This is a genomic window from Odoribacter lunatus (genome assembly GCF_943193135.1).
In the GTDB taxonomy this organism is placed as follows: Bacteria; Bacteroidota; Bacteroidia; order Bacteroidales; family Marinifilaceae; genus Culturomica; species Culturomica lunata.
Genome location: NZ_CALPCZ010000013.1, coordinates 1 through 57,671, shown reverse-complemented (window position 1 = coordinate 57,671; position 57,671 = coordinate 1). Strand labels below are relative to the sequence as shown.

The following is a 57,671-nucleotide window of genomic DNA, read 5'->3' as shown; positions in this document are numbered from 1 at the left end:
GATCCTCCAGCATCGGTTACAACTTCGGTCGGTCCATTGGTGAAAACAATACCTACATAAATACCCGCATCATGGCAAACAGCTACTCATTGGGAGCTTCATTAAATCTATTTTCAGGCTTCACCGCCATCAATACATTGCGTTACCGCAAAGTATCCAAATTAAAAGGTATAAAAGACTCCGAAAAACGTGCCAATGACATTGCAATCAACATCATGCAGGCATTTTACGATTTAGCCTATGTAGAAGGACTTATTGAAATCTCCAAAGAACAATTGGAAAACGCCCAATTACAACTAAAAAAAACACAACGGCAATATGAACTGGGAATCAAACCCAAAAGCGACTTATTTGATTTGCAAGCGCAAGTCGCCGAAAGCGAATACAGCTTAATTTCCAATCAAAACAAAAAATCCACAGCATTGGTTACCCTGAAACAAATCATGAACTACCAAGCAGACGAAGAATTGGAAATTAATGCCTCCACACTAAGTAGCATCTTGCCGGAAAACGAATCCATCAATACGGAGCAACTTTTCAATCAAGCCGTAGAACAGCTTCCGGAAATCAACTCCGCCCAATTTGCCATAAAAACCGCCCGCCTCAACTGGTACATTTACAAAGGACAACTATTACCATCTTTCAGCATGTCCGGTAACCTGAACACCTCCTACTACGACACGCAAAACAATTCTTTTTCCAAACAATTCAAAGACAACCTGGGAAAAAGTTTCGGTTTCAGCGTAAACATCCCTATCTTCAACGGATTATACAGACACTCCAACATCACACGCGCCAAATATCAAATGAAAGACGCAGAATACGCTTATCAGGAAACCATGCAAAACGCATACAAAGAAATCGAATTAGCCGTTCTGGAACTCCAAGCCGTAACCCAGGAATACAACATGGCCATCAAAAAACTGAACTTCAGCGAACTCTCTTATCAAGCCAACAAAAAGAAATACGAACAAGGACTTGTAACCATTATGGACGTCAATACAAGCGACAACAACTTGAGACAAGCAAAATTAGACCTGCTAAAAGCCAAACTGACCTACGGAATAAAAAAGAAAATGGTTAGCTTCTATCAAGGCACACCATTACAGACAAAAATAAAATTCTAAACAACATTCACTAAAAAACAATAAAAACACAATACATCATGGACAAAATCATCGAAAAGAAAAAAGGATTAAAGAAAAAACATATCCCTTACATCATTGGAAGCGCCTTCGCCTTATTATTCATTGGTTGGCTAATCTTCGGAAACCACAGCTCGACGCTACGGGTAGACAAAAGTAAAATCACCATTGAAGAAATAAAAAAAGACATCTTCAACGACTACATCCGGATAATGGGCAACGTCGAACCCATCATGTTCTTCCAGCTAAGTGCACTGGAAGGCGGAAGAGTTGTTGAAAAAGTCGTAGAAGAAGGCGCTATGGTACAAAAAGGAGACATCATCGTAAAATTGGAAAACCCCAATCTTTCAATGGAAATCCTCAAAAGCGAAGCAGACTTGGCCTACCAGGAAAACGAACTGCGTAATACCTTGCTATCCATGGAAAAAGACAAACTCAGCATCCGTCAGGACCGTCTGCAAAGTGAACTCACCGTTACCCGCAATAAGCGCAAATACGAACAAAACAAAAAACTATACGAAGAAGACCTCATTGCCAAAGAAGACTACCTCACGGCCAAAGAAGACTACGAAACCTCCGTAGAAAACAACCGAATGCTCATCGAACGCCAAAAACAAGACTCCATGTACCGGGAAATTCAGGTAGAAAACATGGGAGAAAGTCTAAACAACATGCGCCGGAACCTCAAACTCGTACGGGAAAGATACGACAACCTAAACGTCAAAGCCCCCATCAGTGGACAACTGGGAACCCTGGCAGTTGAAATAGGACAAAGCGTTTCCGGAGGAATGGAAATCGGAAAAATCAACGTCCTCGACAACTACAAAGTCGTCGCTCAAATCGACGAACACTATATCGACCGCGTAAGAAAAGACCTCGAAGCCTCGCTGGAACGACAAGGAAGCAACTACCACATGAAAGTACTGAAAGTCTACCCCGATGTAAAAGGAGGACAATTCAAAACAGACCTATGCTTCGTAAACAAAATGCCGGATAATGTCAGAACAGGACAAACCTATCACATCAACCTGCAACTGGGACAATCGGACGAATCCGTATTGATACCGCGAGGCGCTTTCTATCAAAGCACCGGAGGGCAATGGATATTCGTCGTTTCACCGGACGGCAAAGAAGCCTATCGCCGAAGCATTAAAATAGGCAAACAAAACCCGCAATATTACCAAGTCATTAACGGACTGGAACCGGGTGAAAAAGTAATCACCTCCGGATACGAAATGTATGGAAACAACGAACGGTTAATTCTAAAATAAAACTGACATTTGAGTACTGACATATTTGGAAAAAAAGAGATTATTTCAAAAATAATCTCTTTTTTATACCCTATTTTTGCACAAAAACAAAACATGTGTAAACTTCATTATTTTCTGACAATTTTCTTTCTCGTAAGTTGCCACACGGAAAATTCTTTGTCTCCTCGTTTAAAAGAACTGGACTCACTTTTAACCCAAAATCCGCAACAGGCCCTGGATAGTTTATCCCACATAACCCCGACAGAACTTGACAAAAACGACCGCGCTTACTTTTATCTACTTGAAGCTGCCGCAAAAGACAAAAACTATCAAAAAATATCCGACGACTCCACCTTACGTATTGCCGAAAAATACTTTTCTCAAAAACATGATTACCACAACACCGGACGCACCCAATATTACCTTGCCAAATACCTCCTCAACACCAATGACCCGGCCGCAGCTTTCATCTCTCTAAAAAACGCCGAACAAAACATAACAAAAGCAAATCCTACCGACCTGTATTTATTGGGGTTGATTTATTCACTCCATGGCACTATTCAAGGAAGACAAGACAATTGCCAAGAAGCACAAAACTATTATCAAAAATCTTACGATATCTTTAGTGACATAAAAGACACCCTTTCCATGCTGACAATTGCGAAACAAATAGCATGGATGTATATGAGTCAGAAAAAGTTTGAAGAATCCGAAAATACCTTACTGAATGCTATAAAATTAATTGAAAATATCACGAATAACAATGAGCAATTCATAAACTTACATGCAAGTCTATTGAATGCTCTATCCCAACATTACAAAAACAAAGCTAATACAAAGAAAGCCATTATCTCAGGAAAACAAGCTATAGAAATACTAGAAAATTATAATTTACCCATACCATCCAACCTATACTGCACCTTACTAACTGCTATTCAACAAACAAATGACACAAACAGCATTCATAAATATTGTAACAAAATGCTCACACGAGCTGAACAAGAAAATAATTTACTCAATCTTATAAGAGGCCACCATTTATTAATCTTTTTAGCAAAAGCAGAAAGAAATTTCAAACAAGCATGTACTTTACAAAAGAAATACATCGCACTGAAAGACGAATACAACAAACAACTAAAATTCAATGAAATCATCCGACTTGAGAAAAAATACAACTATGCGGAAAAAGAAAAAGCATATTACAAAGCACAAACCAAAATCCTTTGGTTATGTATCTCCATCCTCATTCTCCTTTTCCTGGGTTCAATTATCTTGTTATATTATACTTGGCGACAACGAAAACTAAAAAACAAAAATGCACAACTCATCGGACAAATGGCCAAAGTGGAGTGGGGACTTACGCTATCAAAAGAATTAATGAAAGACGACAGCCATCAATATGCCCGATTGGAAGAAATACTCTGCCGGCACGCCACCCACATTCCACAACAAACATTGGATGAATTTCGTTCACTTCATCACGACTTGCAAATCAACTATTCACAACGCCTGCTTCTCTCTTTGACCGACCTAAACAACGAGTTTACTCAAAAATTAAAACAAAAACATCCCAACCTTTCGCCCAACGATATCTTGCTTGCCTCCATGATACATTATCAATGGGACAACAACGACATCGCCCAAGTTTTTCAAACCTCACTGGAAGCAATCCAAAAAAGGAAAAAACGATTAAAAAACAAACTCACCAGAAAACAGGCAGACATTCCAAACATCGAACAATACCTCATCGAAATTTAAAACTGTTATAGCCTTTTTAACCTCGTCCCTCTGTCACTAAAGATAAACTCATGGTAATCAATACTAAATAATACAGTTTATCGGACATTGTCCCTCCTTGTGTCCTCTGTGTTTATTTGGCTATGTGAAAAGGAGTCACTTATTTTGACAAAATTTCAAACAGCAAATAAAACGACTATGAAAACAAAACTATTTATGATGGTGTGTCTATTGGGTATAAGTCTTTTCTTTCCGAAAACATCTCATGCCCAATTAACGGAAGAAAACCTAGAATTACAATCCAACTGGGATGCAGAATTCGGTCCGGTATCACTTCAACCGGAATACCTGACTGCCACCCTTTCTCATGTAAACCGTACCATTACAGGTACATTTGCATTTAACTACGGGTACGTCACATTCTGGATTGTAAGTGAAAAAGGAGAACTATGTTTAAGTGAAGAAGTAAACGCCGTAGCCAATGGCTCCTATTACCTTGACTTAAGCAAACTAAAAGCCGGGAAATATCGCCTGCAATGTTATTTGCCGGGAGAACCCACGCAAGTTGCCAATTTTGAATTGCATTAAAAATTCCTGACAGAATTATAAATCAATTTCCTGTTTCTCAGAACCTGCACATTCTAGTAACTTCTAATAATTTCACCAAGCTTTATTTAGATTTCTACATTTGAATCTGTGCAGGTTCCCTTATTTTCATCCGATGATGTTTTTTACTAAATTCGCCACACAAAAGCGATTTAAAACATCATTCTATGAAAAAAATTATTTTATCAGCACTCCTACTGCTCTTCTATGTAGGAATCTATGCACAGGAAGCCCGCCTCTTAAGGTTTCCGCACATTCAAAACAACACCATCGTATTCTCCTATGCAGGAGACTTATATTCCGTTCAGGCAAACGGAGGAACCGCCCGGCGACTGACCTCCCACCCGGGATACGAAATGTTTCCCCGCATATCTCCCGACGGGAAATACATCGCATTCACCGGACAATATGACGGGAACACGGAAGTCTTCGTTATCCCCGCAGAAGGAGGCGAACCCCGAAGATTAACCTTTACCGCCACCTTGGGACGGGACGACCTGGGAGACCGAATGGGACCCAACAACATCGTTATCGGCTGGACACCCGACAGCAAAAACATTCTGTACCGCACCCGCCAATACACCTTCAACGACTTTACGGGACAACTCATGACCATTCCTGTAGAAGGCGGAGAAGCAACCGAAATACCTTTGAAAAACGGAGGTTTCGCCTCCTTCTCACCTGACGGGAAACAACTGGCTTACAACTATATATTCCGGGAATTCAGAACCTGGAAAAGATACCGGGGAGGGATGGCCGATGACATCCGGATTTTTGACTTCGATACCAAAAAATCCGAAAAAATCACCGACAACCCGAACCAGGACATCATCCCCATGTGGAGTGCCGACGGAAAAGAAATCTACTACATCTCCGACCGGGACAACGTCATGAACCTTTACGCATACAACATTCAGGACAAAACGACAAAACAGCTGACGCAATACACAGACTACGATATCAAATTTCCGTCCATCGGGAAAGACCAGATTGTCTATGAAAACGGAGGATACATCTACAAATTCGACACCCGTACACAAAAAGCCGAAAAAATAAACATATCCATCGAAAACGACCAGACCTACTCCCGTCCCGAACTAAAAGACGTAAGCGATAACATCAGCCACATCGACTTAGCCCCCAACGGCGAACGGGTATTGATTACAGCCCGGGGAGACATCTACTCCCTTCCCGCCAAAGAAGGCATCACCTACAACCTGACAAACTCCTCCGACGCCAACGACTTCGCCGGAAGCTGGTCGCCGGACGGAACCCAAATCGCATACATTTCAGACAAAACAGGTGAATTCAACATCTGGATACGGGACGTACAAAGCGGCCAGGAACGCCAGCTAACCCGAAACCTGCAAACCTACATCTTCGACTTCCTTTGGTCTCCCGACTCCCGGAAAATCCTGTGGAACGAAAAGAAAAACACGCTGAACATCACAGACGTCACCACCGGACAAACCGAAACAATCGAAACCTCCGGCATAAGCCCCATACACTCATACAACTGGTCACCGGACAGCAAATACATCACCTATACCCTGCCTCAAAAAACGATGAGCGACATCATCGTATATGACATCGCCAACAAACAAAAACACCGGATCACGGACGGTTGGTACGGAGCCAGAGCATCCAATTTCAGCAAAGACGGGAAATACCTGCTGTTCGTCTCTTCCAGAACCTTCAACCCGACATACAGCAGCACCGAATGGAACCACATATACAACAACATGCAAAAAGTATATATCCTTCCATTAACCCGTGACGCCAAAATACCCTTTGCTCCCGAAAACGACCAGATAAAAACCGAGCAACCGGGAAAAAACACACAAACCAAACAAAACGCCAAAGAACAATCGGCACTTGTATACGACTTTTCAGACATCGAAAACCGTATCATTGAGCTGCCTATTGCCCCTTCCTACTACTACAACCTCCACATGGTCGGTAACAACATTTACTACAACCGCAGAGGACAAACATCGGTATACAACCTCGACAACAAAAAAGAAACAAATCTGAATGCCAGCATCAGCTTCGGTCCCGGCTACAAAAAGGCCATCGCAGTAAACGGAAAGAAAATACAGGTCATCGACATCCCGACCGCTCCCGTTACCTCCGACAAACCCATCTCATTGGCCGGACTCAAGAAAAACATCGACTACCACCAGGAATGGCAACAGATATACAACGAGAGCTGGCGTCAGATGCGTGACTTCTTTTACGCAAAAAACATGCACGGCGTAGACTGGAATGCTGTTTACGAAAAATACAACGCCCTCATCCCGTACGTAAACCACCGTACGGACCTCACCTACATCATCGGTGAAATGATTGGCGAACTGAACGTAGGACACGCCTACTCGCAAAACGGAGAACATCCGGAACCCGCACGCATCCCCATGGGACTACTTGGCGCACACTTTGAAAAAGACCCCTCCGGCTACTTCAAAGTACAAAAAATCATCCGGGGAGCCAACTGGAACAAAGCCACCCGCTCCCCTCTGACCATGCCGGGCGTCGATGTCAAAGAAGGCGACTACATCATCTCCGTCAACGGGAATTCCCTCAAAAACTCGGACAACCTGTTCCGCCACCTCATAGACATGGCGGACAAAACCGTCGAACTGGAAGTAAACAGCAAACCTTCCGCCGAAGGTGCCCGCAAAGTGCTGGTAACGCCATTGGCCGACGAATCCCAGCTCTACTACTACAACTGGGTACAAAACAACATCAGAAAAGTAAATGAGGCCACCAACGGAGAAGTCGGTTACATCCACATTCCCGACATGGGAGTCGCCGGACTTAATGAATTTGTAAAACACTACTATCCCCAACTCAACAAAAAAGCCCTTATCATTGACGACCGGGGGAACGGAGGAGGAAACGTATCACCGATGATTACCGAACGGCTGTTGCGCACCCCTACCTTCTACACCATGCACACCAACCAGACCGAAGGTTCCGTCAATCCTGTGGGCACCTTCGTCGGTCCCAAAGTACTATTAGTCAATGAATATTCCGCCTCAGACGGTGACCTGTTCCCCTACAGATTCAAACACAACAAACTGGGAACAATCATCGGACGGCGCACATGGGGCGGAGTTGTTGGTTACAGCGGCACCGTTCCGGTCGTGGACGGCGGTTCCATCGTCACCCCTTCCTATGCTCCGTATGCCGTTGATGGCAGCGGCTTCATCATCGAAGGCACCGGTGTCACCCCTCACATCGACATCGAAAACGACCCTTACAAAGAATACATGGGTGAAGACGAACAACTCAACAAAGCCATCGAAATCATCCTCGAAAAGCTAAAGACCGAATCACCGCAACAACCTGCCATCCCGGACTTCCCGGACAAATCAGGCAAACAATAAACACAACAACGCCCGAAAATAAAATTTCGGGCGTTGTTTTTTCGCAGTAAAATTGTAAACCTATCAATTCCGAATAAAAAAGAGTATCTTTTTTAAAACCCCAATTTTTACTTTGCATTCACAAACTAAAAAAATACCCCAGGCACTCAAATAATTCAATTCAAAAATTCAACTTTAAAGTTGAATTTCTCATAAAAACAGATTAAAATTCAATTTTAAATATTACTTTTGTATAAAGAAAAGACATCACGATGGCCTCTAAAGAAGAAGTTGCATTATTTCTCAAACAATTTCATCAAAAGCTAGAGATATATAATATTGTATTTCGTGATGACCGCGGTAAAAATTTGTCCACATTGGCATTACTTGATATGCCACCCTCGGCACGCATCAAGACAATCAAAGAAATTACAGTGGAAGATTACAGCGAAGGCCCTATCGTTGATACTCTAAATAAAATAAATGGGATATGGGTATTTGGAAAAGATGTACAAAAACATGAAATATATATCAAAATTTCACTAGGCCACCCTAATTGTTCCACAATATGCATATCCTTTCATATTGCAGAACATCCGATGCAATATCCGTATAAAAAAGACAAAACAAAAAGCAAAAAAGGAGATAAGCTATGATAAGTCCGTTTACCGGCGGCCACGCCACATTAAAATACGAAAAACGTGAATTGACGTACCGCAAAGAAAAATATTCCTATATCGCCCAGTTTTACGAAGACGACCAAACACACGAACAATTCACCACCACCGAAATGGACGAAGCCAACATCACCCAAGTATACAACCAATACCGGGTGAAGCACTCCATTCCGTTTGTGGATGAAATCATTGCTTTAAGAGAAACGTACGGCTTATCCGCATTAAAAATGTCTGCCATTTTGGGATTCGGCGATAATCAATACCGTCAATACGAAGAAGGATATGTTCCGGCAGAAAGCAACGGCAAAATACTGAAAGCGTGCATGAACCCTCATGTTTTTGAAACACTTGTAAAAAATTCCCGACAACAACTGACCGAGAAAGAATATGACAAAATCATCAACAAAATCGAATCTGTCAAAAATCAATATGACAATACGGATGTCCGACAAAATCTGATTTTCGGGCAAACAGAACGATGTGCAGACAACGGTTTCGCGTTGCAATCCATACAAAAATTGCAAAACGTCATACTCTATTTCATTGAAAAATGTAACGGAGTATTTAACACCAAGATGAACAAACTGCTTTTCTATACAGACTTTCTTAATTACCGCCAACACGGGCAGGCGATAACAGGCATGACATATCGTGCCATTCAATACGGTCCGGTTCCTATCCGTTGGGATCGGGGATATAGCCTACTTGACTGCATTGAACAAGATTTGGTAGAATTTGAATCAGGTGCAGGCGGCACATTCCTCACTTCAACTGAAAAACCCGATTTATCCGTATTTTCCGATAAAGAACTGGTAACATTGGAGACAATCGCCAAACGTTTTAAAGAAACATCAGCCTCTGAAATCTCCGCCATCAGCCACAAAGAAAAAGCATGGAAGCAATTTGTAGGCACCTCCCTGCCCATTGAATTTTGCACGGCATTCTCTTTGCTTGCCGTATAAAATTCACAAAGCAACACAATCTCCACAGAAACCGGGTACAATCTCCGTATCATCTCCAGCTTTTAGCTATATTATACCTATGTTTTAGCTATGTTTTCCCTATGCTCAGATAGTCCAACCATAGAGCAACCATAGCCCAAGTATAGCTAAAAGGCGGAGATATCCCGGAGATACCCCCCAAATACTACGGAAATTGTACGAAGTTCACCCCTATTTCAAACAAATACACCATACAACGATAAAGCTGCAAAATCAACATATAAAATATATTTCTTATCAACTCTTCTATGCTTTCACTTTATTTTAATTCCATAAAATTTCCAATCACTATCTTCTGACTCTATTAAATCCATTGAAGTTGCAGAAGCAGGTATTGGTGGAAAATATAAAGTAAAAGTTAAATTTTGACCAGCATACGAAAAGTATGTTTTAGCCGGAGCAACTTTAATTCCCTCCGCTCTCGTCATTATATAACGTTTCCCATTAACAATCAAACAAGTACCTTTATCAATACTACACCATTCAAAGTATTCATCATCACTATGATTATTTGTTACCATTTCAACGGCTGTGTAATCCTTTGTTAATATCACACTTTCAATTTTTGTTCTTTCTGTCGTACTACTTCGCACCGATGGAGGACCTAAAATTGTTGTTGATGAAATATTATCATAATGGGATGTCTGATTATTAGAAACATTATTAGAACATGTTATCATGAATACAAAATTCTTCAAACTTTTAACCTTATTACTCAACGTCATGCCTGAAACAGCATTATTTGTTGGTAATAATTTTACAGAAGAAGTACTCTCTACAAGATTATTAAGATATGACGTTTTTATTGCATAACCGACATTTTCTGCTCCATTAAATTTAGAATTAACGATACCTATCAAATTTCCATTCCCATCAAATAAAGGCCCTCCGCTATTTCCAGGCTGAACAGGCGCCGAAATTTGATATAATGAAACATCTCCTTGAAAACCTGTTTTGGAACTTATTACTCCCGTCGTTAATTTAATTTCATCCCCCATTACTGTCGTAAGAGGATAGCCCAATACAAATATATCTTCACCCACTTCAGAGATTGATGTCTTTACACGATAAGGTATTGTCCCAAAACCGCTAAATCTATCGTCAGCAATCTTTATAATGGCAAGATCATTTAATTTATCCGTTGAAACAACCGTGGCATTATATTCTATATTAAAATCACCTTTAATTCCCCGAACTTTCAACGATTTTGCATTCTCCACCACATGATAGTTTGTTGCAATATAACCATTATTAAGTGCAAACCCAGTTCCTGACCATTGTTCTTCATCAGTTTTGCCAACAGGAATATCACCAAATTGGTCTTTCATTTTTACATAGGTATACGTTTTATCACCTATGGTTACTTCCATTACCCCCTTATCATATGTAACGACAGCATCTACTTTTTGCTTAAAATCCGTATACCAATCCGCTTTATAAACATAAGGAGAGACTGTTTGACGCAATTCAGCTTTAACTTCACCAACCTCCCAATCATCCAGACCATCATAATACACAAGGCATATTGACCCATCTTCATCTTCAAGGAATGCAAGTTGAATTGGATCATCATCATCCACCTCCTCATATATTCCCCGCATAGGATTATTGGTTTTAACTATAAGCTCATAAATTCTTTCCTCTACATCACCCTCTCCTCCTATTGTTTTCGGTTGATAAGTGTATATCGGGTTTATTTTTATATTTTTCCAGTAAAAACCGTATTTTACAGGTTCTTCAAGATATAAAGTTTTTACCCCTGAAGCTGGCATACCCTCAAACATAATGTCAAATTCTGTAGTTGCCGGGAGTTTTCCAAAATCATATCTAGTATATTCCTTATTGAATTCTGAATCAAGATCTTCCTCTCCTCTCGTTAATTTTACGGCAGGCAAACATTCATACTTACTAGTTTTAGGATGAAAATAACAAAGCCGTATTGAGGAAGCTATAGATACATTATTCCTTCTTATATATTCATAATAAAAGTTAATATCAACGAATGTTACACCATTATATATATACACACTTTGGATAATTCCTCTATTATTTTGATCTCTTACCAAGGGCTTTTCTGTCGCTACACCACGTCCAAGTTGACATAAAGCAACTTGCCAAATGGATCCCAACAAAAAAAGACAAATAAATTTCCTCATGATTTTAATATTCAATAATTTGTGAAGGTGATAGTTTAAACTGAAGAGAAGGATGCTTTAAAAGCAAACACGATGCTATATAATTAGCAATATCAGGTTCAATAAACGGCGAAAACATGATATCTTCTATACATGCCTCCCAATTTATAGGCAGATAAAATATTTCCGAACAACTATCTGCCGACAAATACAATCTAAATTCATTTTCAATCTTATATTCTTCTGTTTTATAAAACAATATATCAAATGCCTTTGTTCTATTTTTTTCTTCGCCATACACCATTGGGGAACAAAACATCTTTTGTGACGATTCCAAACGGATAGAAGACAACAAATCTCCAATTGTTGTCTGAATTCTTACACTGAACTTATCTATTGCATAAGCACGCCACATTGGAAAGATCTCTTTCTTCTCCAAGGTCCAACACGATGCATATAATTGCATAGAGGTTTCAAATCTTTTCTTCTTTTTACGGACAAGTTCTATCCTTTCTCTACCCAAAGTTTCCTTTTGAGAAACCTTTATTTCCTCCGCAACATATTCACCTCTTTCATGGCAATCAGAAAAAGAACCACGTTTCGTCAGCCTTAGTCTTCCTTCAAGAATACGAATTAAATCAATGAACGATATGATACGGTATATTTTCGTATCATATGAAAGATTTTGATTTATGAGAATATTTTTCCCTTCAAATGAGAAGTTATTTTCTTCTTTTAAAGAAGCTTCAAAAAAAGGAATACCATGATCCAATAGGCAGTTGTTACAATTCATTTTTATTATCTATTAAATGCCGTAGACAACCCCAGAATGGCAAAAACAAAAAAAGACGTGGGTGTCTGTTCGCACTTATTCTGGATTCAGGTCTTCGCATACCTCTATTTGAGAATAAGCGATAAAGTTTACCCACGTCCAGATGACGTATACAGACATCACGTCAAAAGACGTAATGACACATAATCATCAACGTAGACGCTACTCATCGCATAATCTTCCCAAATAGATACAAGTTTGCGAAGTTTGAATCCGGAAGAATACGTTTGAAAACGTCTTTACAATATGTCTACCTCTTCAACTTATATAGAGCCGAATAGGTTTGACAAATATAATTTTTTTAAATATACAATAAAATACCCTAAGCACAAAAAATCAAAACTGACAACAACCAATAAATTTTGCCTATAATGTAGCTATCTCTTGGTTTAGATCCTACTCAAGGAGGAGAAATTACAAAAACCCGTCCGTGTGTGATTGTCAGTCCTACAAGCCTAAATAACCATTTGAAAACTGTTATCATAGCACCCATCACTTCAACTATCCGGAATGTATCTTTCAGGGTAGGTTGCTCCATTGCCGGAAGAGACGGAGAGATTGCTGCCGACCAAATACGAACGGTAGACAAAAAACGTTTAAAAAAAGCGATGGGTACATTAAACAGCCACGAAATAGCGGAATTACAACAAATATTCAATCAGATGTTTTGTTTATAATGTCCCAGTATCTCACTCCGCCAACCGACCGATGGCTTTGAGGTATTGGGTTTCACTCATTTTCAGTGCGGCTTTGGCTTCTACCCATTGGCTTTGGGCTTCCTGCCACTGCGCCTGTGCTTCCAAGAGATTGGTGAGGCTTTCCATGCCTACTTTGTATTGGTTGTTGCTGATTCGCAAGTTTTCTTCAGCTTGTAACAGGGCGTTTTTTGCCATTTTAATGCGTGTCTGGGCATCCTGGATATTAAATCGGGCGGAGGTGATTTCCAGTTCCATCAATTGTGCGGATTTTTCAAGATTCAGACGACTTATCTCATGCTCGGTACGTGCCGCTTTCGATTTGTTACGCCCTTCTCCCCAGTTGAACAAAGGTATTTCCACGTAAGCCAAGGCGTTGAAGGAGGCTTTGGATTCCCGCTCGCCATTCAATTCCAGTCCGCCTCCATACCCATATCCCGCAGTGACTCCGATTTGCGGTAAAAAATCGGCCTGGACAAGATGTATTTCTTTTTCTTTCAATACGGTTTCTTCCTGCAATAGATTATAATCGGGACGCTGGGTAAGTTTCGCCGATTGGGTTAATATGCCCGGCAGGATTGTTTCGGACAAACTGTCCTGTATGGCGATATCCGTCTGTAAATCCAACCCGATAATCCGACAAAGGTTCATCTGCGATAAGACTAATCCGTTCCGGGCTTTCTGTACCAGTAAATCCGCTTCATTATAACGCACCTGTACTTTCAGTACGTCATTGCCTGTTATCATTCCTACTTTGCGGGCATTCTCGACGTTTTTCAATAATTCTCCCAATGCCTGCCGATAGGCTTCCGCCGCTTTTACCTGTTCTTCAACGCCCAATAGTTGCCAATAGGCTTTATCTGTCTCAGCAAAGACCTCGGAGCGACTCAACCGGATGTTCTCATTCGCCATTGTTTCCCCGATTTTTGACATCTCATGAGCCGTACGGACTTTTCCTCCCATATACACGGGCTGCTGCAATTGCACGCCTACTGTATAAACACCCCGCATCCCGACTTTTATCCCGATGTCCGGCAGAAAAGCATATTCTTTGAATACAGGCTTCCCGTCCGCACCTTCTACTGGCAGACCGGTAGAAGGATTGACAACTATATTAGGCTGCAATGTCCCGTTTTCGTCAGGCACATAGGTAGGCAAATAGCCGCCTTTCAATTTATAGGAATATTTTTCCTGATTATAAAATCCCATGCCTGTTATTGACAGACGAGGAAAGTATCCGGCATGATAGGCTTTTTTTTCGGATTCCGCTTTTTCCAATTGTTTTCGGGCAATTGCCGTCTGCTTGCTGTTTTCCAATGCCATTTCCCGACACTGCGGCAAATTCAAGATGACCTGTGCATTTACCCCACCAATGCAATAAAGCAAGCCGCCTATCAATATAATTTTTTTCATACTTCTATTTTTTCAACACTTGTTTATCTTTCTTCGGGATGTGTTTCTTTGATTTTATAAAATAATGCATATAGTACCGGCAATATGACCAGTGTGATGATTGTCCCGACTAATAACCCTCCCATAATCGTTACTGCCAAAGAACCGAACATATCATCATTGACCAAAGGTATCATTCCCAGGATGGTTGTCAAGGCTGCCAAAAGAACCGGCCGCAGTCTGGAAGAGGATGCATCCAATAAGGCAAGAAAAGGCTCTTTTCCGGCCTTGATTTGTATCCCGACCTCATCCACCAATACGACTCCGTTCTTTATCATCATCCCTACTAATCCCAAGGCTCCGACGATAGCGACGAAACCGAATTCTTTATCCGCCAGCAGCATGCCGGCTACGATACCGATTACAGCTATCGGCAAACATAGGAGTATCATCACCGGTTTCCGGAAATCACGGAACAGTGCAACCAAGATTGCAATGACCAATACGATTGCTATCGGCACATTTTTAAATAAATATTGCTCTGATTGGGTACTTGCCAAATATTCTCCCAGCCATTTTGTGGTATACCCAGGAGGTATCTGCAATGAGTTTATTTTGGGTAACAGATTATTACGGACTTCGGTTGTCGTAAAACCGGGAGCGTTGTTACATTGAGCAGAAATAGAGCGCTGTCCGTTATAACGTCTGACCAAAGGCACTTCCCATTTCATATTTATGCCATTAGCCGCCTGACTTAATGATTTCGCCCCCACGGCGTTTTTCAAAATATCATCCACGGAAGTCATGCCCATCATCAATTCTTTTACCTCGGTAATCAAGCCATTGGTTGATGGAGTTAAACTCCATACGGGAATATTGTCTATCCAATTTAATCTTTCCCCCTTTGCGTTCACACTTTTAATGTATAACGGAAGAACATGCTCCCCTTCATAGTAGGAAGCCACGGGCAACCCATCCGTTGCCGCCAATAAGGCCAGTCCTACATCACTCCTTGAAAGTTCCGCCCTACGGGCTATTTGCTGGGAATAATTGACATTCAGCATCGGTGTCATCGGTCCCCAATTGTTCGTGACCAGTATTGCCGAGGAATCCTCCCGCATAATCTGTTCCACCTGTCCGCATAAATCTTTCAATACCGCAGGGTCCGGGCCTGCAATCATAAACTGTATCGGGAAGTTCATGTACATCAAATTGTAGCGTTTCATCCGCACATATCCTTCCGGATAGTGTTCCGAAAGATATTTCTGTAACCTCGGCAAATTGTCTTTTAGGGTTGCAGGCGAAGTAAAATCAACTATCAATTCTCCGTAACTCAAGGCCGGTTCCGCAACTGTCCTGACTAAATTATAGCGGGAGGGAGTTCCTCCCAGACTGGTTGTAACAGCGGTAATTTCCGGTTGGCTCATTAAATATCGTTCCATTGCCGCCAAATCTGTCCGGACTTTTTCCGGGTTTGTTCCGTAAGGCATTTGATATTCTATGTATAGCTGATTATAACTCAAATCGGGAAAGAATCCCTGCCGGATAAACCGAAAACCCCACACACTGATAAGCGACAGGATAACAACCGCTATGACTACCAACCAGCGATTATCAATGGAAAATTGTAATGTCTTGCGATATATCCGATACACCGGCCGACGATACAATTCTTCTTCAGATACGGGTTTTCCTTTCACTTTTAATACCCGATCTGCCTGCAACGGCGCATACCCCAGTGCCAGTATCCAACTTAACCAGAGAGATACCGCCAATACGATAAAAAGGTCCCGGACATATTCTCCCGTCGTGTCGGGAGACATGTAAATCGGAAGGAAGGTCAATATACCGATAGTCGTCGCCCCCAACAAAGGCCACCCTGTTCTTTTTGTAATATCGATTAAAGCCTGCGGCTTTTTTATCCCCCTTTGTAAATCAACCATGATGCCGTCTACGATAACAATGGCGTTGTCTACCAACATTCCCATCGCGATGATAAAGGAAGCCAACGAGACCCGTTGCAATGTTCCGTGCATCATGTGCAATACCACGAAAGAACCTAATACGACTATGACCAGACTGACCCCGATGATGTATCCGCTCCTGAATCCCATGAACAGCATCACAATAAGGATGACAATGAGCACGGACTCTATCAAATTTACCATGAAGACATTGATTGCGCTTTTTACCCGGGTCGGCTGAAAAAATACTTTTTTGAAATCAATGCCTGCCGGAATGATTTCCGTTTTCAATTCATCCAATTTTTTATCAACCACTTTGCCCAAATCAATAATATTTCCGCCTTTTTCCATTGCAATGGAAATGGCTATTGCCGGTATTGTATCATACAGCAAACTTTCCCGAAAAGGTTTTACATAACCATGATTGATTTGGGCAACGTCACCCAGACGAACATTGTCGTCCTCGTGTCCTTTTATCAATAAATTACGTATGTCGTCCAGACTTTGAAAGTTTCCGCCTATTCCCACCCGCATGCGTTTCTCTCCACTATCGTAATAGCCGGAATAAACGGTCTGGTTTTGACCGTTCAATGTCAAAATAATTTCGGCAGGATGTACTCCCAAGTTCGCCATTTTATCTTCCTTGATGTCTATATCAACACAAGGCTGGTGCTCGCCGTAAATATCCACACTGCTCACCCCGTCTATATCCAGCACTGTCCGACGGACAAGTTGCGCATAGTCCATCATTTTCTGATAATCAAAACCGTCGGACGTCATGGCATAAAACATGCCATATACATCCCCGAAATCGTCAAGCACCATAGATGGTTGCGCTCCTTGCGGCAATTGTCCTTGCACATTCGCTACTTTCCGTCGCAAGATATCCCATTTCTGCTGCAATTCGGCTAAAGGCACCGTACTACTCAACTCGACCAAGATTTCCGATACATCGTCCATGGAACGGGATTCCACATGGTCTAAATCCCCCATTGACCGGATGGATTTTTCAAGCAAGTCGGTCACTTCCAATTCTACCTGAAAAGCGGAAGCCCCCGGATAAGCCGTTACGACCATTGCCTGTTTTACCGTTATTGCCGGATCTTCCAATTTACTCATTGTTTTGAATGCGTAAATTCCCCCGACAACCAATACAAAAATGAAAAGATAAATCAGCGCTTTATTCTTTAAAGCATATTCCGTCAGATTCATAAATACATGAAGCGTTAAGGTTACAATAAATGACCAACATTGGAAACGGAAGGAGAAGGAAGTATGCGCACCTGCTGTCCTTCTTTCAAAGTGTTCACACCAGCGGAGACAATTATATCTCCCGCTTGCAATTCCGCATTGACAATTGCCGTCCCGTCTTTCAAGACCTGACAGACTTCCACAAGAGTTTTCTTTACCACATCCCGTTCTTTTCCACCGAGCAGCCAGACATAAGTGTGTCCCTCCTCTTGTAGTAATGCGGAAACCGGTATTACAGACATTTTTCCGCTATCCGGTTTATAACGGATTGTTACACTGGCACTCATTCCCGGCGCCAAGGATAACTTTTTATCTCTCTTCAATCGAAAATGAACTTGAAAGAGTTGATTAAAATTGGCATTGCGGTTTATTTCCACCAGTTCAAGCGGTAAAAGTGTATCAGGATAAACATCTACCCTCATTTGATAATCTGAAAAATCAGCACTGCGAATATAATCCGTAGCAGGAATATCCACATTGACATCCAGATAATTGTCATCAATCATGGAAACTACCGGTACCCCCTGATTGACGATTTCATAACTATCAAAATATTTTTTCTGAATATATCCGTCAAACGGAGCTTTCAATTTTGTATCTTCCAACGCATTTAGCCGGGCATGATACAATGCCCAAGCCTGTTTTTGTGCCGCCACTGCCTTATCATAATCGTTCTCCGAAACACTGTTTGTCTGATATAATTCGATAATTCGGTCCGTCTCTCCTTTTATTTGTTTATATTCTGCGGCTGCCGCTTCGTATTGAAGATTATAATCTCTTTGGTCTAATTGCGCCAACAATGTCCCTTTTTTGACATACTGTCCTTCCTTTACCCAAACTTTGTCAATGGGCCCCGGTACCCGAAATGCCAGTTTCACATCGGAAGCCGCTTTCAATACCCCCGGATAAGTCACAGAAAAATCATCTTTGTGTGTTTGAACGATTGTCGTTTTCACCAATTGGGCAATCTCCAGCGTTGATGTTTTTCCCTGACAGGAAAGCAGTACTCCCGCCAGAATCAATCCTACTCCCAAACATGCAAAAAAATATGAAAACCCCTTCATTTGTTTTATAAGACTTTAAGTTTTAAAACGTTTTTTTATATATACTTAAAACCTCAAAAGTTGTTTCATTTAGAAGCCAAAAAAATGCGATGCGATATATTTTCGTATATTTGTCACCCCGAATCATAAATTACTAATCTCAATACCAAGCTATAAACGCGAATAGACTCCGGCATAATTCCTATTCAAGATGTTTATCAACGAATATTATACCCCTAATCTACATAAGGAAAGGAAACAAATTATTGCCGCCTATCTACGTGTAAGTACTGACCGACAAACTACTTTAAATCAAAAAAGTGAGATTCTTAATTTCTGTAAACGACAAGAGCTGAAAATTAATGTATGGTGTAAGGAAACCGTCAGCGGTACAAAAAAAGAAGATGAAAGGAAATTAGGAGTATTACTTGATAAACTGCAACAAGGAGACATATTAATCATTACGGAAGTATCCCGATTGAGCCGCAAGTTGATAAACATTATGAATATCATTCATCAATCTATCGAAAAAGGCATCACGATTCACAGCATAAAAGAAGGATACAAATTCGACTCCTCTATTAACAGCCAGGTATTGGCCTTTGCTTTCGGTTTATGCGCCGAGATAGAACGTACCCTTATCTCCCAACGAACCCGGGAAGCCTTAGCAAGACGCCGAGCAGCCGGGATGAAGCTGGGACGCCCCAAAGGCAGTCTCTGTTCCTGTAAATTATACGAACATATGGAAGATATTAAAATACTTCGCACCAAAGGCTATTCCTACCAAAAAATAGCTCATAAATACAAAGTCGCTCCCGAAACAGTACGCCTCTTTTATATCCGGCATATAGGAAATAGATAATTCTATTTTAAAGCCTTCCTGTCGCTTTCAAATAGTGAGTTTCACTTAAACGCAATTCCGCTTTGGCATCAATCCAATCGCTCCATGCCTTTTGCCACTGCGCCTGTGCTTCCATATAATTGGTAAGAATCTCCAGCCCTAACTCGTATTTATTCTTACTTTCCGCTAAATTTTCCTCCGCCTGCAAGAGAGAATGTTCCGTCAATTTCACCCGGGTAAGCGCATCTTCCACATTAAAACGCGCTTTGGTCGCTTCAAGCACCATCATTTGCTCTGCGTCTTCTTTTTTCAACTCGGTCATTTCCTGCTCCGCCCTCATCGCTTTTATTTTATTCCGGCCCTCACTCCAATGAAAAACAGGTACTTTCAATGAAGCCATTGCCATAAAAGAAGCTATCCCATCCGTTTCTCCATTCACATTTATACCATCGGTATAACCGTAAGAGACGGAAACACCCAATTGGGGTAAAAAATCAGAACGGACGATATTCACCTGCCTTTCTTTCAATTCCACCTCTTTATCCAAAATACTGTATTCCGGACGATTCGTTATGACCACACCACTTTCCAACACGCCGGGTGTAACAAAACCGGTCAGCGAATCTGCCGCTTTTACCGCCGTATTTAAATCCAACCCGATGACCCGGCATAAGTTCATTCCCGCCAAGCGTTTACCATTTTGGGTTTTCTGCAATAAAAGTTCCGCCTCGTTTTGCTTTACCTGGGCTTTCAATAAATCATTCTTTGAAACCATTCCCACTTGTTGGGCATCCGTCAAATTATGCACCAATTCACTAACCACTTCTCTGTATTTTTGAGCTGACAATTCCAATTCCTGCAAACGAACATATTGCCAAAAGGCATTTTCCACCTCCATAATCACTTCCGCCCGATTATAATTGACATTCAATTTCGCCATTTCCGTTCCCACTTCTGCCATTTGATAAGCATTGCGTATTTTCCCTCCCATATATACAGGCATTTCCAATACGGCACCCAATGTGTAGGCGTTGTCCAATCCCATGGTTATCGCGATATCGGGCATAAAAGCATATTGAGCGAACACCGGGCGTCCGTCAGCCCCTACCACAACTTTTCCGTTGGCATCCAGCAAATAGTTCGGCACCAACGTATTTTCCCCCGGAACAAATGTCGGCAAATTCCCTCCTTCTATCTTAAAAGAATAATCTTTCTGCATATAGGCATACATCCCCATGGCCGACAACTTTGGAAAGAAATTAGCCCGATAAGCTTTCTTATCATATCCCGCTTTCAGCAATTGCTTATCGGCTATCGCCATTTTCTTACTACTTTCCAACGCCATCTCCCGACACTTTTGAATATTCAATTCCACTTGTGCGGAAGCAGGCGCCAACGCTGCCGTCAATATTCCCAATAAAACCAAAACAAATCTCATATCCATCACTTTATCTTAAAAAACAAAGCATATAATACTGGTATAAATACCAGAGTAATAACCGTTCCTACCAACAAACCAAACATTATCGTCACCGCCATCGCTCCGAACAAGTCATCCGCCAACAAAGGAATCATTCCCAGGATAGTGGTTAAAGCAGCCATCATTACCGGACGAAAGCGAGATGCTGAAGAATCAAGCAACGCTTTCACCGGTTCCTTGCCTGATTGAATCTGCAACATAATCTCGTCCAACAAGACAACTCCATTTTTTATCATCATACCTATCAATCCCAATGCTCCGACGATGGCTACGAAACCGAAATCCTTTCCCGTAAGCAACATCCCCGCAACAATTCCCACCATTGCCAGGGGCAGCGAAAGGAATATAATCGCCGGTTTCTTAAAATCCCGAAACAACATAATTAAAATAGCTATCATCAGCACTACCGCCCACGGCAAACTGCGGAACAAATATTTGGTGGACTGACTGCTTGCCCGGTATTCTCCCAACCATTTATACCCATATCCCTCCGGCAGGGTAATCGTGTCTATTGCCGGCATAATCGCCCGACGCACATCTTCTGCTGTCATGCCCCACACATTATTACACTGTGCTTTCATCGCCCGCTGTCCATTATAACGTCTCACAACAGGGTCTTCCCATGAAATATTTATCCCCCGAGTTGCCTGACTAAGCGGCGTAGAACCTATTGCATTCAACAATAAATCCTCGCTTTTCACTGTTCCTGTAAGCAAGCCCTTCAATATCTCTCCATTCAAACTTGTTACCGAGGGCAACATGCTCCATACCGGAATATTATGCAATGTCCCCACCTTTTCCCCTTGGTGGTCGATACTTTTCATATAAATCGGCAACGCATGCGTTCCCTCATAATACGAGCCGACAGGCATTCCGTCCGTAGCCGAAAGCATCGACATGCCTATGTCCGCCCGTGACAATCCCGCCATTCGGGCTATCGGCTGTTCATATTCCACAGTCAATACCGGCACCATCGGGTCCCAATCCCGTCTCACCAACATTGCTTTCGGCTCTTTCTTCATAATCTCCATTGCCTTCGCCGTCAATTCTTTCAATACCGCCGGGTCAGGTCCCGTAAACATCAACTCTACGGGAAATTTCTCATACATTAAATTATACCTCTTTATCCGAACATAAGCATCCGGATAATTCTCCGTCAAATAATGCTGTATCTCCGGTATTGAATATTTCAATTTATCCGCCGTCGTAAAATCCACAATAAGTTCTCCGTAGCTCATGGAAGGTTCTGCAATGGAACGGACCAAATTATACCGGGAAGGAGTCCCTCCGAAACTGGCGGTCACATGTTCCACTTCCGGTCGTCCCAGCAAATACCCCTCGATTTCCGACAAATCGGCTTTCACCCGTTCTATTCTCGTTCCTTCCGGCATTTGAAATTCGATATATAACTGCTTATAACTCAAATCCGGGAAAAAACCTTGCGGAATAAAACGAAAAGCATAAATACTTATCCCCAATAAAAGCACCGTTACCCCCAATGCCAATTTTCTGTGGGAAAGCATACTTCGGAGAAATGTGTAAAATATCCGATAAATCCGACTATCATACAAATCTTCATTCTCACGAGGCTTCACTTTCAACAACCGGTCAGCATGCAAAGGAATCTGGGTTAAAGCCAACAACCAGCTCAACAGCAACGATACCGCCAAAACAATAAACAAATCCCTCACATATTCCCCTGTCGTGTCCGGAGACAGGAAAATCGGCAAGAAAGCCAGTATCGCAATCAATGTCGCTCCCAACAGAGGCCAAGCCGTCTTACGGGTAATATTCACCAACGCCCCCGGCTTTTCCACTCCTTTTTCCAAATCGACCTGTATGCCGTCAATGATGACAATTGCATTATCCACCAACATTCCCATAGCAATAATCAATGCCCCCAAAGAAACCCGCTGCAATGTTCCGCCAAAAAGATAAAGCACCACAAACGACCCCAAAACGATAATCACAAGTCCCACTCCGATAATCATCCCGCTCCGCAAACCCATCGTCAGCATCAAAACAACAATCACAATCAGTACAGACTCTATCAGATTGACCATAAACACATTTATCGAATCGCTTACCTGATCAGGCTGAAAAAATACTTTATGAAAATCTATCCCCAACGGCATCCGTGCTTTCAACTCTTCCAGTTTTTTATCCACTACTTTCCCCAACTCCACAATATTTCCCCCTTTCTCCATAGAAAGCGATATTCCTAATGCCCTGAGCGTATCATACCGCATCTCATTGCGTGCCGGTGTCTGATACCCGCGGGTAATCATCGCAATATCCCCCAATCGCAACTGATCTTGTTCGTGCCCTTGCAAAATCAAATTGCGAATATCATCTACCGATTTATAATTATCATTGATTTTTACCCGGATACGTTCATCCCCGCTATTAAAATACCCCGGATAAACCGTTTGATTCTGACCGTTCAGTGTCGAAAGCACTTCCAGCGGATGCACTCCCATATTCGCCATCCGATCCTGAATAATTTCTATATCAATACAAGGCTTGCGATTACCGTAAATCTCCACACGCTTTACCCCTTCAATATCCTGCAATTCCCGCTTAATCAACCACGCATAATCCAACAATTCCTCATCGGCAATCCCGTCTGTCGTCATGGCATAAAACATACCGTAAACATCCCCGAAATCATCCAACACGACCGATGTCGTCACTCCGGAAGGCAATTCCGCCTGCGCATTGGTCACTTTCCGCCGAAGCATATCCCACTTCTGTTCCAATTCGTCCGGACTTACCGTACTTGACAATGTCACCGTTATCTGCGAAACATCCGACATGGACTTGGACTGGATATTGTCTACGTCTCCCATAGAGCAAATCGACTTTTCCAATACATCCGTCACCTCCAGTTCGACCTTATGGGCCGAAGCTCCCGGATAAACCGTCACCACCATCGCCTGTTTTACCTTCAACTCCGGATCTTCCAATTTACTCATGGAGCTAAACGCAAAGATTCCGCCAGCCACCAATACGGCTATAAAAAATTTAATTAATGCCCTATTATTCAAGGCATATTCCGTGATATTCATATATTTATTTCCACTTACAGTAATCCACCAACATTCGTCTTACTCACCGGTTTCAGCAACTTGACTTTCATACCCTCTTTCAAGTTATGCACACCCGCAGAAACCACCTTCTCTCCCGCAACCAATCCTTCCGACACCATCATCTGCCCGGTCTTTAAAATTTTCCCCGGAACAATTTTCCTTTCCCGCACACACGCAGCCGCTTCATCATATACCCATACCCGGGCTTCTCCCTCCTTTTCAAAAACCGCCGTTACGGGAACCAACGTCAATGTATTCTCTTCGGGAGCGTATTCTATCATCACACTCACACTCATTCCCGCTGCAATATTCATTTCCTTCTCATTCTTCAGTTTCAGCCGGACACGATACAATTGATTCAAATTAGCCTTCCGGGTAATCTCTATCAGACTCAACGGAAACTCTTTACCAGGGAAAATATCAAACGTACATACAAAAGACTTAAAATGATTCTGACGAATATAATCGCTGGAAGGAATGTCCGCCTCCACCTCAAAATAACCATCGCTAATCATCGAGACAACAGGCATGCCGGCTCCCACCGTCTCATGTTCGTTAAAATATTTTTTCTGAATATATCCACTAAAAGGTGCCTTCATCCGCGTATCCGCCAACGCATTTTTGTGAGCTTCATACTTTGCCGTAATCTGCTGCAAACCATATACTGCCTTGTCATAATCATTTACCGGCACACTTCCTCTCTTATACAACTCCATCACGCGTTCCGCTTCCGCCTTAATCTGCTTATACTCTCCCTCTGTCGCCTCCTGCTGCACCTTATAATCACGAGGGTCTATCTCAGCTATCACTTGCCCTTCTTTCACAAAAGCGCCGACTTCCACCGGCAAGCGATGCAAAGGACCTGCCACCCGGAAAGCCAAATCCACATCCGACGAAGCCTTCACTTTTCCCGGATAAGCAATCGTCAATTCATTTTGATAACTCTCTACCGTTTCCACTTTCACGGTTCCCACCGCTTCCGTATTCTTTTCCTCATCATGACGGCATCCCCCACACACCACTCCGAAAACGACAAGGGACAACATATAACTTTTCACCATATCTTTTTTATTTAGCAACACTTTTAAAAGTACGAAATAACGATTTTTTTCATTAATACACACATCTTTATTAAAAAATAATACGGCTCTGTCTAAAAATCAAACACCCCTGTCCATTTTTTTTACATACACACGCATACACCAAAATTACAACACACTAACAAACAATCAATTACAAGTTTGGCACGAAAATAGCTATATAAAAACAACAAATGCAAAATCATTCAAAATACAGGATATGATACAAATAGAAAATTTAAACAAAGTCTTCCGTACGGAAGAAGTCGAAACATCTGCATTGAGCGATGTATCTTTACACATCAAAGAAGGCGAATTTGTTGCCATTATGGGACCTTCCGGATGCGGAAAATCAACCCTATTGAACATTATCGGGCTGCTGGACAATCCCTCTTCCGGCAAATACTACTTTGACGGGAAAGAAGTCGGTACACTCAAAGAAAGGCAGCGTACCATGGTACGCAAAGGAAACATCGGTTTCGTATTTCAAAGTTTCAACCTGATAGACGAACTGAACGTCTATGAAAACATCGAACTGCCTTTGATTTACCTGAAACTGAAAGCCAGTGAAAGAAAAGAAAAAGTAAACCAAATCCTCGACCGGATGAAAATCAGTCACCGGGCAAAACACTTCCCGCAACAATTATCCGGAGGACAACAACAACGTGTAGCCATTGCCAGAGCCGTTGTTGCAGGCCCCAAACTCATCCTCGCCGATGAGCCGACCGGAAACCTCGACTCCAAAAACGGTATGGAAGTCATGAATCTATTGACGGAACTCAACAAAGAAGGCACAACGATTGTCATGGTAACCCACTCTCAACACGATGCCTCCTTTACGCACCGGGTGATAAATCTATTCGACGGGCAAATCGTTACCGAAAAACCCAATTTATAATTTTCTCATAAATTAACTCGATGAAAAGAGGGCATAATGCCCTCTTTTTTTTATTTCAATTTTAACACTCCGATTTTATTTATTACTTTAGCCATTGTAAAGTTTAATCTCATTGCAAATGCAAATAAAAGAAAACATAAACCAAATTCTTGAAATCATTGAAAACGCAGGCAAGAACTTACTTGAACTATACGAAAAACAAGAATTGGATATTGAGATGAAAGTAGATGCCACTCCCGTCACGGAAGCAGACCGCTCGTCAAACGAGATACTGAATCACGACCTCAAGGCTCTTTATCCCCATATCCCCATCATCAGCGAAGAATCCAACCTTCCGGATTACAATACACGGAAGAAATGGGAATACTTCTGGCTCGTAGACCCGTTGGACGGGACAAAAGAATTCATTTACAAAAACGGACGTTTCTGTATCAACATCGCCTTAATCCAAAACGGACAACCCGTTTTCGGAATGATTAACAACGTTCGGGACAACGAGATTATCTGGGCTTACAAAAACGATAAATGCTATATCAAAAAAGACGGTGTCTGCTCCGAACTTCCGCTGAATAAATCCACCGGTTCCAAGCTGAAAATGGTTGTCAGCCGCTTTAACATGACAGAAGCGGAATTTGAATACATCGACTATCTGCAATCCAAAGGTTACAGCATTGAATTAATCCCCCTGGGCGCATCCGCCAAACAAGCGGAAATAGCCAAAGGCCTGGCGGATATTTATCCGAAATTCGGACGGTGTTACGAATGGGATTCCGCCGCAGGACAAGTGATTGTTGAAACCGCCGGCGGTATGGTCGTCAATCCGAAAGACTATTCAACCCTGCAATACAACAAAGAAAGCATGGAAAACCCGCCTTTTATCATGTTCAGTAAAAAAATAAAAGAACAGGTAGAAGAAGGCAACGATATATACATTCATTACAATAAAATAGGCAATTAGAACATCACACCATGGAAAAACAGGCAGCACAGGAACTCATCCAGTTTATCAACGAAAGTCCGACCAATTATCATGCTATCCTTAACCTGAAAAAACAACTCTCCAAAAACGGATTCAAACAACTGTTTTCCGGTGAAGCATGGCACCTTGAACGAGGAGGCAAATATTTCGTAACCAAAAACCACTCCTCCCTCTTCGCGTTTATTCCGGGTGAAGGCAACATGGCCGAAAACGGATTCAAGTTCATCTGCGCTCACAGCGATTCCCCTTCCTTCCGCATCAAGCCTTCCGCTGAAATGACGGTAGCGGGGAAATACCTGAAATTAAATACGGAAGTCTACGGAGGCCCTATTTTATATACCTGGTTCGACCGCCCGTTATCTCTTGCCGGCAGGGTTTTATTAAAAAGCGACAATCCGTTGAAACCCGCCGTCCAATTCGTAAACTTCAAGCGGCCGCTATTAATCATCCCCCATCTGGCCATCCATTTCAACCGAACAATCAACGAACAGGGCAACCCGTTAAGCAAACAACGGGATATGTTGCCGGTCATCGGAATGATTAACGAACACTTTGAAAAAGATAATTTCCTGCTGAAGCTGATTGCAACCGAAATGCAGGTAGACCCGGAACTTATCCTTGATTTCGACCTGACGCTATACGACGTTGAAAAAGGCTGTTTTACGGGAATCAATGACGAATTTATATCCTGCGGCCGATTAGACGACCTGGCCATGGTACACGCCGGTATGAAAGCGCTCACCGCTTCCGGAAAATCCTCCAAGACCAAAGTGTTAGCCATTTTCGACAACGAAGAAGTAGGCAGCGGCACCAAACAGGGCGCCGGCTCTCCCATACTCCGGACAATTATCGAACGCATCGTCTTCGGACTGGGCGGCACACAGGAAGACCTGTACCGAGCCATCCACAACTCTTTCATGATTTCGGCGGACATGGCACACGCATTGCATCCGAACTATCCGGAAAAGCACGACCCCACCAACCACCCGATTATGAACGGCGGCCCGGTTATCAAACTGAATGCCAACCAAAAATATGTGACGGACGGGGACTCGGCAGCCGTCTTTGCCACCATTTGCCGGATGGCAGACATTCCTTACCAGACTTTCGTCAATCACTCCGACATGGCGGGAGGTTCCACATTGGGCAACATACTGCTTTCCCAAATGGAACTCCGGGGGGTAGACATAGGCAATCCCATGTGGGCGATGCATTCCGTACGCGAAACCGCCGGCACGCAAGACCATGATTACGTAATCAAAGCATTTACGACATTTTATAACATATAAAACAAATAAACATGAACACATACAAATTTAAAACCACCTTGAAATGCGCAGGCTGTGTCGCCAAACTGACGCCTTGTATGGATGAATTGCTTCCTCACGGGAATTGGCAGGTGGATTTGAACAGCCCCGACAAAACTGTTACCGTAACAACCGACCTACCGGCTACAAAAATTGCAGAAACCATCGAATCCGCCGGTTTCAAAGCCGAATTGCTGTAATAAAGAGTTTGAAAAAATTCTTTTTCATTGAAAAACACTACTTAAGGTAGTGTTTTTTTAGTATAATTGAGTTTATTGTCTTTTATCGGCATAGCATAGATTTTATTTTGTAGCATTATTTATTTCGGATAAAATAAAGTAAAATTGATATTTATAGTATTAGATAAATTATTTTATTTACATTTGTAAAAAATATTAATTCTTAAGATTTATTCCCATGAAAAAAACAATTTTTAAAAGCATAAAATCAGCTTGTTTTATGCTGTTCGCGTGTTTAACACTGTCAATCTATGCAACTTCGTGCAGCAGTGACGACGACTTTGAAATCAACCTCCCCGAAGAGACAAAACAGCTCTCTAAAGCCGAATTACTTCAAAAATACTCCAAAGCCGAATTAATCGAACAGGCGCTGAACCGGATGCCACAGACGCGTATTACTGCTCCCGGAGTTGTGATGGTAACGATTAAAGATTCGGTTACTATCAAAGTGCGGGCAACAGAGCCTATGACAATTACTTGGGGAGATGATTCGACTTTAAATATAATAGCGGATGGTAAGGAGCATAACTATTCTTATAGATATACCGATAATTATCTGTCTCATGTGATATATATAAGCGATTCGGAACAGGCATTACAGAGTCTGACGGTAGATGATGACGAACTTATTTCATTGAGTATTCACTCTAATGAGAACCTGGAAACTTTAAATTGTGTAAATAATTATTTGGAAGAGATACTGTTGTCGGATGAGTATCCGGCACTACAAGTACTTGATGTTTCAAACAATGAGCTTTCCTCCGTTGACGTCACTCGTATGCCTGTGCTTTATAATTTTTCTGCGGAAAACAATCAGCTGACAGACATTGATTTGTCTGCTAATCCGGCTCTTTATCGATTGATGCTTGGGAACAATGAAATAACAGCTATTAGTCTGTCGGACAATTCCAATCTTACCTTGCTGAATCTTTCCTTCAATCCGATCAAGGAGCTTGATTTAAGTAACCAAACAAAACTGTCAAGCATAGATGTTTCTTTTACTTCCATAACAAACCTTGATTTACGTAGTAATCCGAATTTAACCGTTGTTTCTTTGGAAGGCCTTTCGTTAGAAACAATCAATGGCGATCCTATTGGTGCTACGAGTTTTGCCATCTTCCCGAAATTGTTTACACTGAATGTAGCGTCTACACCTTTTACCTTGTTGGATTTATCAAAAAACACGATGTTGTATGCTGTTGATATTTCCGGCTCGAAAATAACGGAATTAGACTTGTCCGGCGTGAGAGTGCATACCTTAAGGACGACCCGTTCTAAATTAACGCATTTAAACTGTTCAAAAGCCGATTTTGTAAGACTATATGAATTGCGAATAGAGTATACGCCTTTTGAAAAGGACTCGACAAATATAGAAACTCTCGGCCTTGCATTACCAGATAGAAATGGAGTAACTCCGGGGCATCTGTATACCTATTCCAGATATATTAATGATTTGGTTGGTGTAGCGAGCAAGAAAAATTGGCAGATTAATGAGTAATACGCAGAAAAACATATAGAATGAATTTTCTCCTGTGTCATATCCCAATACACATTATCAAGAATAAAATATTATTTCTTTGGTGTATCTTTTTGTTTTTTGAACAAACGGCGGTTTCACAGGAGAAGATTGGTTTTAGAGCCTGCCCCGGGGTGTTGATGGACGGGGTATGCTGGGCGAAGTACAACGTGGACGAGCCGGGGCACTTTGCCAATCCGGCCAATCCCAACGGAATGTATTACCAGTGGAACCGGAGAAAGGGATGGTCTGCCACGGGCAGTTTTTCCGAATGGGATAGCAGCCCCGACCCCAGTGATACATGGGAAGCTGCCAATGATCCCTGTCCTGCCGGCTGGCGGATGCCTACTGTTGAAGAAGTAAATCGCTTAATAAAAATATCGGAAAATTATAATTCAACACATTTTGATAATAAAATACTTATAGATAGAGTTACCCGCAATACGATAGATCTGCCTTGTAATACTGGCTTTATCTATGAAAGTGGACGTTATTATGCTCTAGGTCAAACTTTTTATTGGTTAAATTCATCCCGTTACGCTTTGGAGTTGGATAATTCTCATGGCGCACTTCAGTTAAAGGTTTATTCCCAGAATGCGGCTCTAGGATTTCCCGTTCGCTGTGTTGCAGATGAAACAGCTTGCGATATTGTTTTAACCACTTCCGAAGTTATTTGTGAAAAGGATTTGCCTTACAGATGGCGTGATACGGTTTTCAGAGAAGGAACGAGAACCGGCGAGTTCTATTTTCGACGCACTTGTAAAGAAACCGGTTGTGACAGTACCGTTTATTTGTATCTGACGGTAGACACAGTATGTCATATTCCCTGCCCCGGCCTGTGGATTAACGGGGTATGCTGGGCAAGAAGCAATGTGGACAAACCGGGTACCTTTGCCTCCACTCCCGAATCGTATGGCATGTATTACCAATGGAACCGGAAAAAAGGGTGGCCAGCGGAAAAACCCGGTGCAGAATGGGATAATACCTCCGCTCCCGGAGAACGCTGGGAGTCTGAAAATGACCCGTGCCCTGCGGGGTGGAGGGTGCCCACGGCGGAGGAAATGGGCTCATTAAATTCCGGGAAAGTTACCAGTATATCTACACAACGAAATGGCGTCGAGGGCATTGAATTTACATATGTGACTACGGGGACATCCCTTTTTTTCCCTCTTTCGACATGTCTTACTTCGTGGGGGACAGGCGCTGCTGGAGATGGGCATTATTGGTCCGGTTCTTCTTCAGGGAATGGTAGGGCTAGAAGTTTAGTGGTAGGCAGGTACAACTTGGCAGATTTGGAGGATTTCTCAAACGACATTGGATCCACCGTCCGTTGTGTTGCCGATGAAAACGTACCGACGTGTGCCGATGTGGTTACAGACACTTCCGTCACTATTTGCACAAAGGATTTGCCTTACGAGTGGCGTGATACGATTTTTGATGTCGGGACAAAATCAGGAGTTTATCGCTTTCAGCGCATCAGTACCGTTACGGGGTGCGACAGTATCGTCAATTTGCATCTGTCCGTTTGCCCCGGCGAATGGATTAACGGCGTGTGCTGGGCAAGAAGCAATGTAGACGAGCCGGGCACTTTTGCTGCCACTCCCGAAGCGAGTGGCATGCTCTACCAATGGAACCGGAGAAAGGGATGGCCTGCAACAGGGGAGGTTTCCGGATGGGACAGTAGTGTTCCGTCTGGTGAAAGTTGGGAAGCTGCCAATGATCCGTGTCCTGCGGGTTGGCGGGTACCAACTGCCGAGGAAATAGATGCATTATTGGACGATGTGAAGGTGAATTCTATTTGGACATTGCAAAACGGAGTTAATGGAAGGAAATTTACCGATAATACGACTGGCAATACTATTTTCTTACCCAGTGTCAGGTATCGAGATGGAAATCATGAGAAAATACCTTCAGAGCATGAAGGGTGGTATTGGTCTGATATGCGATCAGCTGAAATGTTGGCTAAGATATTGTTCTTTAAGCACGATTATTTTAGTGACGTGAATTTTCTCACGATTTATGGACTCTCTGTCCGTTGTGTTGCCGATTTGAAGTGTGACACCATTATCACAGACACTTCCGTAACTGTTTGTGCAAAGGATTTGCCTTACGAATGGGGGGATACGATTTTTGACGTCGGGACGGTATCGGGCGACTATCGCTTTCAGCGCATCAGTACCGTGACGGGGTGTGACAGTATCGTCAATCTGCATTTGACGGTGGATAAATGCGAAAAACCTTGCCCCGGAGTGTTGATTAACGAGGTGTGCTGGGCGAAGTACAACGTGGACGAGCCGGGACGCTTTGCCAACCCCGGCAAGCCGTACGGTATGCTCTACCAATGGAACCGGAAGAAGGGGTGGCCTGCTATGACACCGGAAAGTGTTTCCGGTTGGGCCAGCAGTCTTGAACCGGGCGATACATGGGAGCCTGCCAATGACCCGTGTCCTGTGGGATGGCGGATGCCTACTGCAGAAGAAATGGAGAAGTTATTTGACAAAACAAAAGTAAGCAGCATAGAAACGGCACGGGACAGAGTTCTTAGTACAAGATACACAGACATTGCCACCGGTAATATGATTTTCTTGCCGCATGCCAATTATCGGGACGAGCATGGTGTGACACACATTACTCAACGTAAGGAGTATTGGTCGGGGTCAAATCATTGGGCTTTGTGGGATAATGTTTTTTTCCAACAACGACCTTATGCCGATGGTTATTCCGTCCGTTGCGTTGCAGACGAGAATGCGTGTGATATTGTTTTGACCGCCTCTGAAAATATTTGTAAGGAGACTTTGCCCTATACATGGCATGATACAACATTCCGGGAAGGAACGGTAACCGGGGAGTATTGCATCCGGCGCACCAATCCGGCAAGCGGATGTGACAGTATTTTCTATTTGTATCTGACGGTGGATACGCTATGCGGTAAGCCCTGCAAGGAAAGAGGGGTATTTATTAACGGCGTGTGTTGGGCGGAAAGCAATGTGGACAATCCCAATACTTTCGCCGATACACCTGAAGCGTTTGGCTTGCTTTATCAATGGAACCGGAAAAAGGGACATCCCCTTAAAGGATATCTTAATCATTGGAGCTACAATAGTTCTAAAGATTCTCGCTGGGAGGCAATTAATAATCCGTGTCCGGCAGATTGGCGGATACCGACCATAGGAGAAATGTTTACTTTGTTTGACGATTTGAACGTGGAGTATGAGTGGACGCAACAGAACGGAGTCAATGGTATGCGATTTACAGACAAGACCAGTGGTAACACTATCTTTATGCCGGCAGCCGGTTCCCGTTCATTTCCTGTTGATTATGGAACGTTTACTACTATGGGAGAATATTGGTCAACTACACGAGTATATAATAATGAAGCTGCCTATCTCCTTACTTTTCCGGATATTGAATCGAAATTTACTTATGGTGGGGATGGTGCCTATTCCGTGCGTTGCGTTGCAGGGCGGGACACGACGGGATGCGGTAGTACCGTGACGGACACGTCCGTAACTGTTTGCACAAAGGACTTACCTTACGAGTGGGGTGATACAACTTTTGATGTCGGGACGGTATCGGGCGATTATCGCTTTCAATGCATCAGTACCATTACGGGGTGTGACAGTATCGTCAATCTGCATTTGACGATTCAGCAGTCTTTTGATACGACCTTGTACGACACGGTTTCCCAAGGGGATTCCTACTATAAACACGGTCTGAATCTTGCCGCCGTAACAGGAAGTTTAACGCATACACAACCTTTGCACACAATCCACGGCTGCGACAGTACCGTCACCTTAAACCTGCACGTATGGCCGAAATATTTCAATTCCCAAACGAAAGATATTTGTGCCGGGGATACCTTTGATTTCAGAGGGCGTAAGCTGTACAAGAGCGGTGTTTACTACGATTCCTTGAAAACCGTCCACGGTTGCGATAGTGTCTTCAGCATGACGCTGAAGGTTCATCCGGTCTATGGCTTTTCTTTTTCGGGTGCGGTCTGTTCCGGTAGCCCATACAGTAATTACGGTTTCAGTCTTCCTGCCGTTTATCGCGATACGATAGTCCGGGATTCCTTTAAAACCCGTTGGGGGTGCGATTCGCTGCGTACGTTATACCTGACGGTTCATCCGGTGTATGATACGATATTGTACGATACGGTTTGCCAGGGGGATGCCTACTATAAACACGGTCTGAATCTTGCCGCCGTAACAGAAAGTTTAACACATCCGCAACCTTTGCATACAATCCACGGCTGTGACAGTAATGTCACCTTAAATTTGCATGTGTGGCCGAAATATCTCTATACTTATACCAAGGATGTCTGTGAAAGGGATACCTTTGATTTCCGGGGTCGCAAGTTGTATGAGAACGGTGTTTACTATGATTCCTTGAAAACCGTCCACGGCTGCGATAGTGTCTTCAGCATGACGTTGGAGGTTCATCCGGTCTACGACTCTTCTTTTTCGGGTGCGGTCTGCTTCGGTAGCCCATATAATAATTACGGTTTCAGCCTTCCTGCCGTTTATCGCGATACGATAGTCCGGGATTCCTTTAAAACCCGTTGGGGGTGCGATTCGCTACGTACGTTATATCTGACGGTTCATCCGGTGTATGATACGACTTTTTACGATACGATTTGCCGGGGTGAAGGGTATTATCTTCATGGTTTCAGTTTGCCCGAAGGTACTTTAGGCGGTTCATTTACCCAAAATCACCTGAGTGTTCACGGCTGCGACAGTACCGTCACTTTAAACCTGCACGTGTGGCCGAAATATCTCTATACTTATGCAAAGGATATCTGCTCCGGAGATACTGTTGATTTCAGAGGGCGTAAGCTGTACAAGAGCGGTGTTTACTATGATTCCTTGAGTACTGTCCACGGTTGCGATAGTGTTTACCGCATGACTTTGACCGTTCATCCGATACCTCGTCCTTATTTTCAGGATGTTGTTTGTTACGGCAGCAGCTATGATAAATACGGCGTCCGCCTTCCTGCCGTTTATCGCGATACGGTCATCCGGGATACGTTCCAAAGTGTCTGGAAGTGCGATTCGATACGTACGTTATACCTGGCGGTGCAGCCGGTGTACAATACGCCTTTGTACGACACGGTTTGCCAGGGGGACGGGTATTATAAACACGGTTTCTCTCTGTCTTCCGTGCAGGCCGACAGAGAAGATTCGTTGACGCTTTTTTCCCGTGCCGGATGCGATTCGGTGCTTACGTTGCATCTGAAAGTCCATCCGGTGTATAATACGATTCTGTACGATTCCGTGTGTCCCTCGGCGCGTTACGTCCGCCACGGCTTTCAACTTTCCGATATAAGGGAGACCGGTACCTATCGCCGTCGTTTGCGTTCCGTTCACGGTTGCGACAGCCTCGTGACGTTGGAATTGTATGTTTACCCGACTTACTTCTATCCCCGAACGGAAAACATCTGCGAGGGGGATACGTTCGATTTCCGCGGCAGGCGTTTGTATGAAAGCGGTACGTATTACGATTCATTGACGACGGTTCACGGCTGCGACAGTGTTTATTGCCTTTACCTGACGGTTCATCCGGTGTATGATGTGCGGCTTTCCGGTATTCTTTGCGAGGGGACCACCTACAACCAGTACGGTTTCAGCGTGACCACCCCCGGCGAGCATTACCTTTATCTGAAAACCATAGCCCGCTGTGACAGTACCGTCCTTTTGACCCTGACGGAGGAGAAGAAGATAGAGGGAGCCATCGGTCTCTCGCTGGAGGATTGCAGCCTGCACGGCTATGCGTTCTTCTTTAATCCCGTCGTTCCCCAAAGTGCGTGGCTGTGGGATATGGGAGATGGGAAGGTGTTCCGCAGCGAGGAGGGATACCACACGTATGCGAATTCCGGGCTGTACCGGATACAGCTCCGTCTGGAGACTTCCGGCGGGTGTGAGAACCTGTACTCTTACGTCCAGTATGTGCCGCCCTATTTCCCGGAGATACCGATACGGGCGAACCGCCTGTTGATAGACGAGGATTATCCCACCGTCCATTTCCGGGTGGATGTCTTGCCGGGCATGCGTTGCGAGTGGGATTTCGGGGACGGAGTAACGGGAGTAGGCGACAGTGTTTCGCATACGTATGACGCGCACAGTGAGAAGTATTACGACGTATGGCTGAAGGTATTCAACGCGGACAGTTGTGTGACGGAGAGCCGGGCGCAGATAGAGGTGGCTTTTTTCCCGAAAACCCTCAATACGTTCAGTCCGAACGGCGACGGCATCAACGATGTGTTCATGGGTGATTACCGCATAGAAATCATCAACCGCAACGGTTTGCGGATATATACGGGAGAAAACGGTTGGGACGGAACCTACAAGGGCAGTCCTGCACCGGCGGATACTTATTTTTACCGTCTTTATTACCGGACGGCCTTGGGAGAAAGGATGAAAACGGGCTATGTGACACTGATTCGATGAGTAAACGGGTACGAGGATATACGCTATGGTGGTGTTTGCTTCAGCTGACGTTTTTCTGCGCCAGGGGGCAGGTGAATCCTTCTACGGCCTTTTACTGGGAAAATCCCTACTATATCAATCCTGCTTTTGTGAATACGGAGGCGAGTGCTTATTTCTCGCTTTCGGCCAGGAAACAGTGGCTGGGGCTTTCGGGCAGTCCGGTGACAGTTTTCGGGACGGGTGCTTTTTATTGGGAGAAGTACAAGATGCAGGCAGGGGTGAAGCTGTTGAATGACAAAATCGGCTATCTGAACAGTACGGATGTTTCCGTTTCGTATGCTTACACACTTTCTTTTCAAGAGAGTTTTTTGAGTATGGGCTTTTCGTGGGGGTACCAGTTTCAGAAAGCGGACAGGAGTGAAGTGCTGATAGAGGATGAAACGGACCCGGCGCTGGAGAATCTGTTTGCAGGTAAGAAGAAATGGAATATGGGTCTGGGGGTGGAATATATCGTGAATCCTTCTTTCCGAGTCGGGCTTTCGACACAGCATCTGTTTTCCTTTTTCAAGAAAGAGGAGGCGATATTCGGGGGTACGAACTATGTGTACGGGAGGTACCGCACCCGGCTATTGGGGCGGATATTCCGTCCATCGTACCGTACTTCGGCTTCTCCGACGACTTACGATATGGAATGGGGATTGTGTGTGAAGCAGACGGAAGACGACTTCCAGGTGGACGGGGTGGTGTCGTTTTACCTGAATCATCCGACGCAGCGGGAGAAGTTCCAGTTTTCGCTATTGGGGCGTTCAACGGGGGAGTTTGGTTTTTTGGCGGGGGTGAAGCTGTTGTCGGAGATGAAAATCCTCTGCAGTTACGATTACAATATCCGGTCACTGAAAGGTAATACAAAGGGGACGTTCGAGGTGATAGTCACGTATCCGTTGTTCCCGACAAAATGTGTCGCGGACGGGTTTAGGAGATAACACTATTGATTTTCTGTAGAGGATTTCTTATTTTTGTTTCATTACATATATCCATTTATAATATGAACAGACCGGAAAGTATCGAAAAAATCAGAAATCTTCTTCTAAAACTGGATCCTACGGCCGAATTGATTGTTTACGGTTCAGAAGCCAGAGGCGACGCCCGAAGAGACTCGGATATCGATTTGTTGATATTAGTGAATAAAAAAAAATTGACTTATCAGGATATTACTTATCTTACGTATCCTTTGTACGATTTGGAAATTACTGATGGAATAACTGTAAGTCCATTGGTTTATACTCGTGATTCATGGGAAAAACGTCCTTTCCTTACGCCTTTTTATCTCAATGTAATAAATGAAGGAGTCCGGTTATGAAGCAACAACTCGATGAAAATAGTATTCAGGCATTAATAAAGTACCGTATGCAACGAGCAAAAGAGACTTTGCACGAAGCGGACATTCTGATTGCTCAACATTGTTTTAATGCTGCTGTAAATCGTTTGTATTATGCCTGCTATTACGCTGTAATAGCTCTTTTGGTAAAGAATGATATTATAGCACAGACCCATCAGGGAGTCAAACAGATGTTTGGCTTACACTTTGTTGCAACAGGTAAAATTGCAAATAAGTATTCTCATTTTTACAGCCAGCTATTTAATGATCGAATCAGTGGTGATTACGATGATTTTCTTGTTTTTGACGAGGAACAACTAAATCAAATCCGGCCGTTGGCTGAAGATTTTATTACCACTATAGAAAGATTATTGTAAAAGTGACTTTTAAAAAAGAGCCTCTTTTTGAGTGAAAAACCTATCGTTTTTACACCAAAAACCTATCGTTTTTGCATCGAAAACCTATCGTTTTTTTATCACACTGGTAACCAGCGACTTAAAATCCCTTGTCCCAATTGTAAAATTATTAGACGTAACCTGTCTTATTTTTTTACACTTCAAAAGACGAAAATGCATTCTATATACATGTATTACAATCTATTACAAAAGTGGCACAAATATTGTTATTTGGAGAGGGAATGTGTAAAAATAAAAGAAATTATGGAAACGATGATTGAACTGAAGAAGGTAGATAAGTATTATAAATCGCGCTTTCAGCGTACGTTTATTCTGAAGAATGTAGATTTTACGGTGAATGAGGGGGAATTTGTGAGTATTATGGGTCCGAGCGGTGCGGGGAAATCAACATTGTTGAATATTATCGGTATGTTGGACGAGCCGTCGGAAGGGGAGTATTTTTTTATGGGCAATCCGGCTCATAAGATGAGTGAGAAGGATAAGAATTTGTGTCACCGGAATTATATCGGATTTATCTTTCAGGCATACCATCTTTTAGAGGATATGACAGTATATGAGAATATCGAGATGCCATTGGTGTATAAAGGCGTGAAGGGAAAGGAGCGGAAAGCGATTGTGGCAGATATTCTGGACCGTTTTAATATTGTGGCGAAGCAGGATTTGTTTCCGGAACAGCTGTCTGGCGGTCAGCAGCAGCTGGTAGGGATTGCGCGGGCGATTGTGGCCAAGCCCCGGTTGCTGCTTGCGGACGAACCTACCGGTAATTTGCATTCGGAGCAGGGCCGGCAGATTATGGAGTTGCTGAAGAAGTTGAATCAGGAGGAAGGGATGACGATTATCCAGGTGACTCATTCCGAGCAGAATGCGCAGTACGGCACCCGTATCGTGAATATTATGGACGGTTACCTGAAAGAAGGAATTGCCACGGTAGAGGGCGGTTTGAAGTTATAACCAGTAAAAAAAGAGTATGAACATTTTTAAGAATTTTTCCCGAAGTTTCCGCATGAACCGGCAAGCCAATCTGATTAATATGCTAGGGTTAGTAACGGGCTTGGCTTGTTGCCTATTGATTGTTATGTGGGTATTGCGAGAAGTAGAGACAGACCGCGGATTTAAGAATATTGACCGAATTGTTACGTTGCAGGGATATCATGAAGGGCGGAGTCCTTTCTTCGGGGTTTCTCCCGCCGTCGCTCCGACGTTAAAGCAAGAGCGTCCGGAGGTAGAAAAAGCCGCCCGCATTCGCAGTGCAGCACGGACAATCAAGTGGGGAACAGAATCTTACAATGTATCGGTTTATGATGCGGATTATGATTTGTTTGATTTATTCAGTTTGACATTCACGGAAGGCCGGCCTTTTGTATCCGGAGAGAAGGACCGTTGTGTATTGACCCGCAAGGCAGCAATGGCTATTTTCGGAGACAAAGCTCCGTTGAATGAAGTATTGGAAACGGAAGAGGGAAATTTTACAGTGTGCGGTATCATTGAGAATTTACCCCGTCGCCGTACAGTGGCGACACAAGGTCGGGAAGAAATTGTTTTTATCCCCATGGAACGTTCGGAAGAAGGGTTATCATCGTGGTATAACAACAGTTTTGAAAGTTATGTGTTATTGAACAATACGGAGGGGTACAAGCAGTTTGCCGAAGAAGTCAGAACCCGGGCTATGGAAGCAGCTCCGGAAAATGAATTGTATATCAAAGCGGGACATTTGAAAGAGCGTTATTTGTACGGATTCGGACACATCGGGAAAGTGCGTTTGATGGGATTCATCGCTTTGGTCATATTATTAATTGCCTGTATTAATTTTGTGAACCTTTCTACAGCAAGTTTTTCCCATTCCGCCATTCAGACGGGATTGCGTAAGGTTATCGGAGCCTCCCGGAGAAGTTTGGTTCTTGGTTATTTGGGCAACACTTTTCTGTTGGTATTGATTTCGTATTTGCTGGCGCTGGCTTTGGCATATTTCATGGTACCGTTGTTCGGAACAATTATCGGCGGTGATTTCAGTACATACGATTTGTTACGCCCGGAAATTTTAGGCATAGGCTGTATCATACTGGTTGTGACGACCGTGCTGGCAGGGATATACCCTTCTTTGTATCTGTCTTCTTTTCAGCCGGTGAAAGTACTGAAAGGCAAATACACGGCCGGGGGAGCCGGTGCCCGCATGCGACAGATGCTGGTTGTCTTACAATTTGCAGTTTCCATTACACTGGTTGTTTGCACACTGATTGTTTCCAAACAAATCCGGATGTATCAGACAATGAATCTGGGTTACCAATGGGATGAAGTAATATATGTATCGTTGCGCAATCAGGCACAACGGGACAAGGCATTTGTGCTACGCGACGAATTACTGAAAGAAAGCGGCGTGCAGGCAGCAAGTGTATCGACGTCGATACCGACTTCTATTTACTGGAATAGTGTGGGCTTCGATTGGGAAGGCAAAGCCCCGTCACACAACCCATTGATTTCGATGGTTTATGCGGATGAAAATTTTCAGAAGACGTATGATATCCGTTTGAAAGAGGGAACGTTTTTTACGGAAGCGGAGGAAGGTGTATTGGTGAATGGCAAATTAGAAGAAATGATTGGCGGCGAGGTTGTGGGAAAATATGTCGAATGGAATGGGAATAAACAGGAAATCATCGGTGTGGTGAAAGACTTACAGTTTAATGATTATAAAAATGCGCAGGAACCGCTGATTATTTTTCCCGTTTCAGCAAAGACCCGGTGGGTTGGCGTTTTGAATATAAGAATTGCCGGTGGAAAACTGGGCGAAACGTATGAGTTGGTCAGAAAGCGAGCAAGGGAGATTTTCGGTGAAGAACCGGTAGTCCGTTTTTTAGAGAGGGACGTGGAGTATTGGGTTGCTTCCGAACGACAGTCCGCCCAAATGGTTTCTTTCTTTTCTGTCTTGGCTATTGTTATCTCTTGCCTGGGATTATTCGGGCTTGCTACATTTATGACAGACCAGAAACGAAAAGAGATTGGTATCCGTCGGGTGAACGGAGCAAAAGTAAGTGAGATACTGTGGTTGCTGAATGTAAATTTTTTAAAACCGATTATGGTCAGTTTTTTGATTGCCTGCCCTTTATCTTATTATCTTATGAGCCGCTGGCTTGAATCTTATTTGCAGCGTACGGATATGAGCTGGTGGATTTTCCTTGTTGCAGGAGCACTGACGACTCTTATTGCGTTTGCCACATTGTTATGGCGGAGCGTAAAAGCTGCCACGGAAAATCCGGTACATTCCCTAAAAAACGAATAGTAAGTTATTTTTATTAAAAAAGTTATGAGGATATTGCATGAGTTGATGATGAATTTCCGGCGTTTCAAGACGGCGGGGGTGTTGAATGTTTTCGGTTTGTCCGTGGCTTTTGCCGCTTTTGCGGTGATTGCCGTGCAACTGATGTTTCAGTTCGGTTACGACCGGTTTCATAAGGACGCCGACCGGATTTTCCGGGTGGAGACGCTTTTCCCCGTTTCATTGCAATACAGCGCTTTCGGCCCGGATGCCGTGGGTGCCTTGCTGAAGGAACAGTGTCCTGTGGTGGAGGATTATTTTATGATCGGCGGCGGAGGTGAAATTGGGTTTACGCTGAGGCATGAAGACGGAAGTTCGGATAAATTCAGGGAGCAGAGTATGAGGGTTTCCGGTTCTTTTGCCGATATATTGGGGCTTGAGATTGTGGAAGGGGATGCCCGGCAGGCGCTGACAGAACCCAATATGCTGATGATTCCTCTATCGACAGCCCGAAAATGGTTCGGCAAGGAGTCCGCCGTGAAGAAACAGGTGTATGGCAGGGAGGGAGACGGTCATTATACGGTGGCGGCGGTGTATCGGGATTTGCCCGGCAATTCGATTTTTAAAAATGACTGCTATACCCGTTTGGTTGAGCAGGAGGAATGGGGGCACTGGGCCACGCAGATATATGTCTTGTCAGCAAACAGTGACCGGCAGGCTTTGCAGCAGCAGGTGAACGGGATGAAAATCGAGCCGCTGGAAGAGATATTTGAAGGCTTGCATAAAAAAGAGCAGATGGAGAAGGAAGGGAAGTTTTTTTTGAGAGTGTCCCCACTGACCGGCATATTTTACGACCAGACGACCGCATTTGATTCTTTTGAAAAGGGAACGAAACGGAGTGCGATGATTATGCTGGCGATAGGTATTCTTATTATTTTGATTGCCGAAATCAATTTCGTGAATTTTTCCATTTCACTGGCTCCAACCCGCATGAAGGCCATAAATACACAGAAGGTGCTGGGTGCCGGTGTGAGAAGGCTAAGGGGACGTTTAGTGGGGGAAGCGGTGTTTTATTCTCTGGCGGCCTTCGTCCTGGCTGTGGGGTGGCTTCATCTGTTCGCTTCGTCGGGTTTTGCTTCGCTGTTCAGCATGTCGCTGTATCCGGCGGAACATGCAGGGCTTTTGGCAGTTATCGGAGGCGGCGCCGTATTGCTGGGCGTGTTTGCCGGTCTATACCCCGCCTGGTATGTGACTTCTTTTGAGCCCGCACTGGTCTTGAAGGGAAATTTCGTGATGTCCCCGAAGGGAATGCATTTGAGGAACGGCCTGATGGCTTTTCAGTTCGTCACTTCCATTGTTTTGATTATATGTACGCTATTTATCGGAGCGCAGTACCGTTATATGCAGCATTTTTCGCTGGGATATGATACGGAAAACATCGGTTTCTTCGAGCTGAACCGGGATTTGGCGGGGAGTCAAAGCGCATTGATTTCCGAGATGACGGCCATTCCGGGAGTCACGGATTATACGTTTGCCGATCATGTCGTGGGGATGAATAACCAGATTAACGGCATGGGGCTGGAGGTGGAAGGCGAAGCGTTGCAACTGAACCGCTGGTCTGTTTATAAGAACTTTTTGGATTTTATCGGGGTTTCTATCGTGAAGGGGGAGAATTTTTCGGCATCCGACCAGTCGGCTCAACTTATTCTGAACGAGACGGCTGTCCGGAAGCATCCCGTACTGGAGCACAGTTTCGGTACAACGATTGCTACAAGTCCTCGGTTGGGCCGGTTTGTCGGTGTGATAAAGGATATTCACTACATGTCGCTGCATTCACCGCTGATGCCGCTGGCGATTACCTGTGAGGAGGGGGACGAGTATAATTACATGTTCCTGAAGCTGTCGGGAAACGATTTGTCCGCTACGCTGGAGAAGCTCCGGCAAACGTATGAGCGTTTGTCTCCTGCCGGAGTATTCAGGTTCAAGTTTTTGGACCAATCTTTGCAACAGAATTATGAAGGAGAGAAGAAGCTGATGCAGGTGGTTTTTCTGATGGGAGGCATCGCGATCGTGCTGGCTTTAGTGGGGGTATACGGATTGGTGGTTTTTAATGCCCAGTATAAGCGCAAGGAAATCGGTATCCGGAAAGTGAACGGTGCTACCGAGGGGCAGATTATGGTACTGCTGAACCGTACTTTTTTCCGGCTACTGGCAGTATCTTTTGTCGGGGCGTGCCCGATTGCCTGGTACGCCGTAAACAGCTGGCTAAAGGGGTTCAGCTACAAAACGCCCGTGTATTGGTGGATATTTTTGTTGGGCGGGGCAGTGACGCTGATAATAGCTTTGCTGACCGTAAGCTGGCAGAGCTGGAAAGCCGCTTCGGCGAATCCCGTCGAGGCCTTGAAAAATGAATAATTATAAACTAAAAATATATGAATAGTCTGAAAGTATTTTGGAGAAATCTGCAAAAGCAGAAAACAGTCGGTATTTTGAGTATCGGTAGCCTGGCTGTAGCTATTGCCGTTGTCATTTTAATCGGGCTTTGGTCGGTGAATGAATTCAGCTTCGACAGTTTTCACCGGGATAAGGATAAAATATACCGGATAAACGGAAAGATCATGCTGAATGGTGAACTCGCCAAAACAGGCGCGACATATAAGTGTGCGGGGGACGATGCGCTCCGGATGTTTCCGGAAATTGAGGCGATGTGCCGGGTCGCACCGCTGACATTCGACATAACGGTCAATAATGTGCTTTATCCCGGAAGAAATGTTTTTGAGGTGGATTCTTCTTTCTTTTCTTTTTTCTCTTTTACACTGAAAGCCGGTAATCCATTGACCTGTCTGTCCGCACCGGACGGAGTGGTGATAGACGAATACGCTGCCAACAGTTATTTTCCCGGAGAAAACCCAATGGGAAAAATCATCCGGATGAACGGCAAGGATTTTACCGTTGTGGGGCTGATGGAAAACATGCCGGTGAATTCCCATTTGCAGGCGCATATCGTGGCTCCTTTTACGGGATATTGGGCGCAAAACTTCGAGTACGGCAGCAACGATATTTTCATTACTTATTTTAAGATTCCGAATCCCGCGTTTGTCTCCAAAATAGAGAAAGGCATGACAGATGCCATCTACGAAGCGAATCCTGCGTTCAAACAGATTTCTTTTAAGTATTTGCTGCAGCCGTTGCGTGATGTGTATTTTGACAATACGCTGAAGTTCGACGATGTCGTACACGGCAATAAAAGTCTGGTGATGGTGTTTATGCTGACGGCTTTTGTTATTTTGGTAATAGCGTGTATTAATTTCATCAATCTGTTCATTTCGACCTCTTTCTTGCGGGCGAAGTCGATAGGTGTCCGTAAAACACACGGGGCGGACAAAGGAATGCTGATTGGAGAGTTTTATAAAGAAACGCTTTATTATGTGATATTAGCGGCGATTGCGGGTACGATACTGGCAACACTGGCTCTGCCTTTATTCAACCGGTTGGCGGATTATCAACTGACGATTGATTTTGCCAGTCCGTTGTTATACGGATTTTTGGCGGCGATTGTGCTTGTCATTATGCTGGCTGCCGGCACTTTCCCCGCTTTTTATATGACGAAGTTCAATACTGTAGAGACGCTGAAGGGACAGTTCAAGGGAAAGAATCTGTCGTTTCTTCAAAAGGGGCTGATTATTACCCAGTTTACGGCTGCAATTGTGATATTGATTTCGGTATTTTTTATTGAAAAGCAGGTCGAATATATGATTCATAAAGATTTGGGATTTGATAAGGAACATGTTTTTTATGTGGCGGACCGGGGTGGTATTCTGAAAAATTACGATTCGTTTTATGACGAGATGCTGGCGCATCCTTCCATTGCAGGGATTACGCTGAAAGATACCGACCCGCTGGGCTGGTGCCGCGGGGATGTCGTAGGAAAACCGGGAAGCGAGCAGGAGTATCTGATGGAATTCTGCCAGATAAAACCCAATTATTTCCGGGTCATGGGCATGGGAATGAAGGAAGGACAGGAATTTGCAGAAAGAGCAGGCGATTCACTGAATTATTGCATTATCAATGAAACGGCAGCCCGGATGTTGGAGTTTACAAATGCTGTAGGGGAACGGGTGAGAGCAAACGGCAATTATTATACGGTAATCGGAGTGGTGAAGGACGCGTATACCAAGTCTCTCCACCAGGCTGTGGACCCGCAGATTTATTTTCCATATGAGGGGAGGTATCCCACCGTCTTTTTTAAAGTACAAGGGGACCCGCAGGAAGCTATCCGCTTCGTACAAGCGAAATGGAATGACCTCAATCCGGGGGAACCGTTCGATTATCATTTCCTCGACAGCAGTTACGCCCAATTGTATAAAGCGGAAACGAATGCCGGAAATATCCTGGGCATGGCAATGATGATTACATTGATTATCAGTGTAGCAGGATTGTTCGCCATGGCGTATTATACGACACAACGCCGCTTGAAAGAGGTAGGTATCCGCAAGGTAAACGGTGCTTCGGTAAAAGAGTTGCTGTTGATTCTGAACCGAGACTTTTTCGTGTGGGTAGGTCTCTCTTTCCTTTTGGCGTGTCCGATCGCCTATCTGTTTGTGCAGAATTGGCTGGAAGGATTCGTGGAACGCACAGCATTGAGCTGGTGGGTGTTCCTTCTGGCAGGAGCCGTTACGTTCTTCGTCACGCTTCTGACCGTAAGTTATCAAACATGGCAAGCTGCCAACCTCAATCCCGTAAAAGTGCTGAAAAGCGAGTAAACGATGGGAGAAAAGGATATATTTGAAAATTGGAATCCGTGGCACGGATGTACGAAAATCAGTCCGGGGTGTGCGCATTGTTATGTCTACCGTCAGGATGCGATGTACGGGACGGAGCAGGAAAGCAGCGAGGTGCGCAAGACTGCGAATTTCAATCTGCCGGTGAAACGCAAGCGGGACAAGAGTTATAAGATTTCTTCGGGGAAGGTGGTTTTTACCTGTTTTACTTCCGATTTTTTGGTGGAGGATGCCGACGAATGGCGTCCCGAAGCCTGGGCGATGATGCGCGAACGCCGGGATCTGATGTTCTATTTTTTTACAAAGCGAATCGAGCGGTTTGCTGAATGTATTCCCGACGACTGGGCAGACGGCTATGATAATGTCATTATCGGCTGCACGGTGGAGAACCAGGCAATGGCAGACCGGCGGTTGCCTGTCTTCATGAATGCGCCACTCAAGCACCGGGCGATTATTGTCGCCCCGATGCTGGAACGGGTGAATATTTTGCCGTGGCTAGATGAGCGGGTGGAAGAAGTCTCCGTTAGCGGCGAGTCGGGAGAGAACGCCCGGGTGTGCGACTACGATTGGATATTGGACCTGCGGCGGCAATGTATCGAGAAAGATATTCCGTTTCGTTTTCACCAGACCGGTGCGAAGTTGCTGAAAGACGGAAAGATTTACCATATTCGCCGGGCATTGCAGATTTCCCAGGCAATGAAAGCGGGTATCGATTACCGGATAGGAGCGGATCTTAAACCCGAAAAAAATTGCCGGCCTCATTCCTGATGACCGGCAATTTCAAAAAAAAGAAACTAATTACAATTATTTTTTGTCTTTACAACATTTCTTTTCTCCTTTGGTGCATTCGCCTTTCTTAGCGTCTTTACAGCACTTCTGGTCTTTTTTGTCGCAAGCCTGTTTGCATTTGCAGTCTTTTTCACATTTGCCTTCTTTGCATGCCTGTTTGTCTTTGCATACGCAAGCGCATTTCTGAGCTTCTTTCTTGCAGCAGTCTTTCTTTTCTACACATTCTTTTTTGCATTCCTTCTTACCGTCTTGAGCGGTTTTATTGCTTTGTGCAGAGGCAACGCTTACGGTGAAAACCAATGCCAATGCCGTAATCAACATTTTTGCTTTCATGTTTTTGTTTTTAAAGATTATTACTTCATTCCAAATTCACAGGATAAAGGTCTGCATTCTCTGTCAAAAATACAAATCCGCGCGGTTAATTCTTTGAAATAAATGTGTTTATTCGTTTTTTAAGGCTTCCGAAGGACGGGCTTTGATACCTTGCCAGCTTTTCAATAAAACAATAAATACAATGATAACAAAAGTCAAAACAGCACTACCGACAAGAAACCATAAAGAAAGCGGTATCCGCCATGCAAACTCATCTAACCAATAATTCCCCATATAATAAGCACCCGCTAATCCAAAAGGAAGAGCGCACAAAGCAAGCAAACAGATATTACGCAACAAAAGCAACGTTATCTGTAATATCGAAGCTCCGTTTACCTTTCGGATGGCTATTTCTTTCATCCTGCGGGCTATTTCATCTCCGACAAAACCGAAAAGGCCTAAAAATACAATGATAAGAGCAAGATACATAAGAATTTCCACAGTGATACACATGTCTTGCTGGTCTTCATAAGCTGCCCGATGGGTATAGGGATAGTAATAGAGGCGAAAATTGGATTGGTGCGTAATTTCGCTCATCTTTTTCTTCCACAAAACAATGTTTTCTTCCGTCATTTGCGTGCTTTTAAACAACAGATAATAATTTCGGCACGTGTCCGGTTCTTCCAAAGGCAGAATGACGACCGGCTGCTGACCGATATATAACGAAGCGACCTGGAAATCCCGGAAAACGCCTTGGGGTGTTATAGGACGGGATTCTACAAACAAAAGACTTTGCGCTTGCGGATTACTCAGAAGTCTATCACGAAATTTTTCATTGATCCATACCTCATTTACGGCTTGCAGGGTACGATGAGTATCCCCTTCGATAAACGGTACTTGCAGCGTATGAAGAAAATCAGCGTCAGCATAAAGATAACGGCATTCAAATATACCCTGCCGCTCCTGATTATAAATTGTAGCCTGCGGGGCCCACAAAGGAAGAGTATGTACAAAAGCGGCGTCGGCAATAAAAGGCAGACGCTTGATTTCTTCTTTGACGGAGGACATGGAAGGATAAGACATACCGCAAGCAACCTGCGTATAATAAAGATATCGGGTATCGTATCCGAGGTTTTTATTGATTAAATAGTTGTATTGCTTGCTGAAAATCAAAAACAACGTGAGCAGCATACAGGTGGAAAAGAATTGCACCCAAAGCAACAGGTATTTCCAACGCCGGCGGTTTTGCGAAACCTGCCGGAAAATCTGCAATACCGGAATAGTCGCGAATATCCGAGCTGGGATACCTCCCGTAAAAAAGAGCATTCCGAGAAAGAACAACCCACAAGTGATTAGTACCCGTCTGTTAAAAAAAGCAGCATATTCATGAAATAACAGATTTTCAAAAAACGGCTGACATACGACGAGAATTCCATAAGTGAAAAGTCCTGCCAGCAATGAAAGGATTACAGTTTCCCAGAAAAACATTCCGAAGATATTGGCACTGTTGGCCCCATTGACTTTATGTATGGCAATCTCTTTGTTTTTCCGTATCAGGGACGAGATGGCTATGAGTATGTAATTGAGGGCGGATATGATAACGATAACCAATCCCATGAATCCCACCAAATAAACGGAAGAATAGCCCCAACCGTATTTCAGGTGAAGTTCTTTCAAGGGATGCAGGGCATAGGTATAGGACTGTCCGAAAGTCCGGTGCCGGTCGATGACGGTTTGTATTTTTCGTATCACTTCCTGCGGATTGGCATCAGAGGCAATTCGTATGTATCCCCGGTAACTTTCTTTTTGTTGCATTCCTCCTTTTTTCGTAACTCCGGCTAACGAATGGAGAGCATTGATGTTTTTGAGAAAACTGTTGCTGGGAAAATCCTCATAAACCCCTCCTACAATGAGCTGCTGATGGTTATAAACAACTTCTTTCCCGACGGGTTCTTCTTTCCCGAAAAGAAGATTCGCCAGTTTTTGCGATATAAAGAATTTATTCGGATCACTCAATGCCTGCGGATCACCCGAAAGCAAACGAAAAGAGAAAAGCCGGAAAAAGGACGTATCGGCAAAACGAAATTCGCCACCGGATATTCTGTTGTCATGATAACGATAATTAATGGAGATACGTTGTGAGAGGACGGTGGAAAGCTCTATTTCAGGAATTTCCCGTGAGATTTCTTCCATCAGGGCAAGCGGTATTTCATAATCAACCCGGTATATACGGTCTGCGTCTCTGTGAAAGCTGTCGTAGTCGGTTTCAAAAACGCAATAACCGAATGCCAAAATACCTGTCGTCAGACCGATAGTGAGTGAAACAATTTTCGTGAGGCTGTTCCCTTTGGAATGAAACAGACCGCGCAGAAGATATGAAATGCGTTTCATCATGATATTTGATTTTGCTGAATTTCCGTAACGCAAATTAGAGGATTCCTACACTATTTCCTATATGACACATTGAAAAATATCGAGACACCGGCATTTTAAACAGCTGATACCCAATATCGTTTTTTAATAAAAACGAGACCATGTTCCGAAACGTTGGAAAGAGTGAAGCGGGAGCGCCTATTTTCAGCCAAGACGGGCAATAAGTTCATCAAAGAACTTTTTTAAATCCTGATTGGGCGAAAGATTTAATTTTTGACGCAAGCGGGTGCGGCGTTTATAAATAGAGGTATTATTAACATCACACAAAATAGCCAGTTCATCCGTTTCAAATCCGGCACAGATAAGGGCACAGTAACGCAAATTCTCTTCCGTGAGATCCGGATAATTCTCTTGCAAATACGTGATGATGCCGTTCCCTGTGATATTCACACCTTCGAGAAGCAACTCCCAATCCGTGGGAGAAAAAGAGTCGGTGGAGATAGTACGTTGAAATTTATATTTCAGCTTTTCAGGATTGTTGGCATATTTCTGGGAAAATTCGACAAATTCTTTAATCATGTCCACCCGGAGACGAAAAAAATCTTTCAGCTTGCCGTCCTTTTCATGAAGTTGCCGGGACATTTTTTCTTTCAATTCATCTTCCGCCCGTTGCAGGCGCTCGATAAAAAGCTGACTTTTGAACAACTCACGTTTGCGATGACGTGTCCGGTAATGCGTGACGCCAACAAAAACCGATAGCAGGCCAATAAGTACGAAACAAGCCGTGCGCCACTTCCGAGCAGTGACATACCCTTGTTGAGCCTGTTGCAAAAGTTCCGCGTAACGGGTTTCCCATTGCAGGTCTTCCGTCACCCTTTTCCCAAAAAGCTGTTGCAGAGTGAAAATCTTCCGCGCAATAACGAAAGAAAACAAACTGTCGGGAAAAAGGGAAAGATTCGTCTCCGCTAACGTGTATTGTTTCAATGCCTCTTCCGGTTGATTTAGACGTTCATAAAACAGCCCCGTGTAAAAATAAAGGCGTGTCAGTTCGGAGCACGGTTGTTGCCCCTCGTAATAATGAAGAGCCTTTTGCAAAAGGCTGTCGGAAAGGAAAGGTTGTCCCGCACGATATAGCCTGTCTGCCTTTAGCAAAGCCCCCCCGGCAATTTTCTTGGGATTAAAACGACTAACCATGCTCTGTATGGGCGATTCTTCTGAATAATCCGTATTTGCGAAAGCCATTCCCACTCCAAGACAGAAACAGAGCAGAAATACAAATCGCAAAGAAGAGAATGGTTTCATTCGTCAATATTATTTCTGGGCACTTATATACAACTTTACACCAAATCAATTTTAAAAAGAATCGCCATAAATTTTATGACGATTTTATCTATTTTTAACCTTATACTTAAGGTACTTATATATAACTTATATTAATCATAATTTTCTATATAAGAATTATATGAGACATAAGATCTATTTTTAATTTATTCAAATAATTTTGAAAATTCAGACAAATTCAAAGTTATTCCCATTTTAGTTCTTGAGATTCTTGAGATGTGAGTAAATTATAAGCAGCGTCTATCTTTTTCTTTTCTTTTTTAAGTTTCGTTAAAATATATGATAATTGTATTTTTTTGAATCTTCTATATGTATCCACAAATATTATTATTGCGAATATATATCCCACAGAAAAAATACAAGGGTAAAGTGGCAATAGGATATTGGGGTATAAAAAATTTTTTATCACTCCAATATCTAAATGACTTGGTGTTAATTCATAAATTCCCCATAAAGCAAATGAAACAATCATTGTTCTTGTTATGTATTTTCTTGTTTTATTATAACAAAAAATATTCTTTTTATTTTTCCACTTTGACCTTAAAATCTTTAATGTGATCTTAATAGAGTAATATAATGCACAAAAATTGAGTAAATATGCATATACATACCAATTCGCCCAAGTTTTCATAGCAGCAATTACAAATAAATCCACTATACAATATACACTAATGTATAAAGATAAGCATTTAAATCCCTTTGCTTTTTTTATGTTGTTCGTCCAATTTTTTGTTTGGGCTTCTATATTTTCCCATTTATCAACAATATCAACGAATTTTTTATTTAGTTTATCAATGTGTGTAGACGTGTCGTGTCCATCAATCACAAAGGAGTGCATATTGTCTAAATCTTGCCTAAAAGGCTCCAAAATACCTAATCTGAATTCATTAAATCTTTGATTCCGTCGCTGCTCTTCATCAAAAATAGAATGATATATTGTTTTAGGAAGACTTGTGAAAATGTATGCAAAATTTACAGCACTCATAAGCTGAATAAAAGTTGCAAAATCATCAAGAAAATTATCCATTAAGCAAAAAAATCATTAAGATTGACATTAGAGTCTAAAGTATCAAATATTTTATGGTATGAGTCTCTTAAATACCCATTGATTTTAGGGTCATTGAAATTTGCGACAGCTCTGCGTAAATTTATGTCAGTTTCAAATCTATACATATTATGGTCACCTGTGCAAAAGTTTATTTCTTTCCCATCAGTTCCTCTAAAAAATTTCCCTTGTCCCTCCTTTATTTGGACTCTGCTTTCTTTATAAGAAGGGTGATTATATAACATCCAATAAAAACTTTCATGATTTTGGCTTACTTGCTCTTTTGGAGGAAGGCTTGCAATAATGATATTTAGTCTTGTATTTCCTTTGTCAAGGAATGACTTCATACTCTCGATATATTCTCTTGTGTTTACAACCTCATCATTATACAATTGATTTGCGGCAATTAAAACTTCTTTTTGGGCATTCTTAAATAAATACTTGCAAATAATTAAGGCATGTCCATTTCCTTCATTGTGGAATAAATAGTCGTTCCCCTTCTCTACACATTCCTTTACGGATTTTTCATACTGCTCTAATTCTGTCATTTGATGATAAGCTAATTGATTTAAAATTAAGATCTGCTAAAATATACATAATACATTAAATACAATATATGTCTTTATACATTATTATGATAAAAAACAACCAGTCCTATTTTGGGATGATTCTCTTGCTCAAGAGTATTTTGTGAAAATTATATTATTTTAACCATCCTCGAGGGATATAGAATTACCCTTGACATTAATGAACAAAATTGTTTCTTGTTTTTCTCTGTAACCACATTGATAACTCTATCAACATTTACATTAGCGTTACTCAATTTGCCATTGAAAGAGTTTAAATCCTTGTAAATCATGGTGTTATATCTTGTAAGATGTAATGATTTAGAATCTCATCGCAAAGCTATAAAAAATAAACGATAAATCTTTCCATAAGGTTTCTCAAAATTTTTATTCGTTATGCCCTTCTGTCCCCCTAAAACACTGCATTCTTATCCGCAAAGAAGAACCCGAACACTCTTTTAATCTCCTCTTCTTTCAATTTTCCATTGTAATCCAGCAATCTTCCCACCACCGTCTGAAGACGGAATTTTTCTCCCTTCACCAAGCAATCCAGCCCGTAATCGAGAAGCATCAGCATTCCGATATTGTCAATCTGCATTTTGACAACTTCCGGTCTTAAGAATACTCTGCCGAAACAATGGTAATTCTCACCGAACAACTTGCACGTCCGTGGATCATGCTCCACGACATGAATCAGGTCTTCACGGTTGAGCAAAGGGGATGTGTAGCAGGGAAGGTCATTCAGAATCTTCGTTTCCGTTTCAACGAACTTGTCCGGATTCTGATTGCGTTCATTAATCCGATTCAGGTCATTCGGATTGTAGTCGAAAATATTCTCACGATTCAGTTTCGTGAATCCGTACGTGGACAATATCCGAATGCCGTCTTTCCGTTTCCCGGCATAAAAGAAATCCATATCGAAATGATGAGGCAATAACATGGCTTGGTTTATCCGAATCTTGAATTGCTCCGCATGCTCCTGATCGGAGAGAATGTTATCAAAAGTGATTTTTAGACTTTGGGTGCGTGACACCGTGTTCTTGTAATCCTGCAAGCAATCGGTAATGGATTCGTATGTGCGTCTCATAGGTTATGTTATTATGAAGTATTTATGGACAAATACTCTTGAAAAAAGATATGAAATTCATACGAGATTGCGGCACTCTTTATTTGACGCATTGGGAAATGCATGACTCTTGACAGAAATATGCATAATGGAAAAATGAAACGTAATGATGTCATTATTCCGCCTTCAACACAAAGTTCCTCAGTTTGAAATTACAACTTTGGTATATCTGTCTATCATATCCGCTAATCGGATTCTGTGTCATGCCGAAATATATCTTAGTCGGTCTTGACGAATAACTTGGTCTTGTCGTGTAGTTCCATCTTTTTGAAAGATAATCATCATCAAGGTAGCACCACACCTTATGTTCCGAATATGTCCATACAAGCTTGCATTTGTACCATTTGTTAAGCTGAATCTTGTTGTATTTTCCTGATCCTGACTTATCTTCAGGAACACCATTGTAGTAAAGAACGTGATAATTCATAGAATCCCACGAGCAATAGTTCCCCCATATTGCAAAAGGCACATCATTTTGGAATTGGGTAAAACTTGTATTGAATACCGGACATTGCTTATTGGCATCCGGATAACTCAAAAACATAACCTCAAGTTCGATTGTAATCTTGTCCTTCTCAAATAGATTGCCAACATCATAAACCAATGCATCGGAAGCACCGAATACCGCACATTCATTCTGTATTGTGACGCCGGTTCTGCTTGATGGACTATTGCCAAGACTATCAATAAGATTTTGCGTAAAAGGAATACGGTAATCGTTGTCCAAAAGAATGATATCCTCATCCACCACGAAATCGTTATCTCCATATTTTTCCAATAATGATGCGTCACATTTTCCGGTGGATACAAGTTCGCTTTTTCTTATCCAGTTGTTACCCCCCCCGATAAGCCCAACTTGGTGTAGGCTTGCGCTATAGTCAAGAATGATTTACTCATATCGATTTGAATATTTGCATATTTTATATATGCAAAGAATAATGGTACAGAAATAAAAACGGTGTATCGTTTCCAATGCACCGTTTATTTTAAGAATAATCAACTGTTAGTCTTCGTATTCAAATTTGAAGACTTCAGACCATTCATCTTCATCGACGTCCTCGTGGCCTTCTTCCCTGATGGTGATTTTTGTGATATATTCTCCGTCCATTTCATATTCAATTTTTGCCGTATAAGTTTTATAACCAATAACTTTATCTTCATCATCATCCCATTCCGGACGAGTAACCTTCATACTGCTTGGCAGATAATACGAACGTTTCCCTATCAAATTGAACTGGAATGCCAAATCTATATTGCTATCAAAATAATACGATCCGATAAAGTAAAACATGTCAATATTCAAATTATTCAGTTGCTCTCCGTAAATGAATTCAACAGAACTATAATTGTCTTTTTCTACATTATCTTTAAAAGTGTAATTCACCAAATTGCCTCCAACACATGAGAAGGTTTCTGTCATTGACTCCCCCGCCAACTCTCTCATTTCTACATTGCTTAAATAACCTTCCTTATCATATTCAAGTTTATAATCTGCTTTATAATCACCATCAGAATCTTTATATTTATCTGAAAAAGATACAATACGTCCATTTTCTAATATGAAAGTGAATTCATCTTCTAAAGTGCCATCATTTTTAACCGTAATTTTATTATCGGAATAGATGTATGTATTAGTTTCATTATATGATAATAATTTACAGAATTTAATCCTCCCGTCTGCATAATATTCATATTCATAAATATACTCATACTCATACTCATCCTCATATTCAGTAACCTTTTTTATCTTCTTCGGCAGAATCTCCGCATCCGCAGGTGCTTCCGGTTGGTCGGCAAAAAGCATCTCTCCGAGTTTATATTCCCTGCCATCTTGTTTCAATAAAACAGTTTGATTGCCATACACAGAAGGTGCAACGAAAGTGATACCGTTTGCATCCACACCCGTAACTTCCGCCTTTACATCGTCATTGTCCGTTGTTCGTGTGGCAATTTGTCTGAACCATATTTCACTGTCTTCATCAAATCCTTCACCCTTGATTGTTATCGTCTGACCCGGAGTGACAGGATTTTCAAACTTCGGGATTTCAAGACCATTAATTGGGGTATCGTTCTTGTCATCATCGGAACAAGCGACCATAAAGGTCAACATCGTTAAAAGAAATAATAATTTTTTCATACTAAATTGATTTAAAATTAAACATACATAAATTCTATTCTTTCAATCTTTAAAGGTTTCTTCATAAATGTCTTTGAGGTTTCTGCCACGATAACTCCAATAGGTGGTGGGCTGGAGTTCACGGGTGACACCCATGATTTGCTTCGTGACGGCGGTCAGCGACATTTCCTCGCCGTTGTAGCTGACTTTTTTATTACTCACGACCTTCACCTTGACGAAAGGATCAAGGTCGTATGTCAGTTCCTCACCTTCGGCGATGCCCATCAAGCGGTAGTCAAGCGGGGGACGACGCTTGTGGATTTGTTCCCGGATTTCCACAGTTATCTCACCTTTGCTGAATACCTGCAGGATTGGAATCACCTTTTCAGAAGCGACCTTGAAGAACTCTCTTGAGTCATTTATCCGTTTTTTCTCAAATACCTTGTGCAGTGCCTGCTCGATTTCAAGACAGACATCGTAGTTTACCTTGCAGGCGTATTCACATTCAAAGGGTACAGGTACGCCTGTCTTATACAGCTCTCTCATCCGTTTTCCAACGTCGCCTCTTTTTGTCATCCCGATCTTCACCAAGCCGGGCATGACGGGATTGGTCAATACATAAACCACACCATAATCATTAGCATCCTCCATATTAAAAATGTATGCCTTCCCAATATCCAAAAGAAGAGTTTAATTATTGGCAAAAAGAAAGTGTGGATATTGTAAACTTACCTTAGTCACGTGGGTTCTGACAAAACCTTGACCGTAAAATAAGAATAGTATCCACACTTGTATAGCATAAGAAATTATGCATACACAAGGTGGAAAGTCTTGTAACTTATTCCTCGGTCTCAAAAATTGTCAGATTTACGTGACGAGAACAAGCCTAAACACTTTCCATGTTTAAAACTGATATGTCCTCCCATTTAACAATGGGACGATACAAATATATGGATTTTTACAATGCAATATGGAATCTCCCCATAATTAAAAATTAAGATAAATACATATTTATCAATTTTATTGATTCCTATCTCAAAATAATTCTCGAAAAACCATCAAATTTCTTTCAAATATGGTGTAGATTAATATCTATTTAATGTATATTTGTTATGCACAATCATCTCACAATAAGTGCATTAGAAATGATAGAATTTGAAGCAAAGTCAATTTTTGAGATTTATTCGAGGTTTTCAGACGAGCAAAAGTGCATTGACTTTTTGGAGGAA

39 protein-coding genes and 1 pseudogene (1 of these 40 running past the window's edge) are annotated in these 57,671 nt (G+C 42.7%); 23 read left to right on the top strand and 17 right to left on the bottom strand.

Features of this window, described 5'->3' with window-relative positions:
* The 7 genes from NFR61_RS06810 to NFR61_RS06780 form a co-directional block, all read left to right on the top strand.
* Positions 1–1,127, top strand: partial view of a TolC family protein gene (locus NFR61_RS06810; RefSeq protein ID WP_251622001.1) — the 3' portion only. Its footprint begins 202 nt before the window's first position; 1,127 of the gene's 1,329 nt are visible here — the last part of the coding sequence; its start codon lies off the left edge, out of view; its stop codon occupies positions 1,125–1,127.
* Between the two features lie 38 nt (positions 1,128–1,165).
* A complete protein-coding gene (locus tag NFR61_RS06805; protein ID WP_251622000.1) occupies positions 1,166–2,416 on the top strand; it encodes an efflux RND transporter periplasmic adaptor subunit in 1,251 nt (416 codons plus the stop codon).
* A 93-nt stretch (positions 2,417–2,509) separates the two neighbouring features.
* Positions 2,510–4,153: a tetratricopeptide repeat protein gene (locus NFR61_RS06800; RefSeq protein ID WP_251621998.1), complete on the top strand. Its 1,644-nt coding sequence runs from the start codon at positions 2,510–2,512 to the stop codon at positions 4,151–4,153.
* A gap of 177 nt (positions 4,154–4,330) precedes the next feature.
* Complete coding sequence (locus NFR61_RS06795) at positions 4,331–4,720, top strand: hypothetical protein (RefSeq protein ID WP_251621996.1); 390 nt, start codon at positions 4,331–4,333, stop codon at positions 4,718–4,720.
* Positions 4,721–4,905: 185 nt separating this feature from the next.
* Positions 4,906–8,127: a S41 family peptidase gene (locus NFR61_RS06790; protein WP_251621994.1), complete on the top strand. Its 3,222-nt coding sequence runs from the start codon at positions 4,906–4,908 to the stop codon at positions 8,125–8,127.
* A gap of 251 nt (positions 8,128–8,378) precedes the next feature.
* Positions 8,379–8,762, top strand: a complete 384-nt coding sequence (locus NFR61_RS06785; RefSeq protein WP_251621992.1) for a toxin — start codon at positions 8,379–8,381, stop codon at positions 8,760–8,762.
* Positions 8,759–9,745, top strand: a complete 987-nt coding sequence (locus NFR61_RS06780) for a type II toxin-antitoxin system antitoxin SocA domain-containing protein (RefSeq protein WP_251621990.1) — start codon at positions 8,759–8,761, stop codon at positions 9,743–9,745. Before NFR61_RS06785 ends, NFR61_RS06780 begins: the two co-directional genes overlap by 4 nt.
* 293 nt (positions 9,746–10,038) lie before the next feature.
* Here the strand turns inward: NFR61_RS06780 and NFR61_RS06775 are convergent, their stop codons facing one another.
* Together NFR61_RS06775 and NFR61_RS06770 are read right to left on the bottom strand one after the other, a co-directional pair.
* Positions 10,039–11,940 carry a S1C family serine protease gene (locus NFR61_RS06775; protein WP_251621988.1) on the bottom strand — a complete coding sequence of 634 codons (1,902 nt, stop codon included), beginning with the start codon at positions 11,938–11,940 and terminating at the stop codon, positions 10,039–10,041.
* Between the two features lie 4 nt (positions 11,941–11,944).
* Positions 11,945–12,712, bottom strand: a complete 768-nt coding sequence (locus tag NFR61_RS06770; protein WP_251621986.1) for a hypothetical protein — start codon at positions 12,710–12,712, stop codon at positions 11,945–11,947.
* 440 nt (positions 12,713–13,152) lie between these two features.
* Between NFR61_RS06770 and NFR61_RS06765 the strand changes: the two are divergent.
* Positions 13,153–13,428, top strand: a pseudogene (locus NFR61_RS06765) (type II toxin-antitoxin system PemK/MazF family toxin); the annotation flags it as partial.
* 12 nt (positions 13,429–13,440) lie between these two features.
* Here NFR61_RS06765 and NFR61_RS06760 read toward each other — a convergent pair.
* The 3 genes from NFR61_RS06760 to NFR61_RS06750 are packed head-to-tail and all read right to left on the bottom strand — an operon-like array spanning position 13,441 to position 19,117.
* The gene (locus NFR61_RS06760) at positions 13,441–14,859 is read right to left on the bottom strand and encodes a TolC family protein (RefSeq protein WP_251621983.1); all 1,419 of its coding nucleotides are present in this window, start codon (positions 14,857–14,859) and stop codon (positions 13,441–13,443) included.
* 23 nt (positions 14,860–14,882) lie between these two features.
* Positions 14,883–18,014, bottom strand: a complete 3,132-nt coding sequence (locus tag NFR61_RS06755) for an efflux RND transporter permease subunit (RefSeq protein WP_251621981.1) — start codon at positions 18,012–18,014, stop codon at positions 14,883–14,885.
* A gap of 20 nt (positions 18,015–18,034) precedes the next feature.
* Complete coding sequence (locus NFR61_RS06750; RefSeq protein ID WP_251621979.1) at positions 18,035–19,117, bottom strand: efflux RND transporter periplasmic adaptor subunit; 1,083 nt, start codon at positions 19,115–19,117, stop codon at positions 18,035–18,037.
* Between the two features lie 190 nt (positions 19,118–19,307).
* Here NFR61_RS06750 and NFR61_RS06745 point away from each other — a divergent pair, with 190 nt between their 5' ends.
* Entirely contained in the window at positions 19,308–19,958 is a 651-nt protein-coding gene (locus NFR61_RS06745; RefSeq protein WP_251621978.1) for a recombinase family protein, read from the top strand.
* 7 nt (positions 19,959–19,965) lie between these two features.
* On the opposite strand, the gene NFR61_RS06740 is transcribed toward NFR61_RS06745, so the two are convergent.
* The 3 genes from NFR61_RS06740 to NFR61_RS06730 are packed head-to-tail and all read right to left on the bottom strand — an operon-like array spanning position 19,966 to position 25,567.
* Positions 19,966–21,375 (bottom strand): TolC family protein, encoded by a 1,410-nt coding sequence (locus NFR61_RS06740; protein ID WP_251621976.1) that lies wholly within the window; start codon positions 21,373–21,375, stop codon positions 19,966–19,968.
* Positions 21,376–21,380: 5 nt separating this feature from the next.
* A complete protein-coding gene (locus NFR61_RS06735) occupies positions 21,381–24,485 on the bottom strand; it encodes an efflux RND transporter permease subunit (RefSeq protein WP_251621974.1) in 3,105 nt (1,034 codons plus the stop codon).
* 14 nt (positions 24,486–24,499) lie between these two features.
* Positions 24,500–25,567: an efflux RND transporter periplasmic adaptor subunit gene (locus NFR61_RS06730; protein WP_251621972.1), complete on the bottom strand. Its 1,068-nt coding sequence runs from the start codon at positions 25,565–25,567 to the stop codon at positions 24,500–24,502.
* Positions 25,568–25,805: 238 nt separating this feature from the next.
* Between NFR61_RS06730 and NFR61_RS06725 the strand changes: the two genes are divergently transcribed.
* The 14 genes from NFR61_RS06725 to NFR61_RS06660 all read left to right on the top strand — a co-directional run bounded on the left by NFR61_RS06725 (position 25,806) and on the right by NFR61_RS06660 (position 47,542).
* Positions 25,806–26,483: an ABC transporter ATP-binding protein gene (locus NFR61_RS06725; RefSeq protein WP_251621970.1), complete on the top strand. Its 678-nt coding sequence runs from the start codon at positions 25,806–25,808 to the stop codon at positions 26,481–26,483.
* Positions 26,484–26,601: 118 nt separating this feature from the next.
* Positions 26,602–27,441 (top strand): 3'(2'),5'-bisphosphate nucleotidase CysQ, encoded by an 840-nt coding sequence (gene cysQ / locus NFR61_RS06720; RefSeq protein ID WP_251621968.1) that lies wholly within the window; start codon positions 26,602–26,604, stop codon positions 27,439–27,441.
* Between the two features lie 11 nt (positions 27,442–27,452).
* Positions 27,453–28,751 carry a M18 family aminopeptidase gene (locus NFR61_RS06715; protein WP_251621966.1) on the top strand — a complete coding sequence of 433 codons (1,299 nt, stop codon included), beginning with the start codon at positions 27,453–27,455 and terminating at the stop codon, positions 28,749–28,751.
* An 11-nt stretch (positions 28,752–28,762) separates the two neighbouring features.
* On the top strand, positions 28,763–28,969 hold the full coding sequence (locus NFR61_RS06710) for a heavy-metal-associated domain-containing protein (RefSeq protein ID WP_251621964.1): 207 nt from the start codon (positions 28,763–28,765) through the stop codon (positions 28,967–28,969).
* A 217-nt stretch (positions 28,970–29,186) separates the two neighbouring features.
* Positions 29,187–30,506 (top strand): leucine-rich repeat domain-containing protein, encoded by a 1,320-nt coding sequence (locus tag NFR61_RS06705; RefSeq protein WP_251621962.1) that lies wholly within the window; start codon positions 29,187–29,189, stop codon positions 30,504–30,506.
* Between the two features lie 20 nt (positions 30,507–30,526).
* Positions 30,527–36,970, top strand: a complete 6,444-nt coding sequence (locus NFR61_RS06700; protein ID WP_251621960.1) for a PKD domain-containing protein — start codon at positions 30,527–30,529, stop codon at positions 36,968–36,970.
* Entirely contained in the window at positions 36,967–37,932 is a 966-nt protein-coding gene (locus NFR61_RS06695; protein WP_251621958.1) for a PorP/SprF family type IX secretion system membrane protein, read from the top strand. The genes NFR61_RS06700 and NFR61_RS06695 overlap by 4 nt, the downstream gene beginning before the upstream one ends.
* Positions 37,933–37,994: 62 nt before the next feature.
* Positions 37,995–38,309, top strand: coding sequence for a nucleotidyltransferase domain-containing protein (locus tag NFR61_RS06690; RefSeq protein ID WP_251621955.1), 315 nt, complete (start codon positions 37,995–37,997; stop codon positions 38,307–38,309).
* Complete coding sequence (locus NFR61_RS06685) at positions 38,306–38,704, top strand: HEPN domain-containing protein (protein ID WP_251621953.1); 399 nt, start codon at positions 38,306–38,308, stop codon at positions 38,702–38,704. Before NFR61_RS06690 ends, NFR61_RS06685 begins: the two co-directional genes overlap by 4 nt.
* Positions 38,705–38,986: 282 nt before the next feature.
* Complete coding sequence (locus tag NFR61_RS06680) at positions 38,987–39,694, top strand: ABC transporter ATP-binding protein (RefSeq protein ID WP_338150537.1); 708 nt, start codon at positions 38,987–38,989, stop codon at positions 39,692–39,694.
* 16 nt (positions 39,695–39,710) lie between these two features.
* Entirely contained in the window at positions 39,711–42,017 is a 2,307-nt protein-coding gene (locus NFR61_RS06675) for an ABC transporter permease (protein ID WP_251621951.1), read from the top strand.
* Between the two features lie 24 nt (positions 42,018–42,041).
* Entirely contained in the window at positions 42,042–44,408 is a 2,367-nt protein-coding gene (locus NFR61_RS06670) for an FtsX-like permease family protein (RefSeq protein WP_251621950.1), read from the top strand.
* Between the two features lie 17 nt (positions 44,409–44,425).
* Entirely contained in the window at positions 44,426–46,756 is a 2,331-nt protein-coding gene (locus NFR61_RS06665; RefSeq protein WP_251621948.1) for an ABC transporter permease, read from the top strand.
* 3 nt (positions 46,757–46,759) lie between these two features.
* Positions 46,760–47,542 (top strand): DUF5131 family protein, encoded by a 783-nt coding sequence (locus NFR61_RS06660; protein ID WP_251621946.1) that lies wholly within the window; start codon positions 46,760–46,762, stop codon positions 47,540–47,542.
* A 36-nt stretch (positions 47,543–47,578) separates the two neighbouring features.
* On the opposite strand, the gene NFR61_RS06655 is transcribed toward NFR61_RS06660, so the two are convergent.
* The 9 genes from NFR61_RS06655 to NFR61_RS06615 form a co-directional block, all read right to left on the bottom strand.
* On the bottom strand, positions 47,579–47,896 hold the full coding sequence (locus NFR61_RS06655) for a hypothetical protein (RefSeq protein ID WP_251621944.1): 318 nt from the start codon (positions 47,894–47,896) through the stop codon (positions 47,579–47,581).
* Between the two features lie 108 nt (positions 47,897–48,004).
* Positions 48,005–50,269 (bottom strand): ABC transporter permease, encoded by a 2,265-nt coding sequence (locus tag NFR61_RS06650; protein ID WP_251621941.1) that lies wholly within the window; start codon positions 50,267–50,269, stop codon positions 48,005–48,007.
* Positions 50,270–50,452: 183 nt separating this feature from the next.
* A complete protein-coding gene (locus NFR61_RS06645; protein ID WP_251621939.1) occupies positions 50,453–51,550 on the bottom strand; it encodes a hypothetical protein in 1,098 nt (365 codons plus the stop codon).
* A 223-nt stretch (positions 51,551–51,773) separates the two neighbouring features.
* Positions 51,774–52,616 (bottom strand): hypothetical protein, encoded by an 843-nt coding sequence (locus tag NFR61_RS06640; protein ID WP_251621937.1) that lies wholly within the window; start codon positions 52,614–52,616, stop codon positions 51,774–51,776.
* Positions 52,616–53,182, bottom strand: coding sequence for a hypothetical protein (locus NFR61_RS06635; RefSeq protein ID WP_251621930.1), 567 nt, complete (start codon positions 53,180–53,182; stop codon positions 52,616–52,618). Before NFR61_RS06635 ends, NFR61_RS06640 begins: the two co-directional genes overlap by 1 nt.
* Before the next feature lie 430 nt (positions 53,183–53,612).
* The gene (locus NFR61_RS06630) at positions 53,613–54,287 is read right to left on the bottom strand and encodes a hypothetical protein (RefSeq protein ID WP_251621928.1); all 675 of its coding nucleotides are present in this window, start codon (positions 54,285–54,287) and stop codon (positions 53,613–53,615) included.
* Positions 54,288–54,441: 154 nt separating this feature from the next.
* Entirely contained in the window at positions 54,442–55,104 is a 663-nt protein-coding gene (locus NFR61_RS06625) for a hypothetical protein (protein ID WP_251621922.1), read from the bottom strand.
* A gap of 225 nt (positions 55,105–55,329) precedes the next feature.
* Positions 55,330–56,463: a hypothetical protein gene (locus NFR61_RS06620; RefSeq protein ID WP_251621920.1), complete on the bottom strand. Its 1,134-nt coding sequence runs from the start codon at positions 56,461–56,463 to the stop codon at positions 55,330–55,332.
* 42 nt (positions 56,464–56,505) lie between these two features.
* Positions 56,506–57,123, bottom strand: a complete 618-nt coding sequence (locus NFR61_RS06615) for a GIY-YIG nuclease family protein (RefSeq protein WP_251621918.1) — start codon at positions 57,121–57,123, stop codon at positions 56,506–56,508.
* Between the last annotated feature and the right edge of the window lie 548 nt (positions 57,124–57,671).

Bases quoted from the DNA above. Each gene is read 5' to 3' on its own strand.
- NFR61_RS06805 (WP_251622000.1), top strand. From the start codon at position 1,166: ATGGACAAAATCATCGAAAAGAAAAAAGGATTAAAGAAAAAACATATC.
- NFR61_RS06800 (WP_251621998.1), top strand. From the start codon at position 2,510: ATGTGTAAACTTCATTATTTTCTGACAATTTTCTTTCTCGTAAGTTGC.
- NFR61_RS06795 (WP_251621996.1), top strand. From the start codon at position 4,331: ATGAAAACAAAACTATTTATGATGGTGTGTCTATTGGGTATAAGTCTT.
- NFR61_RS06790 (WP_251621994.1), top strand. From the start codon at position 4,906: ATGAAAAAAATTATTTTATCAGCACTCCTACTGCTCTTCTATGTAGGA.
- NFR61_RS06785 (WP_251621992.1), top strand. From the start codon at position 8,379: ATGGCCTCTAAAGAAGAAGTTGCATTATTTCTCAAACAATTTCATCAA.
- NFR61_RS06780 (WP_251621990.1), top strand. From the start codon at position 8,759: ATGATAAGTCCGTTTACCGGCGGCCACGCCACATTAAAATACGAAAAA.
- NFR61_RS06775 (WP_251621988.1), bottom strand. From the start codon at position 11,940: ATGAGGAAATTTATTTGTCTTTTTTTGTTGGGATCCATTTGGCAAGTT.
- NFR61_RS06770 (WP_251621986.1), bottom strand. From the start codon at position 12,712: ATGAATTGTAACAACTGCCTATTGGATCATGGTATTCCTTTTTTTGAA.
- NFR61_RS06760 (WP_251621983.1), bottom strand. From the start codon at position 14,859: ATGAAAAAAATTATATTGATAGGCGGCTTGCTTTATTGCATTGGTGGG.
- NFR61_RS06755 (WP_251621981.1), bottom strand. From the start codon at position 18,014: ATGAATCTGACGGAATATGCTTTAAAGAATAAAGCGCTGATTTATCTT.
- NFR61_RS06750 (WP_251621979.1), bottom strand. From the start codon at position 19,117: ATGAAGGGGTTTTCATATTTTTTTGCATGTTTGGGAGTAGGATTGATT.
- NFR61_RS06745 (WP_251621978.1), top strand. From the start codon at position 19,308: ATGTTTATCAACGAATATTATACCCCTAATCTACATAAGGAAAGGAAA.
- NFR61_RS06740 (WP_251621976.1), bottom strand. From the start codon at position 21,375: ATGAGATTTGTTTTGGTTTTATTGGGAATATTGACGGCAGCGTTGGCG.
- NFR61_RS06735 (WP_251621974.1), bottom strand. From the start codon at position 24,485: ATGAATATCACGGAATATGCCTTGAATAATAGGGCATTAATTAAATTT.
- NFR61_RS06730 (WP_251621972.1), bottom strand. From the start codon at position 25,567: ATGGTGAAAAGTTATATGTTGTCCCTTGTCGTTTTCGGAGTGGTGTGT.
- NFR61_RS06725 (WP_251621970.1), top strand. From the start codon at position 25,806: ATGATACAAATAGAAAATTTAAACAAAGTCTTCCGTACGGAAGAAGTC.
- cysQ (WP_251621968.1), top strand. From the start codon at position 26,602: ATGCAAATAAAAGAAAACATAAACCAAATTCTTGAAATCATTGAAAAC.
- NFR61_RS06715 (WP_251621966.1), top strand. From the start codon at position 27,453: ATGGAAAAACAGGCAGCACAGGAACTCATCCAGTTTATCAACGAAAGT.
- NFR61_RS06710 (WP_251621964.1), top strand. From the start codon at position 28,763: ATGAACACATACAAATTTAAAACCACCTTGAAATGCGCAGGCTGTGTC.
- NFR61_RS06705 (WP_251621962.1), top strand. From the start codon at position 29,187: ATGAAAAAAACAATTTTTAAAAGCATAAAATCAGCTTGTTTTATGCTG.
- NFR61_RS06700 (WP_251621960.1), top strand. From the start codon at position 30,527: ATGAATTTTCTCCTGTGTCATATCCCAATACACATTATCAAGAATAAA.
- NFR61_RS06695 (WP_251621958.1), top strand. From the start codon at position 36,967: ATGAGTAAACGGGTACGAGGATATACGCTATGGTGGTGTTTGCTTCAG.
- NFR61_RS06690 (WP_251621955.1), top strand. From the start codon at position 37,995: ATGAACAGACCGGAAAGTATCGAAAAAATCAGAAATCTTCTTCTAAAA.
- NFR61_RS06685 (WP_251621953.1), top strand. From the start codon at position 38,306: ATGAAGCAACAACTCGATGAAAATAGTATTCAGGCATTAATAAAGTAC.
- NFR61_RS06680 (WP_338150537.1), top strand. From the start codon at position 38,987: ATGGAAACGATGATTGAACTGAAGAAGGTAGATAAGTATTATAAATCG.
- NFR61_RS06675 (WP_251621951.1), top strand. From the start codon at position 39,711: ATGAACATTTTTAAGAATTTTTCCCGAAGTTTCCGCATGAACCGGCAA.
- NFR61_RS06670 (WP_251621950.1), top strand. From the start codon at position 42,042: ATGAGGATATTGCATGAGTTGATGATGAATTTCCGGCGTTTCAAGACG.
- NFR61_RS06665 (WP_251621948.1), top strand. From the start codon at position 44,426: ATGAATAGTCTGAAAGTATTTTGGAGAAATCTGCAAAAGCAGAAAACA.
- NFR61_RS06660 (WP_251621946.1), top strand. From the start codon at position 46,760: ATGGGAGAAAAGGATATATTTGAAAATTGGAATCCGTGGCACGGATGT.
- NFR61_RS06655 (WP_251621944.1), bottom strand. From the start codon at position 47,896: ATGAAAGCAAAAATGTTGATTACGGCATTGGCATTGGTTTTCACCGTA.
- NFR61_RS06650 (WP_251621941.1), bottom strand. From the start codon at position 50,269: ATGATGAAACGCATTTCATATCTTCTGCGCGGTCTGTTTCATTCCAAA.
- NFR61_RS06645 (WP_251621939.1), bottom strand. From the start codon at position 51,550: ATGAAACCATTCTCTTCTTTGCGATTTGTATTTCTGCTCTGTTTCTGT.
- NFR61_RS06640 (WP_251621937.1), bottom strand. From the start codon at position 52,616: ATGGATAATTTTCTTGATGATTTTGCAACTTTTATTCAGCTTATGAGT.
- NFR61_RS06635 (WP_251621930.1), bottom strand. From the start codon at position 53,182: ATGACAGAATTAGAGCAGTATGAAAAATCCGTAAAGGAATGTGTAGAG.
- NFR61_RS06630 (WP_251621928.1), bottom strand. From the start codon at position 54,287: ATGAGACGCACATACGAATCCATTACCGATTGCTTGCAGGATTACAAG.
- NFR61_RS06620 (WP_251621920.1), bottom strand. From the start codon at position 56,463: ATGAAAAAATTATTATTTCTTTTAACGATGTTGACCTTTATGGTCGCT.